Origin of the sequence: Vibrio sp. V15_P4S5T153, from assembly GCF_963874485.1 — a bacterium.
GTDB lineage: Bacteria > Pseudomonadota > Gammaproteobacteria > Enterobacterales > Vibrionaceae > Vibrio > Vibrio anguillarum.
In genome coordinates this window covers 74,868-132,538 of record NZ_CAWNHR010000019.1, presented here as the reverse complement: position 1 = coordinate 132,538, position 57,671 = coordinate 74,868, and the positions used below count along the sequence as shown (strand labels likewise).

Sequence of the window (57,671 nt, the reverse complement as noted above, 5' to 3'; positions counted from 1 at the left end):
CTACCATATAATCGAGGCTGTCGGTTTCCGTATCAAACGCAAACACTTCTGCCGCTTTCAGTTTTTCTAACCAAGCATTAAACGTCTCTTCATCTAAAATGGTTTGATATTGGCTGCGATCAATCGTGGCGGCGGTTGTATCCATCTCCTTTGATTGTGAAGAAGAAGTGTTTACCGCACCCACTTTTTCATCAGCGTCAATCACCCCATTACCACCATCCAGCAATTCTGTTAACCAAGATTTAAACGTGAGCTGACCATAAAGCTTAATCAACTCATCAATATTGGGCTGGGTTTTGCACAAGGTCTCTGGTTTCTCTTCCAAAGCGACATCCAGCTTGATGGTGGCCAATTGGTAAGAGAGAAATGCGTTTTCACGGTTATCCGCCAGTTTTTGCGCCATAGTTTTAGAACCACGGAAGCCCAGTAGCGCAATTTTTTCGAGGTTATCGTAAATTTGCTCTAGGCTGCCAATGCCTTGCAGCAACGCAATCGCCGTTTTCTCACCGACACCCGGTACACCAGGAATGTTATCGACTTTATCGCCCATCAAAGCCAGATAGTCGATGATAAGCTCGGGAGGGATACCGAATTTTTCAATCACCCCTTCACGGTCAAGTACCACATTCGTCATGGTATTGATCAAGGTGACATTCTCATCCACCAGCTGTGCCATGTCTTTATCACCAGTGCTGATCAGCACTGGCATGCCTGCTTGCGATGCTTGAGAGGCTAGCGTACCAATCACGTCATCGGCTTCGACACCTTCAATCGATATCAGCGGTAGCCCCATCGCACGGATAACATTGTGCAACGGCTCAATCTGACAACGTAGATCATCAGGCATTGGTGGACGGTTAGCTTTGTATTGTGGGTACATATCATCGCGGAAGGTTTTTCCTTTCGCGTCAAAAATAACCACCATACGCTCAGCGGAAAACTGGCGCATCATGCTACGGAGCATATTGACCACGCCATAGACAGCATTAGTTGGAATTTCGCCATTACTCATGGTGCCTGGGTAGGCATGAAATGCACGGTAAAGGTAAGAAGAGCCATCAATCAGAATGAACGGGTTGTCAGGTATGCGAGCCATAGTCTTTTGCAATCCAAAGCGAGTACGAAATGTAGTGGCTAAGGATGCCATGACTGTCTTGAGGATTCCACGCCAATGCACCTTGAGCAACGAAACATTTTGCTGATTTGTCCACCACCGCAAATGACATGCTGTGGATAACTCTGTTCATAGTTTTTATCCACTGGTTATTAAACAGTGATTAACGAGGAAAACAATATCACTAACTTATTGTTTATAAATGAATAAAACAAAGATCGAACATTCCTGTCATGATCTTTTTACGATCATTGATTGTGGAAAAGACTATCGATGGCCTTTTATTCACAACAAAAGCATCCTCTTGAAAATGAGCGATAAAAAAAGCGACACCCGAGGATGTCGCCTAGCAAAAACAGGTAAAACTAAGTGAAGTGATTCATTCAGCCTTACGATAAAGCTATAAATTACACTGGAAGCAATGTGAGCAATGTCGTGTCAAAAAGAACTTGCGCAAGTTCGTCGCCAATTTGTCTTGTTACTTTTAACACCTAGCAATTCGTTAATCGTAAACTCGACGTCCTTGTGAACTTCGCCATTCCCTAAGACAGGGTTAATAATAATGATTATCATTTAATTATCAACCCCTAAATGAGAAAAAATCTCATTTATTTTCTAATCATGCTAAAAACACCTACCCATCTATTTCATGAAATCTTTTTTTAATTGATTTTCAAATAGATAGAAAAACTCGCTCCCCAGACTAAATTCACAACTTAGTTATCTTGATGTAAATATTGTGCCGTTTTGGCGTTATCTTCTGCCAGCCACTGCGCAACGTCTTTAGCAAAATAGGTTAAAATGCCGTCTGCCCCAGCGCGTTTAAAGCACAATAATGACTCCATTACGGTTTCACGTTCTTTGAGCCAACCATTTAAAATGGCCGCTTTATGCATCGCATATTCGCCAGACACTTGATACGCAAACGTAGGAACTTGTAATTCGGATTTCACGCGGCGCACCACATCAAGGTATGGCATGCCGGGCTTCACCATCACCATGTCAGCCCCTTCATTGATATCCATCGCCACTTCGTGAATGGCTTCATCGCTGTTGGCCGGATCCATCTGATAGTTTTTCTTGTCTCCCCCTTTCAGGTTCGAAGAGGAACCAACCGCATCGCGGAATGGGCCGTAATAACATGACGCGTATTTCGCAGAGTAAGCCATGATCTGTGTATGAATAAAACCCGCCTCTTCAAGCGCTTCGCGGATCTTACCAATTCGTCCATCCATCATATCGGAAGGGGCAACCACATCGGCACCGGCTGCAGCGTGAGACAGCGCTTGTTTGATCAACACCTCGGTGGTCTCATCATTCATCACATAGCCACTGTCATCGATGATGCCATCTTGGCCATGGGTCGTGAAAGGATCCAGCGCGACGTCGGTAATGACACCCATTTGTGGTATATGCTCTTTTAATAATTTCACCGCACGTTGCACTAAGCCATCAGGATTATGTGCTTCAGCAGCACACAAACTTTTAGCATCTTGATTAACCACTGGAAAAAGTGCGATGGCTGGCACGCCGAGATTAGCCAAATACAGCGCTTCTTCGAGCATTAAGTCGATAGAGAGACGCTCAATACCGGGCATAGACTCCACTGGCTCGCGGCGATCTTTACCCATCAAAATAAACATGGGATAAATTAAATCATTAACCGATAACTGATTCTCAGCCATCAAACGGCGGCTAAAATCATGCTTGCGTAAGCGACGCATGCGACGCCCTGGGAACTGACCTTGAATGGATACTGACACTCTCTTCTCCTTGTTTATACGCGGTGTGAGAAAGCATTCTTTCTTCACTACCGCTATCGCTCAAGTGTGGCGAAATCATATCACTCTCGCTTTTTGACGCTAGCGCCAATCGACAAAAATCAGAAAAATGACCTCAGGCTCACACTTCCGTATACTGTTCTCCCACTCTCTGTTTATCGAGACACACCATGATTGACACTCACGCTCACATTTATGCCGCTGAATTTGATCACGATCGAGATGAGGTAGTACAACGCGCTAAAGCGCAAGGCATTGAGGCTATTTTGTTGCCCAATATCGATCTTGCCTCCATTGAGCCTATGCTTAAAACAGAAGCGGCTTACCCTGAACTTTGCCGATCGATGATGGGGCTGCACCCATGCTATGTAGATGGAAATGTGAAGCAAACGCTAGCGGTTATCGAATCTTGGCTCGATAAACACCCTTTTATCGCCATTGGTGAAATTGGCATTGATCTGTATTGGGACAAAACCTTTCAGGCCGAACAAGAGATGGCTTTCGTCACTCAACTTAATTGGGCCAAAGAACGCGATTTGCCTGTTGTCATCCACACCCGTGATTCCATCACTCAAACTCTACAACTGCTGAAAAAAGAGCAAGATAGCTCACTTAGCGGTGTATTCCACTGTTTTGGCGGCACGCTTGAAGAAGCTAAAGCCATTAATGAGCTAGGGTTTCATCTTGGGATTGGTGGTGTATCAACGTTTAAAAATGGTGGTATGGATAAAGTATTACCGCATCTCGATATGAACTTTGTTCTGCTAGAAACGGATTGCCCCTATTTAGCCCCTGTCCCTCACAGAGGTAAGCGCAACGAACCAGCTTACACAACGCTAGTTGCCAAACGCATCGCAGAACTCACCGAACTCTCGTTGGTTGAAGTGAATAACATTACAAACACTAATGCTAACTTACTGTTTAAATTATAATTTATAGAACTATAGATAGAATGACACACACATAAGCGTGATCTATATCACAAAAATAATCACACAAACACTATAGTATGCGGCAAAATTTTAATACATAAACGTGGCTAATATGTGTGAACATGGTAATCACTTACAACGTCAACATCGAACCTTCTGGCAAAAACTTCTGGGCATCAAGGAAGTCTATCGATGCTCTCAGTGCGGTTATCTTTTGAAGATTAAATAGTCCACTATCATAGCATAGGTACAAAAAAGCGGCTATTCGCCGCTTTTTTCATGTATTAATGACTTTCATCTTCCGGCTCTTCCTCATCTTTGCGCACATAAAAACGAGCAAAGAAAAGTCCAACCTCAAACAATAAACACATCGGAATGGCGAGCAAGGTTTGCGACACCATATCAGGCGGCGTCAGTAACATACCCACCACAAATGCCCCAACCACGATATAAGGCCTTTTCTCACTCAAGGTTTTCGGCGTCGTCGCCCCCGTCCAACACAGTAAAATGATGGCGACGGGAACCTCAAAGGCGATACCAAAAGCGAAAAAGAGCGCAAGCACAAAATCGAGATAACTGGCAATGTCCGTTGCAAACTCAACACCGCCTAAAGAGATGGCGGTAAAAAAGCCAAACACCAGTGGAAATACCACAAAGTACGCAAACGCCACACCGCAATAGAACAACAATGAGCTTGAAAACATCAATGGCATGACTAAACGGCGTTCATGCTTATACAAACCTGGAGCGACAAAGGCCCAGATTTGATAAAGGATAAAAGGCACCGCGAGAAAAGCGGACGCGATTAAAGTAAGTTTGAGTGGCGTGAAAAAGGGCGAGGCAACATCGGTCGCAATCATCGTCGCCCCTTCAGGCAAACGCTCAACCAATGGTTTGGAGACAAAATCGTAGATGTCGCTAGAGAAATAGACTAAGCCGATAAAAATCACGATCACCGCAGCTATTGAACGCAATAAACGATCGCGTAGCTCTAGCAAGTGACTGATTAAAGGCTGTGTCTGCTCAACGGAAGACATATCGAACCTCGTATAAATAGAGCATAAGAGGAGGAGTTACAGTGGTAGCAATAACTCCTCCTACAGAGATGAGTCGGCTTTCTTATCGGCCGTTTCAGGCGACGAAATCGTTGTAGCGGGAATCACTTCAACGCTTTGTTCATCGTGCTCTGTTTTTGTTTCAGAGGGCGATGAGTTCGCATAAGGGCGTTGTACATCTTGCGCAGCCTGCTTGAGCTGATCCACAGAAGATTTCAGCTCTGGAGATAAATTTTCCATCCCCATTTGCTCTGCTTTACGCAAGTTTTCTTGCAGCTCTTGAATTTTGAGCTCATGTGCTAATTCATCTTTGACACTGTTCGCCATGTTCTTTGCCGTGCTAACAAATTTTGCCACACTGCGAATAGCATGAGGTAAACGCTCAGGGCCAAGAACGACCAACGCGACAACCGATATTAATACCAGCTCCCAAAAACCGATATCAAACACGTGTTAGGCCTGCTCTTTATCTTTTTTAGTCTCGGCAGTCGCTTCTGTCTTCTGCTGCTCTATATTTTTAGGTTCAAAATCTGCGTCTTTCTTGGCAGGCTCTTCATCGCTCATCGCCTTTTTGAACCCCTTAACCGCACCACCGAGATCGCTACCGATGCCACGCAGTTTCTTGGTTCCAAATAGTAATACAACAATCACGGCAATAATTAGAAGTTGCCAAATACTGATACCACCCATTCTCTACACCTCAGGAATTTCTCAACAAATTGATTTCAAATAAAAGACCGCTTAACGACGGTAAGCACTCCAACTGAGTAGCCAAAATACAACACCTGCAATTGCACTGGTTATTGCAAACGGCTGATAAGCACTGGTCACTAATATCGCCGAGCATACGACCAAAGTGGCGCCAATACCAAATAAAAACTTTCCTGTTGCCTGTTGACGCTTACTGGCTCGATAACCTTGGTACAACTGATCCAACCTTTGGTTCATTGCTTTACCTTGTTTGAGGCTATCGTAAAGCAGCTCTGGCAATTCAGGTAATTTTTCAGCCCAAAGCGGAGCTCGCTCTTTTACTGCACGGATAAACGCTTGCGGCCCAACTTGGTTCATCATCCATTTTTCTAAAAATGGTTTAGCGGTTTGCCACAAATCCAATTGAGGATAAAGCTGACGCCCTAACCCTTCGACATACAATAGCGTTTTTTGCAACAAGACCAATTGCGGCTGCACTTCCATATTGAAGCGACGAGCCGTGTTAAACAAGTTTAGCAACACGTGACCAAATGAGATTTCGCACAATGGCTTGGCAAAAATTGGCTCACAGACCACGCGAATAGCAAACTCAAATTCATCGATGTTGGTTTCACGTGGAACCCAACCAGAATCAACGTGCAATTGTGCCACTCGGCGGTAATCTCGGTTGAAAAAAGCTAAGAAGTTTTCGGCTAAATAACGTTTATCTTCACTGTTTAAGGTACCGACAATACCACAATCTAAGCCAATCCATTGTGGATTGTCAGGATGCGCGGGATTAACAAAGACATTACCCGGGTGCATATCGGCATGGAAAAAACTGTCGCGGAACACTTGGGTAAAGAATACGCTCACCCCGCGTTCAGCAAGCAACTTCATATTAGTACCGTTGGCCGCTAAACCTTCAATATCAGAAACTTGAATGCCGTATATTCGCTCAGAAACCATGACAGTTTCATTACTAAAGTCAGGAATTATCTCTGGAATGTATAACTCTTCACTATTTTCAAAGTTACGACGCAGTTGAATGGCGTTGGCTGCTTCTCGGCGTAGGTCGAGTTCAGCAAGCAGAGTTTTTTCGTATTCACGTACCACTTCAACGGGCTTCAGTCGCCTTGCTTCAGGTAATGCTTTGGCAACAATTTTCGCCATGCGATACATGAGTTTGATATCGGCATCAATCACTGGCCGAATATCTGGCCGAATCACCTTGAGTACGATTTCCCGGCCAGATGATTTGAGTTTGGCGGTATGGACTTGAGCAATCGACGCCGAAGCAAGTGGTTCAATATCAAATTCATCAAACCAAGTTTCTAAAGCGCCGCCCAACGCTTTTTCCATCTGAGTTTTAGCAAGTACACCATCAAACGGAGCGACTTTATCTTGCAGTAACGCAAGTTGGTCTGCGATGTGCGGTGGAAACAGGTCACGCCGCGTTGACATCATCTGACCAAACTTAATCCACACTGGGCCAAGCTCTTGCAAGGCTAAGCGCAAGCGCTCACCTAGTGGTTTGTTCGCATGCTGATTTTTAATCCAGAACAATCCTTTACGCGCTAATATTGGCGCTTTAGTGAGTTGATGTTCTGGCAACAATTCATCTAGACCATATTCCAATTGTACCTTGATAATTCGGTACAACCGCTTGAGTTCAGTTGGCGTCATGCTTGCTCCAACAAGTGTTGAATTTTGGCTTCGATACGCGCCGCTTGGCTATTGAGATCATCCACTTGGTCACAAAAATAGGCCACCTCGAGCGAGCTAGGTAATAAACGCCACTCTTCCGTTAACACTTGGCTGAGGTGGTTTTGATGCTTGCTTCGTTGTGATTGCAGCGCTTGGCCTATGTCTTTCACACCCTGCACTAAAGCGTGAGCCAGCACATCACCCGTCAGGCGTGACAACCACTCTTCAACATCCGGCTTGCAATCGGTGATCAACTGGGCAAATTTTTGCGCCAGTTGAATATCGCCCTCCAGCACCAACTTATCTTGTTTGATCAGTTGGGTGATGTTCGCTTGCTCGCGTAGCTCGGGCAAAATGGAAACATTGAGCGACAGGTAGCAATTCGACTCGCCTTCGTAAGCCGCTAACACATCAATTTGCTGGCTAAAAATGAAGGTCAGCGTTTTATTGAACTCTTTGAGATGCACTTGGATGACTTGCCCTTTCAGGCGTGATAATCGGCGCACCAACTCAGGATCGTCTTGAATTAAGGTGTTGAGTGTGGTCTCAATCGCGGCGGTAACTAAAGGCTCAAACGGCATGCCCAATCCTTAGAATTTGTAACCACGGTGCAGCGCAACAATACCGCCCGTTAAGTTGTAGTAACTCGTTTGCTCAAAACCCACCTGATCCATCATCCCTTTTAAGGTTTCTTGATCGGGATGCATGCGGATAGATTCCGCAAGATAGCGGTAGCTGTCGGCATCATTGGCAATGATTTGGCCCATTTTCGGCAATAGATGGAACGAATACGCATCGTATACTTTGGATAATGGCTCAAGCACTGGCTTGGAGAACTCAAGTACCAACAAACGGCCACCCGGTTTTAAAACGCGGAACATCGAGCTCAGCGCTTTATCTTTATCGGTTACATTGCGCAGGCAAAAACTGATGGTAATGCAGTCAAAATAGTTATCAGGAAAAGGCAGTTCTTCGGCATTGGCTTGCACGTAATGTACGTTGCCCACTACACCTTTATCACGCAATTTATCGCGTCCAACATTGAGCATCGAGTTGTTGATATCAGCCAGAATAACATGACCTTTTTCGCCCACAATGCGTGAAAATTTGGCGGTTAGATCGCCCGTACCACCACCAAGATCCAAAATACGTTGGCCCGGGCGAGCGTCACTGCAATCAATGGTAAAACGCTTCCATAAGCGATGAATGCCACCAGACATCAGGTCATTCATCATGTCGTATTTGGCCGCAACCGAGTGAAAAACTTGCGCGACTTTGGCGACTTTTTCTTCTTTCGCTACGGTTTCAAAACCAAAGTGAGTGGTATTTTGTGTCTCTAATGCTGTTTTTGATTGCACGCTGGTATCCGTCATGAAGGTTCCTCTTGGGCAGCACTGTGTTGTTAAAGGCGACTGCGAGCGATCAGTTTACTTTATCCTCAGCGTGATGTCTTTCTACTAAAGGTGCATTTTCCACCGCACTGTCTGCCCATGCCTCATTTTGTGCTTGTTCGACCCATTCACTGTTTATGGAACGTTTTATCTCGACGCCAAGTTGTTTAAAACTTTCGGCTTGACGCAGTGCGTTGCCACGCCCTGTCGCGAGCTTATTCATCGCCCCTTGATAGTTTTGGTTTGCACGGTCTAACGCGCCGCCAAGCCCTTCCATATCCTCCATAAACAAGCGTAATTTATCGTACAATTTGCTGGCCCGCTCAGCGATCAACTTCGCGTTCTGGTTTTGTCGATCATTGCGCCATAAATTATCGATCGTACGCAGCGCAACCAACAAGGTGGTTGGGCTAACCAGCAAAATATTTTGCTCCATCGCCTCTTTTACCAAGCTGGGATCAGCTTGAATCGCCACTTGAAATGCAGGTTCGACAGGAATAAACATCAGCACGTAATCCAAACTTTGTAGCCCTTTGAGTTGATGATAATCTTTCTGACCGAGTCCTTTTATATGGGCGCGCAGCGCAAGTAAATGCTCACTTAATGCGCGAGCACTTTCACTTTCAGTTTGAGCATGGAAATAACGCTCATAAGCCACCAGCGCCATTTTCGAGTCAATCACCACCTGTTTGTCGTGTGGCAAATTGACGATCACATCCGGTTGATAGCGCTTACCAGCCTCGTTTTGCAAACTGACTTGAGTGTGATATTCGTGCCCTTCACGCAGGCCCGATTCGGTCAGCACCCGCGCGAGAACCACTTCGCCCCAATTGCCTTGCTGTTTATTGTCGCCTTTCAGCGCTTGGGTCAAATTGAGTGCCTCTTGCGCCATCTGTTCATTGAGGCGTTGTAAGTTTTTCAATTCATGAACCAACGTATGGCGCTCTTTCGCTTCATGATTGAAGCTGTCATTGACCTGCTTTTTAAACCCTTCGAGCTGCTCTTTCAGTGGAGAAAGTAGCCCTTCCAAACTTTGACGGTTCTGCTGATCCACTTTCGCAGTTTTGACTTCAAATAACTGATTGGCTAGCTGCTCAAACTGCTGCTTTAGGCGTTCCTCAGCGTGTTCAAGTAACTGTAGTTTTTCTTGGCTCGATTGAATTTGCTGTTCATGCCGCGCTTCTTGCTCACGCAGTTGAGCCTCTAGTTGCGATTTCTGCTCACGCAGAGCGTGCGCATCTTCCATGCTCTGTTGCCGCTCTTGCTTAACCACTTCGAAATAGCGCAACTTTTCCATCGCGGCCATGAATTTCCCGTGCGATTGCTTAAGCTCAAATGCGGCTTTATCTCGTTCTTCATCCAGCTCATCCAACTCTTGTCGCGCCTGCTGCAAAGCTTGTTTGAGTTCGATTATCTGCTGCTGATGATGGGCTTGATGAGTCTCTAACTGCTGTTGTAATAGCTCACTTTTCAAATTGAGCTTCTGCTTAACCCACCAGCCAGCCACTGAGCCGCTCAGCACGGCGCTGCCTAACGTTGAAAGCACTAACGCTTGATTTTCGATAATCCATTGCATGATAACGGGTTAACTCATTTTATCAGTCATGGACAAATGGTATTTCGATACTGGATAAATGTCCAGTTTGTACAAGTTAACAGCAAACTATAGACTTGCGCCGCTGAACACTATTTCAACAATTATTCTAACGAGGATTCATGGACGAACGACGAGCACTCGGCTTTGGCTTATCTGCCGTATTATTGTGGTCAACGGTTGCCACGGCTTTCAAACTTACGCTGGCTGAATTTACGCCGATCCAGATGCTGATGGTTGCGAGTGCTGTCTCTGGGTGCGTACTGCTGGGCATTTGCGCGCTGCAAGGTAAGCTCAACCAAGTGGTGAGTACCTTTCTCGCTAACCCTTGGTATTACTTATTGTTGGGCTTAATTAACCCTCTCGCATACTACCTCATTCTGTTTAAGGCCTACTCACTGCTGCCCGCCTCTCAAGCGCAAGCGATCAACTACAGTTGGGCCATCACCCTGACACTGATGGCCGCTGTATTTTTAGGACAAACCATTCGTAAACAAGATTGGATAGCGTGTGCACTGAGCTATTTTGGTGTGGTGGTTATCGCGACTAAGGGTGATATTTTAGCCATGCAGTTTGATAGCCCGCAGGGTGTTGGGCTGGCACTATTATCAACGCTTCTTTGGGCTGGCTACTGGATTCTTAATACCAAAAACACCGCCGACCCCGTGATTGGCGTTTTACTGGGGTTTTTGATCGCCATCCCTTTTGCGATTGGTTTAAGTTGTTATGAAGGTGCAAGCTGGCATCAGATTACGATTAAAGGATGGAGCGCGGTAACTTATGTCGGCTTGTTTGAAATGGGGATCACCTTCGTGCTGTGGTTGAGTGCATTAAAACTCACGGCCAACACCGCAAGGATCAGCAATCTCATTTTTGCTTCACCTTTCATCTCACTGCTGTTGCTGGCTACTATTATTGGCGAAACTATTCACCCCACCACTCTGATTGGTTTAGTGCTGATCATCACAGGGCTTGTCGTGCAGCAGTTTAAAACGCCTAAAACGATCACTCAATGACAGCGACCCAAATTGACGAAAAGCCCAAACGGACAGATTGCATAGGTTTACAAAGTAATTTGATCGCGGTAAATCTTAGGGCTCACACCGGCCTTACGTTTAAAAACACGAGAAAAATAGAGTGGGTCTGAATAGCCCACAATTCGACCAATGTGATTGACCGAGTAGTTAGACGTGACCAGTAATTGTTTGGCTCGGCTGATCCTTTGGTCGTCGCGCCATTGGGTTATGGTCATCTCCATTTCAGAACGAAATAGATGGCCTAAACGCGATGGTGATAAACAGATATGGGCCGAAACATCCTCGATAGTGAAGTCTTGATTGAGGTTTTGCGTCATATAATTCATCGCTTCCACCACCCTAGGGTCAAGCGGTTTGATGACAACGTCCGGTTGCAGTGTCTTACATCTAATCAATAATTGTTCGAGCAAGTTAATCGACAAATCATTTCGATAAGGGACATCTTGTTTTGAAGTGTATTCAATATCGATAAACAGGTTTTCAATATAGCGAATGGTATTCTCATCCAACCCTTGCGTTAAGTAGACGCCATTTTTTTGCTGTTGCCATGTTAGCCAGTCATGCCAAAAGGCTCGTGGCCGAAAATAAACCCAACGGTGAAACCAAGAAGCACAATCTTTTTTTCGATGATAATAGTGAGCCGCTGTTGGAGGGAAAAGAAGTAAGTCTCCAGGTTTCACGTGAAACTCATCTTTGCCATAAAAAATGGTTCCCTCACCTTTGCTCGTAAAATTGACAATAAAACCTTTCATGCCATTAGGTCGATCAATCGTAAAATCCAGTTCATCTCCCTCAATAATTGGCGTTAGTCCAGCCACTAAATGAGCATTAAAGTTATATCCAGGTTTTAGAGGGTTATTCTGCATGGGGGCAATATTCACTGTAATTTACGTGTAGTGTAAGCAACCTCTTCGTTAAGTACGATTTTTCAGTTCACACTTTTCATCTAAGACTATCCATTGGGTCGCAGAAAAAGCCTCACAGAAGCCATGTCCTACGGGTTCGATTAAGTATTCACTGGGTTGGTCATTACGTTTTCTTTGCCAACCTTTAATCGAAGAGATGATGTCTTCAGGTTGCGTAGCTAGTTGGTGGCTAACGTCTGTTTGAGTAATGTGATGTCGAATATCAAGCCGAGTTGGGATGCTATTTCGCGCAAGATAATCAATCACCAATGCACCTTGAAAAAAGGTGTAAGTCATACTCAATGAGAGTGTTTCGTTAAGCTGAATGTTGCACCACTGCTCTAAATGGTTTTGCTTAGATCTGAAATGCCAAACCACAGAGCGCATATCAATGATAAGCCCATTGTTGATCAGCTCAAGCTGCCCAACGAATACAGGTTTATCCTCACAACACAGCTGAAATTGATCGGGTGTATCGGCTTTTAATTCCAAATACCACTCTTTATAACGCAGTAATGGTAAGCCAGTGGATAAAGGAAGAGCATTCATGTTCACACCATAGCTTAATGAACACTCCCTCAGATGAGGGAGTGTTCAGCGAGTCTAAATACCTGAAGATAAACGGTAATAAACGCTGTTTGTTTTGAGTGCGGACTTGAATGGATACAAGGAGGTTTGGTTATCGATTAATACCATTTCGATCCCCGCCATTTCGGCATAATCAGCTAACATCTCAACGCTCACCGCTTGGCTGTATACGGTATGATGCGCGCCACCCGCATGGATCCATGCTGCGGCTGCCGTTTCAAGGTTGGGTTGCGGCGTCCATAACGCATGCGCCACGGGTAATTTAGGTAGCGATTGTGGTGGAGTTTGAGTATCGACCGTATTGACTATCATGCGAAAGCGATTTCCAAGATCAATCAAGGATACGTTTACCGCAGGCCCCGCTTTTCCGCTGAACATCATACGAGCAATATCGCATTTGCAGCCAATAGTGTGACGATGAATTTCAATCTTTGGCTTGTCTTGAGCAATAGAAGGGCAAACTTCCAGCATATGAGCGCCGAGCACTTGGCTTTGCTGACCAAAGTTGTAGGTGTAGTCTTCCATGAACGATGTTCCGCCCACTCGGCCTTGCCCCATCACTTTCATAATGCGAGTCATCGCTGCGGTCTTCCAATCCCCCTCACCGCCGTACCCGAAGCCTTTTTCCATCAAGCGTTGTGTGGCCAAGCCCGGCAAGTTCGAAATACCCGATAAATTTTCAAAGGTGTTGGTGAATGCCTTCGCGCCCACGGAATCCAAGAAACGCAGCATACCCAATTCCAACTTCGCTTCTTGGGTTAGAATATTGATACTTGCGCTGTCTTTGAAAAGTTCAGGGCTCATGGTGTAGCAAGAAGCGTATTCATCCATTAAAGCCTTAGCATCACTGTCTGAAACTTGATTGACGCTCTCGCTCAGCTCACCCAAACCATAGCCATGAACTTCATAACCAAATTGAATTTGCGCAGAGACTTTGTTTCCTTCCGTCACCGCGACTTGACGCATGTTGTCGCCAAAACGCGCTACTTTAAGCGACTTCCCTTCATGAATAGCAATCGCTGCACGGCACCAATCATCCACCTGTTGGTGAACAATCGGGCTCTCCCAATGCCCCACGACTACTTTTCGATCAATCCCCAGTCGCGTGCCAATAAAACCAAACTCACGACAACCATGGGCACTTTGATTTAGGTTCATAAAGCCCATATCAATTTCATCCCAAGGCAGGGCCGCATTGAATTGAGTATGAAGATGCAAGAACGGCTTATTGAGCTGGCTTAACCCCGCAATCCACATTTTTGCAGGCGAGAATGTGTGCATCCAAAGCACGAGACCAATACATGAATCATCATTATTGGCTTGGCGACAAACCTCTAATATCTCATCTGGCGTCTTCACTGTACCTTTGTTCACCAAAGGAACCGAAATGGCTGGAGAGTGATTTAAACCATGGATAATTTCTTGGCTATTTTGCGCGACATTTTGTAATACTTGAGGTCCGTAAAGGTGCTGCGACCCAGTGACAAACCACACTTGTTGATTGGTAAACGTGTTCATTGTTATCCCTTATTTATTTTTTACATTACTTTGACCGTAATAAGCATTAGCTCCGTGTTTACGTAAGTAATGTTTATCCAGTAGGGCTTGATTGATGAATGTCACTTGAGGATTGATCTGCAAAGTTTGCAGTGCCATTTTGGCGACAACCTCCATGACAACTGAGTTATGAACGGCGTGATCAGCATCCTTACCCCAGCTGAATGGGCCGTGTTCATTAACAATAACCCCAGGAATGGCCAACACTTCACCACCACTGATCGTTTCAATGATGACCTTGCCTGTATGGTGTTCGTAGTCGGTTGCGATTTCGGCATTGGTCAAGGGGCGAGTACAGGGAATGCTGCCGTAGAAATAGTCAGCATGAGTAGTACCCAATGCTGGAATGGCTTTACCTGCTTGAGCCCAAGAGGTGGCATGAGGAGAATGCGTGTGCACAATGCCGCCAAGTTCTGGGTAAGCGCGATATAAGGCCAAATGGGTAGCTGTGTCAGAAGAGGGTTTAAGATCGCCCTCGACAACTAAGCCATTCAGATCAACCACCACCATATTGCCGGCATTGAGTGCTTCGTATTCGACGCCACTTGGCTTAATCACAACTAACCCTGTTAAGCGGTCAATGCCTGATACATTGCCCCAAGTAAAGGTAACTAAACCGTGGGTCTGTAGCGCCATATTGGCTTGCCATACTTGCTGCCGAAGCTCACTCAGACGTTGCTTTGCTTGTGGGTCGCTCGCTAAATCGAAGCCTAGAGAAGTCTTAACACTCATCAGTACACTCCTATGCCAACAAGAATTCAGAAAATTGTTCGATCTGCTGCCCTAACTGGCGATAAGCATGATAACGCCATTCGCTGGTCCCTTTGGTGTAAGCATCCGGGTAGTAAACATCGCAAATTGGGCTCGCCATTTGAGTTTGAGCTTGCTCGGCATCGCTATAAACCCCGGCCGCAACAGCTGCAAAAATGGCCGCACCTAATGCACAACACTGCTCTGAAGCGACAACGGCGATTTCTCGCCCAATGACATTGGCACAGGTTTGCATCACAAATGGTGACTTCTGAGAAATTCCGCCAATGGCGATGACACGTTTCACTTCGACACCTTGCTCAACGAAACAATCGACGATTGATTTCGCACCATGAGCCGTTGATTCCACCAGTGATGCAAAGATATCTGGTGCACTAGAGCCTAAATTCAGCCCCGTGATTGCGCCCTTGAGACGTTGATTGGCATAAGGCGTTCGCCGCCCGTTATGCCAATCTAAGGCAAGAGGCGTTTCCAGTTGCAGACGTTTTGACTGTGCTTCCGCCGTAAGTTGAGGAATTAACAAGGCCTCAGCGGCGTCCAGATCAACTCCTAATTGTGGGTTTTGCTTAGCCAGTTGTGCGATTGGCCACAACATCACACGTTTGTACCAAGCATAAATATCACCAAATGCTGATTGCCCAGCCTCCAGTGCCATTAAGTCTGGCATCGCACTACCCGCGACTTGGCCACATATTCCATGAATGGTTCGGTCACCGATACTTTGTGCATCCACCATCAAAATATCGCATGTTGACGTACCAATAACTTTCACTAAGTCATGTTCGCCAGCGCCAGCGCCTACCGCGCCCATATGGCAATCAAAAGCACCAATGGCAATGGCAATTCCCTCTGGTAAGCCTAACCGCTGCGCCCACTCCGCACTCAGATGCCCAGCTAATTGGTCTGAGGTGTATACCTCAGTAAACATTCGATCTCGCATGCCATCGAGCGTGGGAGAAATGGCCAATAAAAAATCTTGCGAAGGTAAACCGCCCCAGCTTTCATGCCACATCGCTTTATGCCCCGCAGCACAAATACCACGGCGTAAATTTGTAGGATGCTGACACCCTGCAAGGAGAGCTGGAACCCAATCACACAACTCAACCCAGCTATGGATATAAGGAACAAGCCCTGCATCTTGTTCCGCTACCCACGCGGCTTTCGCCCAAAACCACTCCGATGAATACAATCCCCCGATGTATTTGGTGTAGTCTGGAAAAGTGTGTGAATGGGCCAGCTCATTAATGCGTTCCGCTTTGGTCACGGAAGTATGATCTTTCCACAAGATAAACATGGCATTGGGGTTATGCTCAAACTCAGGAAGCAACGCCAACACATTACCCTCTTTATCGATAGGGGCTGGGGTCGAACCCGTACTGTCCACGCCAATGCCAACAACAGATTGTGCGATCTCCGTGGAAACCTGCGCCAACGTTTCTCGGACAGCAACGGTCAGAGACTCAATATAATCAAGAGGATGATGACGAAATTGAGATTGGTTCGAGTCGCTGTATTGTCCTTTTGCCCACCTTGGGTAGTTAGCCACGCCAGACGCAACCTCTTCACCATTGCGAGCATTCACCAATAAAGCTCGTACAGAATCAGAGCCAAAATCTAAGCCGATCACGTAAGGTGAATCTATATTCAAATTATTCATGGTCACTCCACATCAGACCGATTAACTGCCTATTTTTATAACGGTCTTACGTCAATATCACCATGAACCCAATAGCTAAAAATATGGATAAATTAGTCGACACACTCATTCTGTGCTAATGGTTTTAAAATCATCACTTCAGCTTTTTTCCAGAAAAAAAAGCGCATAAAAACGCTAAATAGCCGATGAACATATAAAATCAAACACATAAAACTATAAAAAGTGAGAGGCACTTCATGCCCTACCTCGCTACATAAATGGACAAAAACGCTACATTTTTCTGCTGTGATTTTCATCACTTCAAAGCTCGTCAACTTCCTTAAGTATGGAGATGAAACAACCCTACCAGTGGACGGACAAATAAGATGAAAAGCATAAAAACCACACTCGCTGCCGCAATACTCACCGGAACCGCATTATTCAGTATTTCTACTAATGCCTTTTTCGGTAGCAACGATGAACTCAAATTAGGTTATTTGGTAAAACAACCTGAAGAGCCTTGGTTCCAAACAGAATGGAATTTTGCTGAGCAAGCCGGTAAGCAATATAACTTTGAAGTGATCAAAATGGCGGTGCCTGATGGAGAAAAAACACTGAACGCTATCGATACGCTAGCGGCAAGTGGCGCCAAAGGTTTTGTCATCTGCACACCTGACCCTAAGCTTGGGCCTGCAATTATGGCTAAAGCAAAAAGCTACGATTTGAAAGTCATCACGGTTGATGACCAGTTCCTTAATGCGAAAGGCGAACCGATGACAAACGTGCCTTTGGTGATGATGGCTGCCAGTGAAATTGGTTATCGCCAAGGTTCTGAACTGTACAAAGAGATGACAAAACGTAACTGGGATACCGCAACAACGGGTGTTATGGCCATAACCGCAGACGAGCTGGATACCGCGCGTCGTCGTGTCGATGGTTCGATTAAAGCACTGAAAGAAGCGGGTTTCCCATCCAACCAAATTTACCGCGTGCCAACCAAAGCAAATGACATCCCTGGCGCTCTGGATGCAGCAAACTCGCTACTGGTGCAATACCCAATGGTCAAGCAGTGGCTTATCGTCGGTATGAACGACAATACCGTTCTCGGCGGCGTTCGTGCGACAGAAGGACAAGGGTTTAACGCAAGTAATGTGATTGGTGTTGGCATTAATGGCGTCGATGCTGTCAGTGAATTAGCTAAATCGAAACCAACAGGGTTTTATGGTTCTCTTTTACCGAGCCCAGATGTACACGGCTTCAAAAGCATCGAATCACTTTATAAATGGGTGAAAGAAGGTGTTGAACCACAAAAATTCGTTGAAGTGACGGACGTTGTCTTAATTACTCGCGACAACTACGAAGCAGAACTGGCAAAGAAAGGCCTGTAAGGCATTCGTCGTCAATGGCTAAAAGCGGTACAGCTTCTTCGTACCGCTTTCGCGAAGTAAACAGGAGTACAGACTATGGCAGCTTCACACTCTTGCTTAGAGTTTTGCCAAATATCAAAACACTTTACGGGTGTTAAGGCACTGACCGACATTAGCTTTCGCGTTAACAGCGGTAGTGTTCATGCCTTAATGGGAGAGAATGGAGCCGGGAAATCGACTCTATTGAAAACGCTAAGCGGGCTGCATCAACCCACCCACGGCAAGCTGCTCATTGATGGGCATCCAGTAACATTTCAATCAACGGTTGACGCATTAGAGCAAGGTATCGCCATTATTTATCAAGAGCTTAATTTGGTTCCTGAACTCAGCGTGGCAGAAAACATTTTCTTAGGGCAACTTCCCACTAAACATGGCCGAGTCGATACCGAAACTCTCAATCGCAACGCACGTAAACAGTTATTGCGCTTGGGGGAAAATTTTGACCCCTCTCGCCCATTAAAAGAGTTTTCTATTGGTCAGTGGCAAATGGTTGAAATTGCTAAAGCGCTAAGTCGCAATGCACACATCATCGCTTTTGACGAACCAACCAGTAGCTTGTCTCAACGTGAAATTGAAAACCTATTTAAAGTGATCCGCGAATTGCGCGACGACGGCAAAATCATTCTTTACGTTTCTCATCGTATGGAAGAAATATTCGCTCTGTGTGATGCAATCACCATCTTCAAAGATGGTACCCATGTGCAAACCTGTTATGACCTTTCGACTCTCACTCATGACCGTTTGGTTGAGTTAATGGTTGGCCGGGAAATCAATGACATTTACAACTACCGCTCTCGTCCTCTTGGTCAAAGTGGATTAGCGATTAAAAACCTGATGGGCAGAGGGCTCACCGCTCCTCTCTCGCTAGAAATAAAGCAAGGCGAAATATTAGGTTTGTTTGGTCTGGTCGGTGCGGGCAGAACGGAACTTACCCGCTTGATTTTCGGAGCAGAAAAAGCCACCGCGGGCGAGGTTTATCTTCACGGACAAAAAATACGGATAACTAAACCTGAAGATGCCATTCGGGCGGGCATTACCTTATGCCCTGAAGATCGCAAAGCAGACGGTATCGTGCCTATTTTATCGGTGCAAGAAAACACCAACATCAGCGCTCGTCCATGGCATCTAAAGCTTGGCGGGTTAATCAACTTCCAGTGGGAGTCGAGCAATGCCCTCAAACAAAACCAGTCATTAAACGTCAAAACCGCTTCGTTAGATCAACCCATTGGCGAGCTCTCCGGTGGCAATCAACAAAAAGTGATCCTTGGTCGTTGGTTATCTACCGATATGAGCGTCATTTTGCTAGATGAGCCGACGCGCGGCATTGATGTTGGCGCTAAGTCGGAGATATACGAGTTGATCTTCAAATTGGCAGAAAATGGCGTGACTGTCTTAGTTGTCTCTAGTGACATGCCTGAAGTGCTTGGTATCGCTGACCGATTACTGGTTATGAAAGATGGCAAAGTAACGGGTGAATTAACACGAACTGAATTTAACGAACAATCTGCGTTACGTCTTGCCATGATTGGCAACGACGTCGCTGCGTAAAAAGGAATATCCTAATGGCTGTAACGAGTTCAACCAAAATAGACAATACCGAGAGCCCGACTCGCTCTTTTAAGTTCTCTTCCATCTGGGATAAGTTCGGCATGCTGATGGTCTTTGCTGGCCTATTTTTGCTTTGCAGTTTATTTGTCCCTTATTTTGCTACATTCATTAATATGAAAGGGCTCGGTCTGGCTATTTCCATGAGCGGCATGGTTGCGTGCGCCATGCTCTTTTGCCTAGCCTGCGGGGATTTAGATCTCTCGATTGCTTCGGTTATTGCCTGCTCTGGCGTAGTCACGGCGGTAGCGATTAACGCAACCAGCAGTGTGGTATTGGGTATCGGCGCAGGCTTACTTTCAGGTGTACTCTTTGGTTTGCTAAATGGCTTCGTTATTGCCAAATTGCAGATCAATGCGCTGATAACGACTCTCGCAACGATGCAAATAGCTCGTGGTCTTGGTTATATCATCTCTGACGGTAAGGCGGTTGGGATCACTGAAGAACACTTCTTCACCCTAGGTAACTCCTCTTTACTTGGTATCCCAACGCCAATTTGGTTAACCATAGTCACCTTCGCTATTTTTGCCTTTTTACTAAATCGTACGGTTTATGGGCGCAATACATTAGCGATTGGCGGTAATGAAGAAGCCGCACGATTAGCAGGTGTTAACGTCGTAAAAACTAAAATCATCATTTTCACTATCTCTGGCTTTATCTCTGCGCTCGCTGGGGTTATTTTAGCCGCGCGTATGACCAGCGGTCAGCCGATGACTTCCGTCGGTTTTGAGTTAGTGGTCATCTCGGCTTGTGTGCTCGGTGGGGTATCGCTCAAAGGCGGGATAGGTAAAGTATCTTACGTTATTGCGGGTGTGCTCATCCTCGGTACGGTAGAGAATGCGATGAATCTACTGAATATGTCACCTTTTTCTCAATACGTAGTGCGAGGAACTATTTTGCTCGCGGCGGTTATCTTTGACCGCTATAAACAAAATAAATCCAGCTAGAAGCAACTCATTGCCACACAACAAAAAAGAAGGGCTAACCTGTGCAGCTCTTCTTTTTTCTAAAAAACTATCCATTGGTTTGACAGTGCTCTTCAGTGACATTTATCGCTAAGGATGGCTTCTATCGCAAAACTTATTCTTGACGTACAGGTAACGGCCTCTAGATACACTGACCTATCAGAGGGTATCTAGACTTAAAACGTCAAAGGTTTTGACAGAATCGACCACTTAGTTATAGTCGTAATTGGGGAATTGGACGTTATACCGCACTAGCCCGATTAGAGTGTTAAATGCCTCCATCTGTAAATGTTTATCGTTTTTACTAGTCGTTCGACCATCTTGTAAAGCCTTGACAATTTCGTCAGGATTTTTTCCTGTATAGAGCTCTATTCCCGCTCTTGAGGTCACAGTGATCGTATCTAATAATGGAAGAAGCTCTTGAAACTTATCGACACTTTCCATATCGCTATAGGCTTCATCATGTTTGTTCAATGGCGTTCTTCTAGCACCATCAGGGACTAACTTTCCTTCTCTAATACTTTTAAGTGCTGACTCATACCTTGTGAAAACCCCCATCATACTTAACGACTTATCAACGGCCAGCACCGTCAAATGAGTCTTAAAGCCATGTTTTTTACAGTCATCCAGAACGTGTAATATTGAGTGTTGCTGATCTAACATGGAGCGTTGTATCACCATGTTGAATTTTTTTTCAAGTCCGTACTTTATTAAACCTTCGCAGAGAAACAACGCCGTTTGTTGGCAGTTTGACACCGTGCTTGGGTGCCCATTGCTTACTAACTCCGAATAACCTGGAATGTATTTTTTCAGTTCATCATAATCAACCACCACACAGTTATTCTTGAGCTGTGACGAACATGCTTTTATCGCGGTCGATTTCCCAGCGCCCATTTGCCCTGTAACAACAAAGGCGCTTGGTTGTTCTTGAGGCGTAACCCCTTGGCATAGCTTCTCTTGCACATGTTTTAATAAGTTAATTTTATCACTCGGTTCAGAGAGGAACCGATTATCATCCATATCTTTTACCCGGCGCTGGCGAAGTTCCAAAGCGCTTTGCGTTGCACTGACTGGTACATTCTTTACCTGTTTAACAAAGAATGGTTCTTGTAGTGATGTTGCCCGTTCGAGGGAATAGCTTTGAGGCTCCGTAAATGTAAAAGATGTTTTCATTTCAAATCCTTATAAAATTAGGCTTTGTTCAAACGATATCTAAGCGAACCATAGTCAGCACAGTGGAAGGCGCTATATTATCACCGCGGTATGATGTATAGAGATGCATCTTATTGGACGTGAGGATGAGTAAAAGGTCATGTCTTTATTTGTGAGTAAATGTAGAAGATTGATTTCATCCAGATGAGTTTACATCCGTTGTGAATATAATTTTTAGCCGTTTACTGGTTCAATAAAATGCACATTTATTCATACTTTTACAGCATGTCGAATCACATGCTTTGAGCTAAAAGTGATAAGCATGAAAAAGCCGTTGCTATGTTCAACCTTCGAGTAAACAAAAAGCAGAAGGATAGCGCGAACTTTTTATGATTTATGGTTATGATTTTTGGATATCAAAGGGTAAGTACAAAGAACCAAGCATTTGATATGCAGACGCATTCGCTTGAGTAATGTAAGGGCGAGAAGATTTTTCCTGATATTGCGTCTGGTGCAAAAACCAGCCGACCTTCTTTGAACAACGCCTTGCCCCGTTGCGGGCAAGTGAGGCTATCAACGCCTACAAATGAGACAGGCTAGTCCGTTCGTGAAAGCACGGTGTAGAGATAATAAAGTTTGTATCCTTGGGGTGATCCTCGTCACCCCTTTTGGGTCTTCTCTACACACTTGTGTAGCACCAATAAAGATTGCCCGTAAGAGTATTTTTAGACAATAAAGTTTGTCCATAAGGAATTTACATTCACCCCCACCAATTTATAGGCTTCTGCCTATCAACGTAAAAAGACCAGAAAAACAACTAAATTGGTAGTACGTTTTCTCTTAATAATGAGGTGCTACTAAGTCCTGACGCTTTGACGAGATACTGAATATTAGCTCCAGACGCTATAGCGGAAGCAGCAATGGTATCTCTAATAGCATATAAGTTCTGCCCTTCTGGAGGTATCTCCTTTAGCTGATTGAAGGGCTCTCGAAGCATTTTATTAAACTCAGATACAGCAATTGGTTTACCTGTGTAGTGGTCAACTAAAATTGGCCACGGTTTTAGAGTTTTCCCAATATAATCGTTCTGATTCATTGGGAGTTAGACCACCGTTATACTGATGTGGCCTGAGTTGGCAGTAATATCCGATAATGTAGCGGGTGATCTCTTGTTGAGCCTCAGCGAAGCTATGATAACCCACAGTTGGCACCCATTCCGTCTTCAAACTTCTAAAGAAGCGCTCTATCGGCGCATTATCCCAACAGTTTCCTCGGCGAGATAAACTCTGTTTTATTTGAAAGCGCCACAGCAATTGACGGTATTTACGGCTAGTGTAATGACTGCCTTGATCGCTATGGAACATAACACCTTTAGGCTTACCACGAGACTCATAGGCCATCGAAAGAGCTTTGCCTGTTAGCCTAGAATCCGGTGATAAAGACATCGACCAACCAATCACTTTGCGGGCAAAAAGATCGATAACGACCGCTAAATACATCCACCGATTACCCGTCCAAATATACGTAACATCGCCAGCCCAGACTTCATTTGGAGCCGCAACAGCAAATTGACGACTTAAGTGATTTGGAACGTCAATATGTTCTTGTGAAGCCTTTCTGTAACGATGCTTTGGTTCTTGGCAGCTCACTAAACCAAGAGTTCTCATTAGCTTTGTTGCTCGGTATCGGCTCAGCTTTACACCCTGATTTGTGACTATATCTGCAATGGTTCTCGCTCCCGCAGAGCCATTGCTTGCGGCGTGAGCCTCGCTAATCAAGCTGCGCAGTTTTATTGTTTCCGCATTAATTAACGCTGGGCGCTTAAGCCAATAGTTATAACTGCTTCGATGAACATTGAAGATTTCGCATAATATTTTTACGCTGTGGCTCTGCTTGAGTTTCTTGATTATCAAGAATTGTTCAGTGAGTCCGACATCAAGAGAGCCGTGGCTTTTTTTAGTATTTCATTATGCTCTTCAAGGCGAGCCAGCTTCTTTTTCAATTCCCTAATTTCTATTTGCTCAGGGGTCATAGGTGAAGCTTTCGGTGTTTTCCCTTGGCGTTCTTCTCTAAGCTGGCGAACCCATTTATCCATCGTGGACTTGCCCACATTCATGGCTTGGGCTGCTTCCGTCACTGAGTAATTTTGGTCTAAGACTAGCTGCGCTGCTTCTAACTTAAATTCTGCGCTAAATAGTCGTCTTGTACGTTTTGTCATAATGTCACCTGTTAACTTATGAGGTGATGATATCACCTCTAACTAAGTGACCAAATTCACTATGCCACTACAGTGGTAACTTGATATATATCAGGTATATGGAGAGTGCAGAGGTCGGGCTGGATGTGGGCGACTTAACGAAATATGGCATTTATACTTCCGGATCTCTAAATCGGGAAGTTGATTTGGTGGTCAACTACATCAGATACATAACTCAAGACAATCATAAAAAAATAAAAGCAATGAATATCAAAAGGGAGTTTGCTAGTGAAAATATGTGTGGTTAACCCACTTTCCAGTGGAAGTTGTCTAATCGAGGCACTAAAGGACTATGGCGCGGAGATATTCGTGGCTCTCGATGAACGATTTGTGAAAAGTTACGACAACTACGACTTGGCCTTTAGCACAAATGATGAGCTTATCGCTGGAGTGAAAGCGTCAGGCTGTGAGTTGGTTCTATCGGGAAGTGAGTTTGCAGTACCTAACGTAGATGCTGTTACGGCGGCATTAAACATGAAGGGCAATGAAAGTGCCACTGCCGTATGTAGAGCGAATAAAGTTGATATGCTCTCGTGGATCCAAGATCTGGGGCTAGACTCGGCTGGTTTTAAGTTGGTTAAGTCTGTTTCAGAGCTTCCAAGTTATGATGAAGATTCGTTCCCAGTATTCGTTAAGCCAGTAAACAGTGCGGGTAGCGATGGGTGTTTCCGTTGTGATGACATCAATAGCTTACAAAGCCGAGTTGAGAGTCTGGTTAATGCGGAAAACTTGCTAGGAAACATCAATACAAGGGTAATGGTTCAGGAGTATATCCAAGGCCAGCAATATGTTGTTAATACAGTGAGCTTAGACTCCAATCATGTATATGGTGACATTCTTGAGGTTAATCTAGAGGAAGTCGATGGGACACCCGTATACAGGGAGATCTCGGCAACGGATATCGATTACAACAAAGGTGTGAGCAAAGATATTATCAAGTATGTATCTGGCTGCCTTGATGCTTTAGGTGTAAAGAACGGCGCAGCTCATACCGAGGTTCGTGTAACTGAATCTGGGGTAAAGCTTATCGAGGTGAATTTCCGATTAATGGGGCCGGATCTGTACATTGACGCATTTTCTTTTGGTGTGGGGTACAGTCAAGCGTCTTTATGGGCTGAGTCAATCTTTGAGCCTGAGAGGTTTCTGTCGCGTGTAGGAGTGAGTAAGCCTAAGAAAATGAACTTCGCTATGGTGTATCTGCGTGGTCACAAGGCAGGAACCGTGACAAGTCGGATTGATTTGAGCAAGATGAGGCGACTACCTGCGTTTCATAGCTTAAGGCAGATTCCTCCGCTTGGTTACGTGACGGAGAACCCTAAGCTTACAACTGGAGACTTTGGGATCGCGTATATTGCTCATGACTCGAAGGATGTGTTTGAGAATACTCTGATGCGTCTAAAGATCTTGGAGCATGATGGTTTATACGGCATAAGGGATTAGATATGTTGGGTTTTGTGTTTATTTTGGCCTCGGTGACTCTACAGGCATTTGCGTTGTCTCGTGTTAGTTTCCAATTCAGTAGTGGGGAGATTATGATTTTCTCTGCGACCTCCTTTTTCTTGTGCTCGATATTTTTTCTGTGCAAGCTGGTGGTTACCAGAAAGCTGAATCTCACTAGGGATAAGGTACTGTCGTTAGCTAAGATGAATTTATATACCTTGCTAGCATTCTTCTCGTTTCATTTGGCTTTGACTTATATCCCAGCATCCAGCGCGGCTCTATTTGAGTCGGCAGTAGCCGTGGTTGTAGTGTCTGTGATTACTCGTGAAACTTTAGGCAGGTTGGCGCAGGCTTTCACCATCGCTTTGCTAACTCTATTGTTTGCAGTTAAGGCAAACGTGATGGATGCAGCGTTGCTGCTGGGCTTGGTTTTGGCTGCATTGGCCGGAATCGGTGCTGCACTAATTTCATTAAAGTCGAACGCAAAGTTTATGGGTGATTTGTCTATTGATGAGATCTTGGCATTTCGTTTTCTATTGTCAGGTGTTGTCGCCACGGGCGTGGCCTTCTCAACGGGTGCAAGCCTTGGTGGGGAAGTAGGTCTGGCAGAGGTGTTCGGGCTTTCTGTTTTTGGTTTTGTGCTACCGTTCTTTTTGCTTCAGAAAGGAATGGAGGTTACCAAGCCTGTACTTACGGTCTGTATGCTATCTGTGATTCCTGCGATCTCTTACTTGTTCGAGTCGGCGCTATATTCGGAGCCTTCGATCCTAGAGGTAATGTTGATAAGCAGTTCGGTGGCCTTGATAGTCTGGTTTTCAATATCAGACATTATAAAAACTCGAACCAAATCGGTATCGGTGAGAGCTTAGTCAAAACTATAGAGACATCAATATGATGTCTCTTTTTTCTCTTTATAGAGTGGTCTGAACCCAAGTTGATTATCCAAGGTCAGTCAGAACATTAATCAACTAAACATATCGTGTTACATTAGAAAAATCAGGTCAAATTTCGATAGTGAAGAATCTTGAGAGTAACAGGTCTAAGGCAGAAAGGGGCAGCTCTGAGTTAGTCACGATGGCTAGCTCGTGTGATCACCAAGCGATTCTGTCGTACCGTAATTATCAACCGATAAATGTCTAATGGCCTAGCCAATAGTGGTTGGCTGCGGAGAGACCACAATAAGAGATCTTCTATATGTGTTTGTCGTAAGCAATGTTTAATGACCGAAATGACAAAGCGAAGCAGATAACTTTGTTGTTCGAAAAGCATTGGCTACTCACGCAGCCAACAGGATGTAATTACCTATATTGATAGGCGGAAGTTAAGAGTGCGCTTTAACGTACTTTTTAACCTTTTTCATAGCCATTTGACGCTTAAGTGGTGAAAGATAGTCAATAAACAAGTTACCCGACAAATGATCTATTTCGTGCTGCATTACGATAGCTAGAAACTCATCACTTTCGATGGTCATTGGTTTACCTTCGCGATCTAAAGCAGACACAACAACTGAAGTAAAACGCTCTACGTCGGCATAATAGTCAGGAACTGATAAACAACCCTCTTGACCCAATGTTTTATCCGAGCCGCTAACCACTTCAGGGTTAACCAAAACTAATGGTTCATCTCGACTTTCGGAAAGGTCAATAATAACAACGGCCTCTTTACGACCAACTTGAGTTGAAGCCAAACCAATACCATTGTCAGTCGCATATAACGTTTCCAACATGTCGTCTATTAATGTTTGTACCGTGGAGAGATCTTGCACCTTTTCCGCTTTGACCTTAAGCCTTGGATCTGGTGCAGTCAGAATTTCTAAAACTGCCATATTTTCCTTCTATTCTTGGAAGCTCATAACGCTTTCTATATGTCGACTGTCCGTATTTTATGGGCCAATAATGCCTTCTTTCTTTTTAACCTTCAACAATACCAACAGATATGACGGGGTAAATAGCCTTTGCATATAACTTTGACAACACATTGCTTCAGATAACCTTTCGTAGGGGAAAAGCTCATGAACAGATTGTGAATGAGTAAAAGGTCTAGATTACAATGGGGCACAGATAATTTACGAAACAACTTGTTGCCCAAATAAACCTCATGGATTTCTGTACTCATCACAATTGACATTAATGCAGTATTCTAATAGTTTGATGTTGTCAGCGCGGGACTGGAACTCGTAAAAGAGGGTGCTGATGTCGGAAGAGATTCCCCTAGCCAGGGTGCAGGATAATCGAATTGAAAGAGCAGGCCAGATTTTTTATGTATGAAGCGCTTCAATATTGAGGCGCTTTTTTCTGCCCGTAACCCTCCCTTACAGCCAGTAAGATTGTCCCATGAAGTAAGTGACACTGAATTTGGTCACCTGCCTGTTGACCAAATTATTCTCATGTAAGTTTACTGCTGCCTAAACACGTTTAGGGGCGTGCGACGTGAGGTCGTATGAAGCGCTGTTCACCGCTCAACGAGTGAACCATCTGTATCACCAGATGAACCTAGGACTCTGAATAAAGTAGCGAGTCTGATAATGTAACGAAGGTTGGTATTTGCCAATCGGGATTGAAATCGTGAGAGGACGATCCTCCTGATAACCACATAAATCGGGTGAGTGCTAGGTAGTCAGCATGATGAACAAATGTGAATCCGTCCAAGGTGCGTTATACGATGAATCAGCGGAAGTGGTTAATACGCTGTGGCCAAAAGGCATGAGAGTCGGAAAGAGATTGCCCCATGCTCTTTCGTGATCGTTGAACTCTCCGCACCATAGCGGAATCTTATGTGGACTCCCCATTGTCAACATTACGGTTTCCTGCGTTCTAAACACGTTTGGGGCAGATATGAATTGTTGTAGATTCTGCGACAATTGAGCTTTCTCTTTGCTCAGGCAACTATTGCAAAAATTGCAACAGTTCAACTACCGAGTATTCCTCGATCGTTGCTTGATAAGCAATGTGCATATTTTGCACATTAGTTAGTTCTATTGCCGAAGCGACGAGTTCAGAACCGGGTTGGGACAAAAATGCGTTGCAGTTTTCAGATGGGGAAGTGCTTTTCCTCATATTCTTCAACCAATGCAGCTAGTCTTTCAAGTTCGTCACCTTCGGGAGTGCCTGGTTCAGCTACATCAAACAGAGATTCAATCCGCTTTAATGCGGTTTTGTAATCACTTTCAGAGGGTTCAAGGCTCAATTCATCCAATTTTGCCGCAGCCAGCTCATCAGCATGTGCAGTATAGGGAGTCATCCCCTTAACCAATTCTTTTTCTGACAGCCGTTTTTTGCTCATAGCTCGCTTTTCCATTCAAAGTGATATCAGATAATTTATAGCATACTGAGTTACTAGCTACAGCGTAAGGTTTGTCCTGAAAAACGCAATGGGCAGAAGCGCGTTAGCTTACCCGCCTCTCCTGACCTGATATTACTCGAAACAAATCAGATTTTGTTGTCCGCCGACAACAATGGTGCAAAACCGAGTATGATTGAATGACGATGCAACCTACGGAAACAACACTACGTCGACGTGACAATCTAGTTTGGGGTATTCCTTGAGCGTGAGTTTTAACTATGATTCAACGCTTTTTAGTCATGAGCACGTATTAACACCAAATAATCCTTTCTTTCGGAGGAGTTCTCTCGTCTTTGGTAGCTTTGCTATTTTGGACGTAAGCCAACCATGCCCACCCAGGGCTTTATCTAACTCAGTGCGGGATTTCTTGTTACTTGAGGAAAGCAACAACTCACGAATCACATCTACGAGTTCATTGTCTCGCTGATACCAATCCACTCTATCAACATGCTGCGTCTTACTTGCAGTTGGAAGCACGGTTTCAAGCCACGCATACTCGTGGTTATACAGCCAGTAATAAGCGGCTTCTTGGGCTCTCTTTATCTCTTGTCGGCTCACATTAGGGTTCAAGTTAATAAACCGTACTATCTGACAACGGTATCTGCGTCTCAAAGACTCAGCTTTGCATTGCTTACGCCGCTCAACAAGACCAGTTGTCGTCGAGATAATCTGCTCGACACTGCCAGAAGAGATATGATGCTTTTTTGCTATTACGTCTCCATGAAAGCCTTTTAGCGCCAGTTGTATTACCGATGCCTTGATACCTTTCGTGATTTTCCTGGGCTTCAGATTGACCGGAATATTATTCCTCAAGGCAACACTTTTAACATAACAACGACTCTTACCAACCTCGCGACTTACAGCTGCCATTGATAGCCCCAACTTCAATAAATCACAAGATTGTTTTTCTCTGTTTATGGCAGTTCGAGTGCTTAAACTCTCGTCTTTCACTCCTGTAAAGGGTCGACAACGAGACAGGAAAAACTCAAAAAGTAAGTGCTTAAATGGATGTTGAGGGTACTGGCCAGAGAGAAATGTTGATACAAAGCTGAAATCTAATCTTGATCTGACAGACAAATGTGTTGGTGAGAGAAATAAGCCTTCGGATAACTCATACAGCCCCTCTAAGATGATCTTCCTTCTCACTCGGCCACTTGCCGTCAAAAAGCCACTCAAGCCTAGCTGGTTTTGGTAATCCGTACTCAATACAGCACGGCTCTCATCTTGACTCAGAGCCTGTAACACTAGCACTCGTTGAGCAGCAAAATACGAGAATTCGGTTGCCACATCAGTACAATGTATAGGTATCGTTTCAGAGCTGGGTAGAAAATGACAACACACATGACAGCGACCGGGCAACTCTTGATGAACTAACCACGTTCGATGTGCTGAACATGCCTCTACACCTGGAATCTGATGATTCAAGTGCCAATAAGCAACGCCATACTCATGCAAATCATTTTTTGCGCACACAGGGCAGTACTTAACAGATAAGGTCTCTTTTTCACGAAAGGTTGAAAGCTGGCTCGATCTTATAACCTCATTTGTACTCGCAGCTACATCTTCAATAACATTTCTGTAATTTGGCAGGTAATTGGAAAACAGTGGACGCAGTGTTTGACACGATAATAGAGCCTTTGACGATTCACCCGTTGACTGAGCTAGAGAGCCCAAGTTTGATGTTAGATAAGGATGAATAGCTGCTCTACTATCGCCAGCAAGCAATCCTAAAGCTTGATCAGTAGAGTATTCACAAACTGATAAGAAACGGCATATACGGCTATATAAGGACTCATCAGGTAGTGCTTTGGGCAACTGCATGATGAGTCTCCTATATTGATAGTGTCTATATACCCTAACTATAGGATAGTTCTGAAAGAGGGTCGTCCAGAACAACATTACGAGATCTTAAATAGCACATAGGGTCTTCTAAACCCGCAGCTTGTTGAAATAAATCAGGGTCTTTAATTCTATCTAGTAGGTCTACCGCCCCCACTAGTTCAATAAGCCTAGAAGCAAATTCAGGGTGCTGAGGCTTAGTGATATCACCTGTTTTATCGACTGTTTTAGCAGTTTGTACATCCTTGCGCTGAGAGTTACGTTGCTTGCCTTTGGGTAACGGAATAAGAGCTGCTTTTAAGCTATCAACTTCTTCCGTTTGCCTCGATAGACCACAAGCAACTGCATTACCGGCGGATAATGTTGCTGGTGTAATACGTTCATCATCCGAGCCAATAACCAAACGTTGAGCCTCTCTATAGGTTCGGCTTGCCATATCTATATTACCAACAGATAAGGAGTGAAGAACATTATTTAGTTCTTCTGTAAGCTCCGTGTAAACGTTGGTCCATTGGTATTGCCAGAGTTGGTCTATAAACGCGTTCCATGAAATGCTGTTTCTTGTCAAAACAGACATAGTATGGTGATAACCGCTTTCAGCGCGGCGAGCAGCTTTGAGCTCTTTAATTAGAGACTTGTCAAACGGGGGGTTTGCGACAAAGAAAAGTGGAACACCTAACTTGTTCATTAGTCGATGTAAGAATTTTAATAGATTGTTCTCTCCACCTGTTCTTTTAAACTTTAGATTTTGCATTTCATCAATCACGAGCATACCTAGAAAACTTGATTTGATTGACCGCTCTAGCTGCCTAATTAACTCTCCAATTGTCCCCGCTGGTTTTGTTCTTTCCCTATCTAGGGTTAAGTCGAGTGTTGAGAGTATCTCCTCACAGAGATCCCTAACGCTGGAATTGCTAGGGCAGTCTACTTTTATCCAGACAACTTGTTTTCTTAGTTCAAGTGGATGGCCTTTATAGGACTCATGTACAATTACTGTAGGAAAATATTCTAGGACTTGCTCCACCATTGAGGTTTTACCAACACCACTTTCGCCAATTAGAGTAAGTCCATCTCCTTTGGGTTTAAAGTACCCAGTTCTCGGCTCTATATTAGGTCGTTCATCAACCAAATAATGCAAGAATTGGGCAGTTGTAGGGCTCAATGGATTCTTGGCCGAGTAGCCCTTTTTTATAGCCCTTTCAACAGCACGGAAGCATTCTTCATAATCGGTCAGCGGCTGCCTGATTTCTTCAATGCGATTTAGGTACTCATCACGAACTAATGGATCTTTATGGTCAGCAATCTCTTCTGACAAATCCGGGTAATTACTAAAATCGTCCATAACAGATACCCATGCTTTTTTAGCTGGAAGAGCCTCTATTATCGGATTACCTCGATGCTCAGGAAGAATTGCATCTTGATACACTGCAGACTCAATCCTCATGACTCACCTCTACTCACTCTTCTTTTCGGACCTTTTGGTAATAGAATTACTTTATCGCTGACGGGCGCACTATCAGCCGTATCATTACCACCTGAAGCGACTGACTTTGGTGTAATCATATTTGTTGTCATTTCTAACTCGTCATTACGTCGCTGACGGGTGTTTTTCGTTCTATCCTTTAAAGAAAGTTTACCCGCTTCTTTATTTCTGTGTTTAGCTTGTCGAGTAACATCCTGTTGATACTTATGATCATCAATCGAAGCTACTGAAATTGGTGTTAGCTCCTTTTTGGAATCGAGCCAGTCTTGGATAAAGTTGGACTCAAATATCGATTTATCACTGAACATCCTGCTGCGAGGTAGAAGATCGCATCTAACAAAACCTTTATTTTTGTCCAAACGGACATAGATGTAATTGGTTGTATTTTCGTCGATTCTCGCTTCAAGCCTCCAACGGCCTGAAGACCTAGCTACTGAGGCGAGGCTTAGCTCTTCGACCTCTGCACATGAGTAGTACAAACCATTAAAATATATACCACTTCGAGTCATACTTACTTCTGCGGAAGGTAACAACCTAGCGATAACTTCATCACTTCTAGCAAACTGAAGGTCGTGTCTATGTTTCGCAAGGTGTATTTTCCAGTAGTTCAGAGGTGTTGGGGACAGATCATGCTTAATGAGTAAAGGGCTGGCAAAAGCCAAGTCATCGAAAATTGAACGGTTATGCTCTAGGACAGTTTTAATTATTTCGGCAGTTACTTCTTTCAGGGTATAGAGCGCAACTTTTCTTGGGTCTTCATTGCCTCTAACAACTGGCCCGCCTCTTGTTGAACCTAGAAGATCATGAAGTAGTTCTTTATTAAGAATATCAAAACGTTTCTCCACAACCCCTTTGCAATCAGGCCTATATGGTGGGGTAAATGATAATTTCGTCATTGGAGTCAGCGCTTTTCTGGGCTGCACTCCAATCATTTCACCATTGTCGCAAACCAACTCTTTAGGGATGTGGGCACAAGGCCACTCTGAGTCTTCAATATCTACACCAAAGCTTTTACAGTAATCAGATTTAGGTAAGAAAGCATTGGCTAATGCCTGTCGAGCTGCACGCCATGAAGCATAATATAGAGATACATGCATACCAACTATCATTCGGCTTGCTCTATCCGCTACAATGTAAATCGTCGGTCGCCCTAAGACTTCTTCTGGCTTAAGCTCAGATACGATATGCACGTCAGCAACAGTCGCATCTATTTCAAAATGAGTACCAGGCAAATAGCTTCGGTCTGTAATGCTGCCTAGGACTCCTCTTTTATTTCTGAGGTAGTCATTTTCTGACGTTCGTTGCTTAACTATCTGCTCTTTACTAAATAGCTTTGTACGCCAGTAGCTGAACTGTTTTTCTGTTGGCACCAAAGGAGGTCTACCCATCACCTCTGCTTGTCTGATTTCTTTTGAATAACTATCTTTAAGCAGATTTTTATAAGTTTTTGCCAACGTAAGGCCTGTTTCTTTAAGGTAGTACTTCTTTAAAGCTTTCTTGAATTTCTTCTTGTCATCATTGCACACAATATACTTAGCTGCTCTATCTACAGCTATTGTTCTAGGTTGTTTCGGTGCACCTAATGGTTTCGTTGTTGGAGCTTTCTCCCTCCCAGAGCCGCCACTATTCGCAAATGCCGGTAACAGAGCCATCTTATCCTGACCATTTCTCCAATATAAAGTGAGCAATCTGGCTAAAGATTTGCGATCCACTCCCAACTTCCGCGCATGTTCGCTTAACTTAGGAAAGCGCTTCTTGGTCGCGTAGTCGAAAATAAAGCTCTGATCGAATATTACACCTTCGATTAAATCGTAATTTTTATCTCGACGAGCTATGTACTCTTCTGAAAGATTTTCTTCATCGACCATTAAATGAGCTGGCAATTTATATTGTGTTTTTTTCGCTTCATGACTAGAAATGGACTCAAGGAAACCCTCCAAGGAAACTGCTACAGGTCTTACTACTGTAGAAGAATCCTCTAGTGAGAATAAAATGACAGACTCAACATCATGTAATAAATCCAACAATCGATAGAGGCCGTCTTCAAGCAAGTTCGAATTACTCACTCTCCAAACACTGTTTTTAGGAAGCTCCATATAGGATACCTCCCTGTTGTTCAGTTACATACGTTATGTCAATAAGCCCTGATTCAACAATGTTTTTAGAAAGATCTACTTCAATATATCTATCAGCGATTAGGAAACGAATTAGTAATAGAGCATCTTCATGCGTAGTAACATTCAATGAGATTAGTTGATTACAAAGGTCTTCAATAAAGTACTGCCGAACAGTTAATATAGAGAGCGCACAATTAACCTGCTCGGTCGAAAAGCTCACCGGGTTCTTACGGAACGGTGAGGTAGCCCATAGAAGGTTACGACTTTGAACTCTTGTTAATTCATTCCCAGTAAAGTAACTAAATTTAATCCCAAGTAACTCCCAACAAACCCTCTCGATATCATTTTTTTCCAGTACACGTAGATCACTAGAGTCATCTTCAGATTTAACAGAAATAGCATGGTATGTTGTGCCTTGAGAGGAGTCTATCGTGAGCAACTGATCTGTTGTCATGATAATCGGTTCTTTTGTATGAGGATGGGTAGGGTGTTGTACCCCAAGGGTTTTAGCTACTTTCTGCGTAAAGTTTAGAGGGAAGAGGGGAAATTGCTCCCTGATATCAACAACACGGTTCGAAAACTCAGCAAGATAAAAGTGCTCACTTTCTATCGAAGACATCATATGGTGGTCTCTTTGAGACTTCCTACCATAAATCAGTGAGCGTGTACCTTTAGATTTCACATCCTGAATCCTAAGCCAAGGTTTGTAGTTAGCACCTTGACCCAGCCCATATTTGTTCCGCAAGTGCCGTTGATAGTCATCTAACGACTCGATTTTTCGACCACGTCCCATACTTAATCCAATAAAGCTTCACTGTGCAAAGCATAGTAATACGCCTCATTATGGGCAAACTTTATTGTCTAAAAATGTCGTTGTGGGCAAACTTTATTATCTCTACACAACAATTACACCCACTGCCCGGCTACATAGCCGCTTGACCAACACCATTGGAAATTATAGCCGCCAAGCCAGCCCGTCACATCCATTACCTCACCAATAAAATAGAGGCCCGGAACCGATTTGCATTCCATGGTTTTCGATGAGAGGCAATCGGTGTCTACGCCACCTAATGTGACTTCGGCTGTGCGATAACCTTCAGTACCATTGGGAAGAATCGGCCAATGTTGTAAATCGTGTGCGATAGCGGTTATTTCGTGTGGGTTTAACTGTTTGAGCGGTTTATCGACAAAAGCTTTACGCTCAATCAGCACTTCAACCAAACGCTTAGGCAGTACTTTTGCGAGTGTGTTTTTTAAGCTTTGATTTGGGTGTGCTTCACGTGATTCATTCAATAGCCGCTCGATGTCTACTTCCGGCACTAAGTTAATACTGACCTTCTGCCCCGCTTTCCAGTAAGAAGAAATTTGCAACACCGCAGGCCCAGATAAACCACGATGAGTAAACAGCAGTGCTTCTTTAAACACTGTGCCATCTTCAGTAGTGATTTCAGTTGGAATGGCAATGCCGGCCAGTTCGGCGAAATCTTCTTTATCTTGTTTATGCAGTGTAAAAGGCACGAGCCCGGCCGTGGTTGGGATTACCGCCAATCCAAACTGCTCTGCAATTTTGTAACCAAAAGGAGTCGCACCGAGTTTAGGCATCGACAAGCCACCCGTTGCGACCACCAGTGACTGGCATTGGATTGGCCCGTCATGGGTGGTGAGCTGAAAGCCGTTTGGCACCTTATCTATCGATTGAATCTCGACTTGATAACGCTGCTTGACCGTCGGTAAATCGCACTCTTTTAGCAACATATTGACGATGTCCTTCGCCGAATCAAGGCAAAAGAGCTGGCCATGATCGCGCTCTTCAAACGCAATATTGTATTTACTGACCAGCGAGATAAAGTCCCACTGGCTGTACTGCGATAACGCTGATTTAACGAAATGGGGATTGCGGCATAAATAGTTGGCGGCCGATAGTTCATAATTGGTGAAATTACAGCGACCGCCACCTGAGATCAAAATTTTACGGCCAGGCTTTTTGGCATGATCGAGAACGCATACGCTGCGCCCGCGCAGGCCAGCTTGCGCGGCGCACATTAGCCCGGCGGCGCCAGCACCAATAACGACAACATCAAACGACTGACTCATGCTTTCACCTTCATTTAACTAGACGCACACGCACCTAATGACAAACAAAAAGGATGCAGCGCTAGTGGCGTACATCCTTATCAATGGGGGACATTTTAACGACTAATTGAGTGAAGACAAGGTTAATCCACCAGCGACGGTATTAGACGAGCTGCTCTGCAAGCTCGCGCCCTTTTCCGCGAACGGCGTCAATTGTTTCAGCAAATGTGGCAGATATTGCCAGCACACGAGTATCTGGGTGCTCAGCCAGAAATAAGCGTTTTTCTTTTTCGGTCAGGATATCCCATTGATGGTGGATATCACGGGCAAAATGCAATACACGGGCAAGTTTTGGTGAAAGCTGCGCTTTTTCTGGCTGCGCAGAGTAGGCGATCGCATCGACCATCTCATCAGGAAACTTCCAAGCTTTGGCTAGCTTCGCCCCCAGTACATTCGCATCGGTATGGATGATTTGCTGTTGTGCTTCTAGTTCAACTTCACCAGCATCAACACAAAGGCGAATTTTCAACGCTTCTTGCGGCGCTAATGTGTGGATCATCAATTGGCCAATGTTGTGCAATATTCCGGTAGTAAAAACGCTATTGGCATCGAGTTTACAAGCGGCCCCCAGTTTGCTGGCGATAATGGCAATTTCAAAGGTATCGGACCAATATTGCTGCAGATCCAAGGTGTCAATTTTAGGAAAAGCACTGGATAATACCGATGCCACCACCATAGTTCTCACCGAGCCACTTCCGACACGAATCACCGCATCATTGATAGAGGCCACTGTGCGGCTTCCGCCAAAATGTGCCGAATTTGCAAGGCGAAGCAGCCGCGCACTCAACACTTGTTCCATGGCAATTTTTTTTGTGAGCGCACCAAAATCGACCTCTTCCTTATTAACCATTTCGAGTAGTTCTTGTAATACTTGTTGAATACGAGGTAACTCATTCAAACGTGCGAGCAGTGCTTTTTCATCCATTATTTTTCTCCTTTCGATTGCTCTTGCTAATAATAGTCGCCGCACAATGAAGATGCATAATAGTGAAGAAATAAGTCGATGACTTTATACAGACGATAAAAAAGGAGCACGATAGCTCCTTTAATCAATACAATGACTGGCTCAGTTATACGATACAAGCCGCGAAGGTTGTCACGGCCAGCAATGACATCGACAAGATAAACAGCGCTCTAACGCGATCACACTTGCCCGTAAATAGGGGATCGTGGTGATGGTGATACTCTTTACCTTTCAAATAATGGAAAAGACGAACCTGCTTGGTGACATTACCGTGAGTGGTAAAAAAGCCACCGCCATCCACTTGTTGATAAAGCAATGGATGAGCTTCACGCATGATGTAAATAAGTGAGCGTAGCGCAGTAAGATACCTGACTAGGTTAACCCCAGTGACCAGCATTAGCGCAAATAAAATTGTATCCCCAGTGATCATCTTTTCCTCCCTACACCTTTGCATAGAACCCAAAGAAAAAGACGATCGCTTCATACTCTTTCTGCTGCGATTACACAGCTTGGGTATCCATTACAGAAGATGAGCCGGCTTTTGCCATTGCGGCTAGATCTTTGTCGATGAAGAACAGCGCCTTACCATCATCACCCACAAGCTCTAGCTTATCTAAAATCCCTTTAAACAACTTCTCTTCTTCATGTTGCTCCGCAACGTACCACTGAAGGAAGTTAAACGTTGAGTAGTCTTGAGATGTGAACGCCGCATGAGCGAGTTTATTAATCTGCTGAGTAATCATCTGCTCATGTTGATAAGTTTCGCGAAACACTTCACCAAGGCTCGTAAACTTATGTTTTGGCGCTGCGATCGCACCAAGGATAGGCAGTGCACCCGTTTCACTCACGTAGGTGAATAAACGCTGCATGTGCTGCATTTCTTCTACGGCATGAGCGCGTAAAAACTCGGCAGCACCTTCAAATCCTTTATCTTCACACCAAGCACTCATTTGTAAGTATAGATTGGATGAAAAAAATTCCAGATTAATTTGTTCATTCAGTTTTTCAACCATAGCTTGTGACAACATGTCGACTCCTAGTTTATGTAACGATTTGAATTGACTATACCATGAACCTCACCATAACACTTTGAGTCAGGTATGCGGATATGAGATCACGGCGACAAAAAACTCACGGCCTCAGTGCTAATCTTTAATCAGTACCCCATCAGGAGATAATACAATGAGTTATCAACATATTTTGGTTGCCATTGATCTTTCAGAAGACAGTAAACTCTTAGTCGACAAAGCTGTTGCACTGGCAAAACCACTCGATGCTGACGTTTCTTTCATTCACATTGATGTCAACTATGCCGAGCTGTATACCGGACTCATTGATATCAATTTAGCAGAAACTCAACATCACGCGATGGAAGCGTCACAAAAGCAGCTGCAAGCCTTAGCGGAACACGCGCAATACCCTATCCGCCATACACTAGTAGGCAGCGGCGACCTCAGTAATGAGCTATGCGAAACCATCGCTGAATTCAGTGTTGATTTGGTGGTCTGCGGTCATCATCAAGATTTTTGGAGCAAGTTACTCTCATCCACTCGGCAACTGATTAACTGTTCGCCAGTCGACATGCTTGTAATACCACTTCACGACTGACGACAAGCCAAAACTCGGTTAGACTGCGAGTTATTTACTGTTCAGCGTTGTTTGTTATGGCCTATCTCTCTGCAGTCACCCTACTTTGGGCATTTTCATTTAGCTTGATCGGCGTTTATCTCGCCGGTCAAGTTGATTCTTGGTTCGCGGTTTGGATGCGCGTTGCATTAGCGAGCTTAGTATTTCTACCTTTGATCAGGTTTAAAACCGTTCCCGCTCCGTTGATCGCTAAGTTGATGACCATTGGTGGAATTCAACTGGGCCTGATGTACTGTTTCTACTATCAATCATTTTTACTGCTATCGGTTCCTGAAGTTTTGCTGTTTACGGTGTTTACACCAATCTACGTCACGCTGATCTACGATCTACTGAAAGGCCGCTTTTCTCCGTGGTACTTAGTGACGGCGGCCATTGCCGTAATCGGTGCCGTTTTTATTAAATTTGCAGCAATAAACGAGCACTTTTTGCTGGGTTTTTTGGTGGTGCAAGGGGCTAACCTCTGTTTTGCTATCGGCCAAGTGGCTTATAAATACGTCATGGAAAAAGAGACCATTACTTTAGCGCAACACAGCGTATTCGGTTATTTCTACTTAGGTGCATTGGTGGTAGCAAGCGTGGCATTTTTACTGTTTGGCAATAGTGAAAAACTGCCCACTACCTCTTTGCAATGGGGTATTTTGATCTACTTAGGGGTAATTGCTTCTGGGCTTGGTTACTTCGTGTGGAACAAAGGAGCCTGTTTAGTTAATGCAGGCGCATTAGCGATTATGAATAATGCGCTGGTTCCCGCCGGATTAGTGGTGAACATTCTGATTTGGAATCGCGACGTAGATTTAATCCGCCTTGCCATTGGCGGCGTGATCATTTTGCTCTCACTGTGGGTCAATGAAACTTGGGTAAAGCGCAAAGTCGCTGCCAGCCGTACTCACTGAATCAGGTTGAGCGTTAAAAACAACAAAGCCCGCAATCATCGCGGGCTTTGTTGTTGAAAAATAGGCTTAACGTGGCTCGGTTTAACTCACCATCTGTTTTCAGTAAATCATCTATTTTTAGTAAACTATCTGTTTTTAGTGAATCTGCCGTTGTAGTGAACGTTCACTAACCGAAGAAATTCGTTGATTCACATCGGCAAACTTTACTTGTAATGCAGGGTGTTTCTTTAACAGTTTTTGCTGCTGTTTCAGCACTTTTTCTAACTTCTTCAGTACTTTTTTTTGTTTTTTTAACGCTTTCTTGTTCTGTTTTTCCGATCGCTTGGCGGCCTTTTTACCTTTGTCCGTCATGCCATTTGACGTACCAGAGCGCAGTTGTTTCTTCCCTTCCAAAACAAGCTTTGTCGATACACTCGGAATAGCAGCAGGCTTACACAGCGTGTTTTTATCCGATGATGAACGAGCACATGAGCGACAAAGAAATTTTGGCGCAGCCACAATCTGATGGATATCCCCAAGCTGGCTAGTAATATCGTGTCGGTTCAATTTGCATAAACGCTTATTCATGTACGCCTCGATCACGAATAGGAATAATTATTAGTTAGATATACAATTCCAAACACGATTAAGCAAGCATTAAATTACATCTATGGGCCACGAGATTTTCTCGCCAAAGCTAACGTATTGAATGCGTTAGATCATCGCCGCTTTCACATACACATCAAAACGATTTTTCTTGGTTTCAATCGCCATACTCGGCTTTTGTTTGTCTAACCAATCGGCATAGTCAGGACGCTTCACCACCACGCGTTTGGTCGCCAAACTCAAGGCTGGGTTTAATAATGCATCAGCATCCAAGTCAGCGCCCACCAGCGATTGAAAGACGCGCATCTCCTTTTTTACCAAAGCCGTTTGTTTTTTACTTTCCGGGTGCGGGTACATGGGGTCAAGATACACCACATCTGGCTTTACAAAATCTTCATCTTGCGCAAGTTTTTCGAGCGCATCATGACTCGAAGCGTGAAGTAACGACATTCGCTCGCTTACCCAGCCACCAATCTCCGCATCTTGCTTGGCACGCTCTAAACCATCATCGAGCAGCGCGGCCACAACGGGATGTCGCTCAACCATTTGCACTTTACAACCAAGCGAGGCCAATACAAAAGCATCACGACCTAACCCGGCCGTTGCATCTAACACGGTCGGTGTCGCTCCTTTGTTTAGTCCAGCAGCTTTGGCTATCGACTGACCTTTACCGCCACCAAATTTACGTCGGTGAGCAACCGCTCCCGTGACTAAATCGACATAAATAGCGCCGAGTTTAGGCTCATCCAGTTTACGCAACTCAAGACGATACTGAGTTAATACCAAGGCAAATGGGCTCTCAGCGCATGGTTTTAATCCCCAACGCGCGGCTAATGTATCCAAATGTGCTTGCTGAGCAGGAACTTCGCAAATCAGTTGTAGCTGCAAGTTAACTCCGAAACAAAGGAAATAATGAGGAGGCTTGAGTTTACCCAATTTTCACCGACGTGACTAAAGCTTATCGCTTTTCTTAAACGGCGGCTTACGAGAAACAACGACCAGTGATAAACTGAGCGAACCATTTCAATGATAAGGATGCTGTGATGCAAGCCACTACCGCTAAACTGGACGAACTCGACCGCGCCATTTTAAAAATTTTAATGGACGATGCACGTACGCCCTACGCAGAAATGGCCAAGCAGTTCAACGTTAGCCCTGCCACTATCCATGTTCGTATTGAAAAGATGAAATCGGCCGACATCATTCAAGGTACGGAAGTGATCGTCAATACCAAAAAATTGGGTTATGACGTGTGTTGTTTTATCGGTATCAATCTCAATGCCGCGCGAGACTACCATTCGGCGCTCGCCAAACTCAATGCGCTGGATGAAGTGGTGGAAGCCTATTACACCACAGGAGCCTATAATATTTTTGTGAAGTTAATGTGCCGCTCGATTGAAGAATTACAATTTGTGCTGATCGACAAATTACAGGCTATTGATGAAGTGCAATCCACAGAGACGCTTATTTCCTTGCAGAACCCGATTAACCGAAATGTGAATCCTTAATCACCGAAGCTGCAAACACCACGCAATAAAAAGCCCGAAACTAAATTCCGGGCTATGGCATCGGTACTGATAATAAATTATTTGTTCAGATAAGTTAAAAGCTCTTCAGCCGAAATACCCTGCTTTGCCAATTCCTTCGCCATGATTTCGACTTGCTCGCCTTTACGCGCTTCAATCACTTGTTGAAACTGAAAGACTAAATCACGCAGAACTGGTAATGGTACTTGTTTGGCGGCACTGCGAATACGCTCACTACTTTGGTTGCCTAATTCATTCAGCAATTTTCCGAACATGACCTTTTCTGGAGACTCGTCGAGTTGTTCCCAAATTCGAGCCATTTCATAGGTTGTCATTGACATTGTTGTTTCGTTTCCAAAGTGCAATTGAAATAATTAAGTGACTAAATATACACCCGTTAAAAAGAATATAAAACAGCAGGTGACAATTTATTAATTCACCACTAATTGATGCCAATAACGCCCTGCTTTAGAAAACAGGATAAACAACGCTGGCGCAATCAGCCACATTTGCAGTGCAATTAATATCTGAGGCTCTAACCCAACACGCTGCATGGTGCCAACTAACAAGCCAGCACCACTCATCTGAAACAAACCAAGCAGTGCTGCGGCGGTTCCCGCACGGTCACCAAATGGCGCCAGTGCTTTTCCTGCGGCCGCTCCCAGAATCCAAGCAAAACCGATTGATGACATAAAAATGGGCAGCATAAAGGCAATCGCCGTTTTCTGTTGTGCCAGCGCGACCATAGTAGTCCCCGCAACCAATAACGTGCCAATTCCAACCACCAGCGCCATATGGGTACCAAACCTATCCATAAATTTCGGCGCACTCAGGCAAGCAACGATATTAATGATGGCATTGAGTCCAAACCAGAAAGTAAATTCATTCATGGTCAATCCATAACCTTCCATTAATACCACTGGGGCAGAAGTGACATAGGCTAAAATAACCGCCATCGCTAACATACATAATGAAGCATGGAAGAGAAAAGATGGTGTTTTCAATACGGACCAGTAACGCGATAACTTAAAGAACGCTTGCTGTTCGGTGGCTTGCGGGTTGGTTTCTTTCATACCAATCACCATCATTAAACCCGCGACCACGGCAAAACCAGCCATAAAGCTGAAGTTACTGCGCCAGCCAAATTGCTGAGTTAACCAACTACCAAGGATTGGCGCTAATGCAGGAATAAAACAGATTGCACCATTTAAGTAGCTGATCATTTTGCCGCTACGTTGTGGGCCAAAAATATCGCGAACTGTTGCAAAAGCCGCTACCGATGTCGCGCACGCACCGAAGCCTTGTAGTAGCCGAGCCATCAGCATCCATTCAATACTTTGAGCGGCCCACGCCAAGCAAGCACTCAATGCATAAATACTGATCCCTCCTAATGCAACAGTTCGACGACCGAGTTTGTCCGCTAGCGGGCCAGCAAAGAGTTGACCGACTCCCATAGCAAACAGAAACCAAGTAATCGTATCTTGTGCATAAGCGTGTTCCACGTGAAACGTTTGAGAAATTTGCGGTAAAGCTGGTAGATAAATATCAATCGCTAACGGGCTAAACAGAACCAACAAAATCAGTAATGCCAATTGACGCTTGCTATGCGCGTCAGAGGTTATTTGCTTCACGAAACACTCCAGTAATGAGAAAGAACACACTTTTACAACCCGGCTATAATAGAGCAATGATGATATGAATAGAAATGGCTTATACTCATCACAATTATTCCCAAATGGAAATACAGATGAATATAGAAAAATTAGCCAGAATCGATCTTAATTTGCTTGTTTGTCTGTCCGTACTGCTAGAAGAACTGAACGTAACGCGCGCCGCCCATCGCCTCTGTTTGAGTCAATCTGCCGTCAGTAAATCGCTTGCCAAGCTTCGTCAGCAGTTTAATGACCCGTTGTTTATTCGTAATTCACATGGCTTAAAGGCAACGCCGCAAGCGCTCTATCTCAAACCCAAACTCGACACTCTCATCAATCAGCTCGAGCTACTCACTCAACCACAACAATTTTCACCACAAAGCAGTGAATACCGTTTTCATATTGCGGCAGTAGAAAGCGTCTACCCATTAATTCTCCCTCATTTTTTGCCCGCTATTTTCAGCCAAGGTCCAAACCTCAACATCAACACTCACTCATGGAACGATCAAACCTTTAAGAAATTGCAGCTTGGTGAGTTAGATTTAGGCATTACCGGCAAGGACATTGATATCAATGATGCCAAATTAACAATGCTGCCACCCAGTGATATCTGTGAGCAAGAGATCTATCGAGATAGCCAAATGTGCGTGGTACGTAAAGACCACCCAGCATTACGAGACAATTGGACGTTAGAGCGCTATTTATCGCTACGTCACGTACAAGTGCGCTGCGATGGTAATGATCGCTGGCTACTCGACTATCGCTTGGCGGATATCGGCCGAGAAAGGGACATCGCAATTACAGTACCGGATTTTAATAGTGCCGCCAGCCTTTGTACTTATACTGATTTTATCTTTACCGCGCCGAGCCACTTCACCCACCTAGTAGCCAAGCAGATGGATCTCGTCGTGTTGCCATTACCGATGGAGTTTCCACCTATGGCTTATACGTTATTTTGGCACAGAGACAGAGAAAGTGACCCTGCATTGAGCTGGTTAAGGCAGATGATCCAAACCAAAACACTGCATCTCAGGTGAAGCTGCGGTTTGCGCCAGTTCGATAAAAAGAGTAGCTTATTGAAGCTCGTCCCCATCGCCACAACCCCACAGACACAATAATAAAGTCAGGGTTTGCTATGGATTTGCACAGTTCCCTACACCTACAACGGACGGTTATGAGAAAGGATATAACACAGATGCATGATTCAATCGCACAACGCGTATCAGCCTTACGTGGCTGGCTCACACAACAAGGGCTTGATGCCATCATCATTCCACACGAAGATGAATATCTCGGGGAATATGTACCGCAACACAACGAACGCCTGCATTGGTTAACTGGTTTTACTGGCTCGGCGGGCGCGGCTGTGGTCACCCACGATAACGCGGCTATTTTTGTGGATGGCCGCTATACAGTGCAAGTTCGTAAACAAGTGCCAGAGGCAACCTTTGAGTACCGTCACTTGATTGAAGAGCCCGTTCTCGATTGGCTCCAAAGCGCATTGGTCTCAGGTAGTAAAGTGGGATTTGATCCGCGCATGCATCGAGCAAGCTGGCTTAAAGCAGCACAGGCAAAATTGTCTGATGAGTTACAGCTTATTGCCGTCGGCAGTAACCCAATCGATGAGTTATGGAAGGACCGTCCTAGCGCTGCAATTTCAGTAGTGCGCTTGATGGGTAATGAACTCGTCGGTATCAGTAGCCATGATAAGCGTGAGCAAATAGCCCATCAGCTGAGTAAGAAAAAGATTGATGCGGCAGTATTAACAGAACTAGATTCCATCTGCTGGCTGCTAAATATCCGTGGCCTTGATGTTTCCCGATTACCAGTATTACTTTCCCATACCATTATTTATGCTGACTCCAGCGTCGATTTCTTCCTTGACCCTGCTCGTCTTCCTGCGGAATTTGACAAGCATGTCGGTGGCGGCGTTCGCGTTCACCATCCAGATCAACTAGAAAAGCAGCTTAATTTACTCGCAGGTAAAAAGGTGATGATCGATCCTGCTACCAGTAATGCATGGTTTACGCTGACTTTACAAAATTCCGCTGCTGAAATCATTAATGACGCCGATCCGTGCTTACTGCTAAAAGCGGCAAAAAATGCAACCGAAGTCTCTGGAATGAAAGCGTGCCACGTGCGTGATGGTGTGGCGATGACGAAATTTCTTGCTTGGTTGGATAATGAAGTGGCTAGCCAAAGACTGCACGACGAAGGCTATTTATCTGACCGCTTACAAGCATTTAGAGAGGAAGACCCAACTCTAGCTGATCTTAGTTTTGATACTATTTCAGCGGCAGGCAGTAATGCAGCTATGTGCCATTACAACCACATCAACCAAGTAAAACCAGGACAATTAGCCCAAGACTCACTTTATCTTGTCGATTCTGGCGGCCAATATTGTGATGGTACGACTGATATTACGCGTACCATTGCCATTGGTAACCCCAGTGAAGAGATGAAAAAACAGTTCACTTTAGTGCTTAAAGGTCATATTGCGCTAGCCAGAGCACGCTTTCCAAAAGGCACTTGTGGTCATCAGCTTGATGTACTTGCCCGTCAGCACCTATGGGCTAATGGCTTCGATTATGATCATGGCACTGGTCATGGAGTCGGCCACTTTTTGAGTGTCCATGAAGGGCCACAACGCATCAGCAAAGTTTTCAACAACGTCGCACTGCTTCCGGGTATGGTACTGTCGAACGAGCCCGGTTATTACCGTGCCGATGCGTTTGGCATTCGTATAGAAAACTTAGAACTGGTGGTCGAAGTTGAAACACAAGGTGATTTCTCTGTGTTGGGGTTTGAGTCACTCACGCGTTGCCCGATTGATAAGCGCGCGATCAACATCAATATGTTAACTCGACCAGAGCTCACATGGCTAAATGACTACCATCAAAAAGTATGGGATCAAGTTGGTCCACTCGTTGAGGGTGATAACAAAGCGTGGTTGCACCAAGCGACGCTGCCTATTGAGCATGATTAAACTGCAGTATGATCAAACAAATGCGCTGTAGGTAGTTTCTCCGTAGTAACTTAACCTAGAAAGATGAAAGGCGACCTCGGGTCGCCTTTACTTTAACTTATGATTCTCTTAAGTCGAATTCACCTTATTAGCCAAATCACCATACTTTAATGAATGCATCCATATGTTTCACGTGAAACGTGCAAGCCATGACCTCATCCAGAACCAGAATAGGCAGCATGCCAATCTCGCCACACGACTTCAAAGCCTTGTCCTTTAACAGCGGCGGCAACTTGTGCGGCTGTACGTTCATCGCTAATCACAAATTGCTCAAGCTCGGCCTCTTGCATTGCATAACCTCCAGGTTGTGTTTTTGATCCCGCCGATATGCTGGTGATCCCCAGTGGAATGAGCTTATCCCTAAAGTGCGCCGATTCGCGGGTAGAAAGCGAGAGTTCCACTTCTGAATTGAGCAAGCGAAATGCACAGATGAGCTGAACCAGTTGCTTGTCAGACATAACCGATTTAGGTTGCAGGCCACCTTCACAAGGTCGCAAGCGAGGAAACGAAATCGAATAGCGCGTCTTCCAATATCTCTTTTCAAGATAATCCAGGTGAGCGGCCACGTAAAAACAATCGGCCCGCCAATCTTCCAAGCCAATCAAAGCGCCAAGACCAATCTTATCAATCCCCGCCCGGGCAAGTCGGTCCGGTGTTTTAAGGCGAAAGTTAAAATCCATTTTGTTGCCTCGCAGATGATGTAAAGCGTAAGTCGATGGATGATAAGTCTCTTGATATACCATTACCGCATCTAAACCTAAGCTCTTTAGCTCCGCATACTGCGCTTGCTGAAGCGGTTGAACCTCCATAGCAACATAGCTGACTTCACGCTTTATCAACGGCAGTATCTGCCGGAAATAGTTCATGCCTACTTTGGTTTCATGCTCACCGGTTACCAACAACACATTATCAAACTGCATCTGCTTGATAACTGCCAATTCACGTTCAACTTCATGCAAACTTAATGTACGCCGCTTGATGCGATTCTCCATCGAAAATCCACAATAAGTGCACGCATTGGCACACAAATTTGAAAGATAAAGCGGGATATAAAAAGAAAGAGTATTGCCAAAGCGTTGCCTCGTCAGTGAGTAAGAAAGTTGCGCTAACTGCTCGATATAAGGATCAGCAGCAGGAGAGATTAATGCCTTGAAATCCTCCAAATCGCGCTTCTCTTTATGCAATGCTCGCTCGACATCTGACGCTGTTTTGGAACGGATTGATAACGCAATATCGTCCCAATCGAGTTGTTTGAAACGTTCTAAAAAGCTCATCGCTATTGATCCAAAAATGCAGTTAGAGGGCTGGATGCGATAGCATGATGAACCTGAGTTGCAAGCCCAGCCTCATAAGCCATTCGACCCGACTCTACCGCCAACTTAAATGCCAACGCCATTTGTATCGGATCGCGCGCGGCCGCAATTGCGGTGTTAACTAAGACAGCATCCGCGCCCAATTCCATCGCAAAAGCCGCATGCGAAGGCGCGCCAATACCGGCATCAATAATCACGGGGACACGAGCTTGGCTGATGATGATTTCTAAAAAATCTCGTGAGACCAGCCCCTTATTCGATCCAATTGGCGCACCTAATGGCATTACGGCCGCGCACCCCACTTCCTCTAAACGCTTACACAACACGGGGTCAGCATGGCAATAAGGTAATACGATAAATCCATCTTTCACTAATTGTTCCGCTGCCTTTAACGTTTCGATAGGGTCAGGCATCAGATACTTAGGATCGGGATGAATTTCTAGCTTCAGCCAAGATGTCGATAACGCTTCACGCGCTAAATGGGCAGCAAAAATCGCATCATTCGCATTTTTCGCACCCGATGTATTGGGTAAGAGATTGACGCCTGACTCGATAAGTGGCGCTAAAATATCATCATTTAATTGGTTAAGATCGACTCGCTTTAATGCCATCGTCGCCATTTGTGAACCAGATATGGCAATAGCTTTTGTCATTAACTCTCGGTTGGCAAATTTCCCCGTACCAGTGAACAGGCGAGATTCAAACTGTTTATTCGCTATCGTTAACATTTAGCCTCCTGCAATGGCTTGAAACAGCGATATTTGATCGCCTTCACTTAATAGGGTCGTTGACCACGCACTACGTGGCACCACGCTCTGATTCAGGGCAAACACACAACCGGTAATAGCGATAGAAAGCAGTTTGGTGAGATCCGTAATACTGGTTCCCGCTGAAACTTGATGAAACTGCTGATTAATCTTGATGGTTATATCTGACATGTGGCTTCTCCCTTCATCTGATCAATCTGTGGGTACCCACACACCTCGCACTGAGGATCTTTAACAACATTTAAGGTTTGGAATTGAAACAAATGAGCATCAAACAGTGTCAGTTGGTTAGCATTACGCATCGTCTGTCGAGTCAATATCATGATGGTTTGTAAAGCTTGCAGGGTTCCGATGATTCCGACGACAGGCCCCAAAATACCGAATTCATTACAACGCTGCGCGGCAGGCAGTTCGCTATCAGGCACTAAACAGTGATAACAAGGTGACAACGGCAGTTGATCAAAAGCAATGACTTGCCCCTTCCATCCAATAGCCGAACCTGAAATCAATGGCTTAATTAGTTTACGGCACAACTGGTTAATTTGCTGACGACTGTGGATGTTATCCGTGCAGTCAAGAACGACATCAGCATTAAGCACTTCCAGTTCGAGCTGAGTACCAATAAGGCGTTTAGATATCGCTCTTACTCTGCAATCAAGGTTGATGGCTTTAATTTGCTCTGCCATCGCATCGACTTTGGTTTGACCAATTTGCCTCTCTCGGTAGATCACCTGCCGAGGTAAGTTGCTGCTTTCAACTCGGTCATCATCCACTATTACCAGTTGTCCAATACCAGCACTCGCCAAATACAAAACAGCCGCAGACCCTAAACCACCACAACCAATAACCAGCACTCGGCTATCAAGTAAAGATTGCTGTCCATTCTCACCTATTTCAGGGAGCGCAAGTTGCCTTTGATAACGGATAAATTGTACATCAGAAAGCATAATCACATACCTCCTCAGCACTACTTGGTAATCGGTTTTGTATGATCTGATTGAAACTATCAATGACCAACTGAGGTGATTTTGCTTCTGTTACTGCACGTACAACGGCCAAGCCTGATACATCGCACTGCCAAACTTGCAATGCGTTCTCTAGGTTAATTCCGCCAATTGCAACTGTGGGTATTTTTGCACTTACAACTTCATCTGAGTTGGCGGCACAACTTAAACTCTCAATTAGCTGCTGGTAAAGTTTCAACCTAACAAGCCCCTGTGGCTTAGAGGGCATAATTTTGGTGGTGGTTGGGAATATGTGACCCAAAGCGATATAGCTGGGATTTAGTGAAGCGATGTTCAGAATCTCATAATAGCCGTGAGTTGAAATGCCTAAACAGATCCCAGCTTGAGCAATTTGTGCTAAATCTGCATTGGTGAGATCTTCTTGTCCAAGATGAATGCCAAAAGCACCATGCTTTATCGCAAGCTGCCAATGATCATTAATAAAAACCTGTGCTTGATAGGCTTGTCCAAGCTCAATAGCGGCGATAATTTGTGATTCGAGATCAGGATGTGTTGAATCTTTTATTCGCAGTTGGATTGTCTTTACATCAAACTTCAATAACCGCTCGACCCACTCAGCGCTATCCACAATAGGGTAAAGGCCAATATTTTTGTCTATCTTTGGAAAACAGATATGATTTTGTTTATCGTCAGCAAAGATGCCAGCTACTGAATGTTGTAGCTGAGGAAAATATCGGCTATCCGTTGGCCATGTTTCACGTGAAACACTCATTGCCGCGCGAGCAACCACTAAAGCATCCTCTAGCGGAAAGTCGAGACATAACAATGATAGGACCCAAGCAAAGTGCTCACTCTTTGCATCAGCAGCATGAGCATTCGTAGAGTATCTTATACTACGCAGCTCTTCTCCGTGATACCACTCATCAACATAGTCGTGTGAGTCAGCAGCTGTAAGCCCTATCTTGACCAAACAAGTTTCTCGTTTCTGGGAGTGCTCAAATGGCATTTGAGCGCAAAAATTGACTTGATATTGCAAGAATAAATTGGGCTTATCAGTTAAAACACTTAGCGCATCTTCGCACGAGGCTAAGCAATCGCTGCCAATCAAAGATGAGTATGAAGGCGTTACTAATTGACAATATAAAGTTGGGCTGGCACCCAAAAAAATATCATCGATATCAAAACCATGATGCTTGGCCAATAGCAAAACCTGTTGTACTTGAGCAGTCAACGCAATGTCATCACGGGGGATAAGTAATTGAATCATATAATTACTCCTCGCTAACGACTGACCGTTGAGTAACAGCAGGATGATAAAGCTCTGATCCTGAGGCTTTAAACTCTTGTGATTTCTGTCTCATGCCTTGTAACGGGTCATCTAGCAGCGTAACGGAAATGAGCGCATCAGCAGCAACTTGCTTGGTATCTAGCGCATACTCTCGAACCTCTTGAGAGATTTTCATCGAGCAGAATTTCGGCCCGCACATAGAGCAAAAATGCGCAACTTTACCAGACTCTTGCGGAAGAGTTTCATCGTGAAAAGCACGCGCCGTAACTGGGTCTAATGCAAGATTGAATTGGTCTTCCCAACGAAACTCAAAACGTGCTTTCGATAACGCATTATCGCGCACTTGTGCTCCCGGGTGCCCTTTCGCAAGGTCTGCAGCATGTGCTGCCAATTTATAAGTAATTAAACCCGTTTTAACATCTTCTTTGTTTGGTAAACCAAGGTGCTCTTTCGGTGTTACATAGCAAAGCATCGCGCAACCATACCAGCCAATCATCGCAGCGCCAATGCCGGAAGTGATGTGATCATATCCCGGAGCAATATCGGTAGTTAATGGGCCCAAGGTATAGAATGGCGCTTCGTGGCAATGCTTTAATTGTTCATCCATATTCTCTTTAATCAAATGCATGGGGATATGGCCAGGGCCTTCAATAATGACCTGTACATCATATTCCCACGCTATTTTGGTCAACTCACCTAAAGTGCGCAGCTCTGCAAATTGTGCTTCATCGTTAGCATCGGCAATGGATCCTGGCCGTAGTCCATCCCCTAAGGAAAGAGCGACGTCATACTTGGCGCAAATTTCACAAATTTCACGGAAATGAGTGTAAAGAAAACTCTCAGTATGATGGGCTAAACACCATTTAGCGATAATAGAGCCGCCACGCGAAACGATGCCAGTAACACGTTTCGCGGTCATTGGCACATAACGAAGCAATAAACCAGCATGAATTGTAAAGTAATCAACACCTTGCTCCGCTTGCTCAAGTAAGGTATCGCGCATTACTTCCCATGATAAATCCTCCGCAATACCATTTACTTTTTCCAATGCTTGATACATAGGCACAGTGCCAATCGGTACGGGGCTATTACGCAAAATCCATTCTCGAGTTTCGTGAATATTGCGCCCAGTAGAGAGATCCATCACGGTATCCCCACCCCAGCGGGTTGCCCATACCAATTTTTCAACCTCTTCTTCAATTGATGAAGAGACAGATGAGTTACCGATATTCGCATTCACTTTGACGAGAAAATTACGGCCAATGATCATCGGCTCTGATTCAGGATGGTTAATATTCGACGGGATAATGGCTCGTCCTTCGGCAACTTCACGACGCACAAACTCAGGAGTTATTTGCTTTGGTAAATTAGCCCCCAAATGAATCCCTGCATGTTGCTGGCTCAGCTGTGCATCCATACACTCTCCACGTCGCGTGTTTTCGCGAATGGCAATGTATTCCATTTCGGGTGTGATAACACCTTGCCGCGCATAATGAAGTTGAGTAACGCACTTCCCTTTCTTTGCTCGGCGTATGGCTGGCAAGTTCCCATAACGTAGTTCGTCCAATGTATCATCAGATAAACGTTCTTTAGTGTAAGCAGAACTGACCTCATCAAGCCACTCGGTATCATCCCGATCAGCGATCCATTTATCCCTTAATTTAGGCAAACCCTGATATAAGTCGATAGAATGAGATGGGTCGGTATAGACACCTGAAGTGTCATAAACGCATATAGATTCATTCGGTTGATAAATCGGTGAGGACTTTGTGCCCCCGACCAAGCTGTCAGCTAGTTTAATCTCACGCATTGGCACGCGGATATCCGAACGTGAACCAGTAATATAGATTTTAGAGGAATTTGGGTAGGGTTCGACAGACAATGTGTCAATGAATTGTTTGGCTTCCAGTCTCGCTTGTTTGCGACTCGACATAGCATCTTCCTTTTTGTACTAGGGATAAATGCTTGACGGATTAATGCACAAGAGTTGATCAAAATGGAATTTTAATCTTAAAGATATAACGCTAGATAGATCACCAGCAGGTTATATTCTCTTGTTCCCTTCGCAGGTATTAGCCTGATCAGGTTCAACGGATCCCGAAAATACGGTCTCAGCCTTATGGCACTCCGACAAGTTGAGTCACGATTATAGGGAAAGACTATCCATTAACCAAGATGAAATTGTGATTTCGTTAACTTCTCATCAACAACTGGAAACCTATCCAAGCCGCTGAGATACTTAACACCACGTTTAATAAGACATTAACACCCATTTTCAGAAAGGCTCCTTGCTGCATCAGCAATACATTATCCATAGAGAATGTAGAAAATGTGGTTAATGCACCCAAGAAACCCAAACCAATAATCTGGCGCCATGGCTCAGTTGCAAGTAATTCACTCTCAAAAGCAGCGATCAATAATCCCATAATAAATGAGCCGACAACGTTAACGGTGAGCGTTCCATAAGGAAACCCGCGTCCTAACAAGAACACACATAGCTCGGTAACTAGATAACGTGCACATGCGCCAAATGCGCCACCTAATGCAATAAAACCTAAAATAGACAGCTGTCCCATAACGAATTCCTAAAAGTAACCGTCGTTATTTTAACCGCTAAGCATAATAAATCGAACCTAATTACTAAAATAATCAAGGAAAGTAAAGTATGCTAGATAATCTAGTGCTTTTAAAAAGTTACATCCGTCACTTACTGAGTAAATGGATAAGCTAAACCGCTCTTAATGCCAATTGAAGTAACAATATGATCTAATTAAGGCTATTTCACGCTCGGGATCGCTTTCTTGGATACAGCTTGAGTACAGAGAGCTGGCCACAAAAATGTGCCGAAGGGATGAGGTAAACGGAATTAGTTAATTTTTCGGATTGCTATCATAGAGGAAGTGAACAGATAGCAAAAAGCCTCAGCATTTCTGCGGAGGCTTGATAGATGGCAGGGGTGGAGAGATTCGAACTCCCAACACGCGGATTTGGAATCCGCTGCTCTGCCAGTTGGAGCTACACCCCTAAAACTTTATCTTACTCATTGAAGAAAGCCTCAACGTGACTGCTGAGGCTCTTAATAAGTGGCGGAGCGGACGGGACTCGAACCCGCGACCCCCGGCGTGACAGGCCGGTATTCTAACCAACTGAACTACCGCTCCGCAGCGTGTCTGGTTAGACAATATTCAAAGCCTGGCGATGTCCTACTCTCACATGGGGAGACCCCACACTACCATCGGCGCTGTTGTGTTTCACTTCTGAGTTCGGCATGGAATCAGGTGGGTCCACAACGCTATGGTCGCCAAGCAAATTTCTTAATTCGGAAAGCTGTTTCGTTCTCATTCACACATTCAATGTTCTTCCATTGAGTCCACAAAACCCCTTCGGTGTTGTATGGTTAAGCCTCACGGGCAATTAGTATTGGTTAGCTCAACGCCTCGCAGCGCTTACACACCCAACCTATCAACGTTCTAGTCTCGAACAACCCTTTAGGACACTTAAAGTGCCAGGGAAGACTCATCTCAGGGCTCGCTTCGCGCTTAGATGCTTTCAGCGCTTATCAATTCCGAACTTAGCTACCGGGCAATGCCATTGGCATGACAACCCGAACACCAGCGGTTCGTCCACTCCGGTCCTCTCGTACTAGGAGCAGCCCCCTTCAATCTTCCAACGCCCACGGCAGATAGGGACCGAACTGTCTCACGACGTTCTAAACCCAGCTCGCGTACCACTTTAAATGGCGAACAGCCATACCCTTGGGACCGACTTCAGCCCCAGGATGTGATGAGCCGACATCGAGGTGCCAAACACCGCCGTCGATATGAACTCTTGGGCGGTATCAGCCTGTTATCCCCGGAGTACCTTTTATCCGTTGAGCGATGGCCCTTCCATTCAGAACCACCGGATCACTATGACCTACTTTCGTACCTGCTCGAACCGTCATTCTCGCAGTTAAGCGGGCTTATGCCATTGCACTAACCTCACGATGTCCAACCGTGATTAGCCCACCTTCGTGCTCCTCCGTTACTCTTTGGGAGGAGACCGCCCCAGTCAAACTACCCACCAGGCACTGTCCGCAACCCCGATGAGGGGCCTACGTTAGAACATCAAAACGACAAGGGTGGTATTTCAAGGTCGACTCCACGCAATCTAGCGACTGCGCTTCTAAGTCTCCCACCTATCCTACACATGTAGGTTCAATGTTCAGTGCCAAGCTGTAGTAAAGGTTCACGGGGTCTTTCCGTCTAGCCGCGGGTACACTGCATCTTCACAGCGATTTCAATTTCACTGAGTCTCGGGTGGAGACAGCGTGGCCATCATTACGCCATTCGTGCAGGTCGGAACTTACCCGACAAGGAATTTCGCTACCTTAGGACCGTTATAGTTACGGCCGCCGTTTACCGGGGCTTCGATCAAGAGCTTCGACCTAAGTCTAACCCCATCAATTAACCTTCCGGCACCGGGCAGGCGTCACACCGTATACGTCATCTTGCGATTTTGCACAGTGCTGTGTTTTTAATAAACAGTTGCAGCCACCTGGTATCTGCGACTCTCGTCAGCTCCATCCGCGAGGGACTTCACCAATAAGAGCGTACCTTCTCCCGAAGTTACGGTACCATTTTGCCTAGTTCCTTCACCCGAGTTCTCTCAAGCGCCTTGGTATTCTCTACCCGACCACCTGTGTCGGTTTGGGGTACGATTGCTTATAATCTGAAGCTTAGAGGCTTTTCCTGGAAGCAGGGCATCAATGACTTCACTGCCGTAGCAGCTCGACGTCGTGTCTCAGCCTAACAAGAAACCGGATTTACCTAGTCTCTTAGCCTACGCACTTGAACCAGGACAACCGTCGCCTGGCCCACCTAGCCTTCTCCGTCCCCCCATCGCAATTATAAGCAGTACGGGAATATTAACCCGTTTCCCATCGACTACGCTTTTCAGCCTCGCCTTAGGGGTCGACTTACCCTGCCCCGATTAACGTTGGACAGGAACCCTTGGTCTTCCGGCGGGGAGGTTTTTCACCCCCCTTATCGTTACTCATGTCAGCATTCGCACTTCTGATACCTCCAGCATGCTTTACAACACACCTTCAACGGCTTACAGAACGCTCCCCTACCCAATACAGTAAACTGTATTGCCGCAGCTTCGGTTTACTACTTAGCCCCGTTACATCTTCCGCGCAGGCCGACTCGACCAGTGAGCTATTACGCTTTCTTTAAATGATGGCTGCTTCTAAGCCAACATCCTGGCTGTCTGAGCCTTCCCACATCGTTTCCCACTTAGTAGTAATTTGGGACCTTAGCTGGCGGTCTGGGTTGTTTCCCTCTCCACGACGGACGTTAGCACCCGCCGTGTGTCTCCCGGATAGTACTTACTGGTATTCGGAGTTTGCAAAGGGTTGGTAAGTCGGGATGACCCCCTAGCCTTAACAGTGCTCTACCCCCAGTAGTATTCATCCGAGGCGCTACCTAAATAGCTTTCGGGGAGAACCAGCTATCTCCGAGTTTGATTGGCCTTTCACCCCTAGCCACAAGTCATCCGCTAATTTTTCAACATTAGTCGGTTCGGTCCTCCAGTTGATGTTACTCAACCTTCAACCTGCCCATGGCTAGATCACCCGGTTTCGGGTCTATATCCAGAGACTGAAGCGCCCAGTTAAGACTCGGTTTCCCTACGGCTCCCCTATTCGGTTAACCTTGCCACTGAATATAAGTCGCTGACCCATTATACAAAAGGTACGCAGTCACAGGACAATGCCTGCTCCTACTGCTTGTACGTACACGGTTTCAGGTTCTATTTCACTCCCCTCACAGGGGTTCTTTTCGCCTTTCCCTCACGGTACTGGTTCACTATCGGTCAGTCAGTAGTATTTAGCCTTGGAGGATGGTCCCCCCATGTTCAGACAGGATAACACGTGTCCCGCCTTACTCGATTTCACTTATAATGATGGAACAGTTACGGGGCTATCACCCTTTATTGCGCCACTTTCCAGAGGCTTCACCTGCATCATTAAAAGCTTAAGGGCTAGTCCAATTTCGCTCGCCGCTACTTTCGGAATCTCTGTTGATTTCTTCTCCTCGGGGTACTTAGATGTTTCAGTTCCCCCGGTTTGCCTCCTTACCCTATGTATTCAGGTAAGGATACGTGCTTATGCACGTGGGTTTCCCCATTCGGAAATCGTAGACTCAAGTGGCTGTTACTGCCTAATCTACGCTTATCGCAAGTTACTACGTCCTTCATCGCCTCTGACTGCCAAGGCATCCACCGTGTACGCTTAGTCACTTAACCATACAACCCGAAGAAGTTTCGTGTTGCAGACAAGTCACCAAGGTTGTCTCTCATTATTTGAATGAGCGAGAGACGTTTGATTTTGCCGGACTCAATTTTGAAAACTTACCGTAGTAAGCTTTCCCAAGAACACTTGAATGTGTTTGGTATCAATACGTTAAACGTATTGATGTTGAGAACTTTTATTTGATAACAACAAACACGTTCGTTGTTATCAGTCAGCTTTCCAAATTGTTAAAGAGC

50 protein-coding genes, 2 tRNA genes, 2 rRNA genes and 1 riboswitch (1 of these 55 only partly in view) are annotated in these 57,671 nt (G+C 44.9%); of the genes, 12 read left to right on the top strand and 42 right to left on the bottom strand.

The annotated features are described in order from the left end of the window. The 3 genes from polA to hemB all read right to left on the bottom strand — a co-directional run. Window positions 1–1,096: the beginning of a DNA polymerase I gene (gene polA, locus AACT42_RS19220; RefSeq protein ID WP_094134003.1), read on the bottom strand. It extends 1,697 nt beyond the left edge of the window; only the first 1,096 of its 2,793 coding nucleotides appear in the window; the start codon lies at window positions 1,094–1,096; its stop codon lies off the left edge, out of view. Beyond that, on the bottom strand, window positions 1,080–1,247 hold the full coding sequence (locus AACT42_RS19215; RefSeq protein WP_161441938.1) for a hypothetical protein: 168 nt from the start codon (window positions 1,245–1,247) through the stop codon (window positions 1,080–1,082). Before AACT42_RS19215 ends, polA begins: the two co-directional genes overlap by 17 nt. 583 nt (window positions 1,248–1,830) lie before the next feature. Next, on the bottom strand, window positions 1,831–2,877 hold the full coding sequence (hemB, locus tag AACT42_RS19210; RefSeq protein WP_094133379.1) for a porphobilinogen synthase: 1,047 nt from the start codon (window positions 2,875–2,877) through the stop codon (window positions 1,831–1,833). 188 nt (window positions 2,878–3,065) lie between these two features. Here hemB and AACT42_RS19205 point away from each other — a divergent pair, with 188 nt between their 5' ends. Then, window positions 3,066–3,827 (top strand): TatD family hydrolase, encoded by a 762-nt coding sequence (locus AACT42_RS19205; protein ID WP_094133380.1) that lies wholly within the window; start codon window positions 3,066–3,068, stop codon window positions 3,825–3,827. Between the two features lie 284 nt (window positions 3,828–4,111). On the opposite strand, the gene tatC is transcribed toward AACT42_RS19205, so the two are convergent. From tatC to rmuC, 7 genes are read right to left on the bottom strand one after another with little or no spacing between them, the layout of a single operon-like run. Further along, complete coding sequence (tatC, locus tag AACT42_RS19200) at window positions 4,112–4,864, bottom strand: twin-arginine translocase subunit TatC (RefSeq protein WP_010319843.1); 753 nt, start codon at window positions 4,862–4,864, stop codon at window positions 4,112–4,114. A 60-nt stretch (window positions 4,865–4,924) separates the two neighbouring features. Continuing rightward, entirely contained in the window at window positions 4,925–5,332 is a 408-nt protein-coding gene (gene tatB, locus AACT42_RS19195) for a Sec-independent protein translocase protein TatB (RefSeq protein WP_013855639.1), read from the bottom strand. Window positions 5,333–5,335: 3 nt separating this feature from the next. Then, the gene (gene tatA, locus AACT42_RS19190) at window positions 5,336–5,572 is read right to left on the bottom strand and encodes a Sec-independent protein translocase subunit TatA (protein ID WP_010319841.1); all 237 of its coding nucleotides are present in this window, start codon (window positions 5,570–5,572) and stop codon (window positions 5,336–5,338) included. 51 nt (window positions 5,573–5,623) lie between these two features. Next, the gene (ubiB, locus tag AACT42_RS19185; protein ID WP_094133381.1) at window positions 5,624–7,258 is read right to left on the bottom strand and encodes a ubiquinone biosynthesis regulatory protein kinase UbiB; all 1,635 of its coding nucleotides are present in this window, start codon (window positions 7,256–7,258) and stop codon (window positions 5,624–5,626) included. Further along, window positions 7,255–7,860, bottom strand: a complete 606-nt coding sequence (locus AACT42_RS19180; RefSeq protein ID WP_047690304.1) for a ubiquinone biosynthesis accessory factor UbiJ — start codon at window positions 7,858–7,860, stop codon at window positions 7,255–7,257. The genes ubiB and AACT42_RS19180 overlap by 4 nt, the downstream gene beginning before the upstream one ends. 9 nt (window positions 7,861–7,869) lie before the next feature. Beyond that, the gene (gene ubiE / locus AACT42_RS19175; protein WP_094133382.1) at window positions 7,870–8,652 is read right to left on the bottom strand and encodes a bifunctional demethylmenaquinone methyltransferase/2-methoxy-6-polyprenyl-1,4-benzoquinol methylase UbiE; all 783 of its coding nucleotides are present in this window, start codon (window positions 8,650–8,652) and stop codon (window positions 7,870–7,872) included. Between the two features lie 49 nt (window positions 8,653–8,701). Then, window positions 8,702–10,246, bottom strand: coding sequence for a DNA recombination protein RmuC (rmuC, locus tag AACT42_RS19170; RefSeq protein WP_094133383.1), 1,545 nt, complete (start codon window positions 10,244–10,246; stop codon window positions 8,702–8,704). Between the two features lie 140 nt (window positions 10,247–10,386). Between rmuC and AACT42_RS19165 the strand changes: the two genes are divergently transcribed. Then, window positions 10,387–11,280, top strand: coding sequence for a DMT family transporter (locus tag AACT42_RS19165; RefSeq protein WP_094133384.1), 894 nt, complete (start codon window positions 10,387–10,389; stop codon window positions 11,278–11,280). A gap of 47 nt (window positions 11,281–11,327) precedes the next feature. Here AACT42_RS19165 and araC read toward each other — a convergent pair whose 3' ends face one another. Genes araC through AACT42_RS19140 form a run of 5 tightly spaced genes read right to left on the bottom strand, consistent with a single transcriptional unit; the run spans window position 11,328 to window position 16,779 of the window. After that, window positions 11,328–12,167 carry an arabinose operon transcriptional regulator AraC gene (araC, locus tag AACT42_RS19160; protein WP_094133385.1) on the bottom strand — a complete coding sequence of 280 codons (840 nt, stop codon included), beginning with the start codon at window positions 12,165–12,167 and terminating at the stop codon, window positions 11,328–11,330. 48 nt (window positions 12,168–12,215) lie between these two features. Next, window positions 12,216–12,755 carry a hypothetical protein gene (locus AACT42_RS19155; RefSeq protein WP_017044513.1) on the bottom strand — a complete coding sequence of 180 codons (540 nt, stop codon included), beginning with the start codon at window positions 12,753–12,755 and terminating at the stop codon, window positions 12,216–12,218. Between the two features lie 54 nt (window positions 12,756–12,809). Next, window positions 12,810–14,312, bottom strand: a complete 1,503-nt coding sequence (gene araA / locus AACT42_RS19150) for an L-arabinose isomerase (RefSeq protein ID WP_094133386.1) — start codon at window positions 14,310–14,312, stop codon at window positions 12,810–12,812. A 9-nt stretch (window positions 14,313–14,321) separates the two neighbouring features. Then, on the bottom strand, window positions 14,322–15,083 hold the full coding sequence (locus AACT42_RS19145) for an L-ribulose-5-phosphate 4-epimerase (protein ID WP_088733013.1): 762 nt from the start codon (window positions 15,081–15,083) through the stop codon (window positions 14,322–14,324). 10 nt (window positions 15,084–15,093) lie between these two features. Next, complete coding sequence (locus AACT42_RS19140; protein ID WP_176429028.1) at window positions 15,094–16,779, bottom strand: ribulokinase; 1,686 nt, start codon at window positions 16,777–16,779, stop codon at window positions 15,094–15,096. A gap of 365 nt (window positions 16,780–17,144) precedes the next feature. On the opposite strand from AACT42_RS19140, the gene AACT42_RS19135 reads away from it, so the two are divergent. From AACT42_RS19135 to araH, 3 genes are all read left to right on the top strand, one after another. Beyond that, entirely contained in the window at window positions 17,145–18,146 is a 1,002-nt protein-coding gene (locus AACT42_RS19135) for an arabinose ABC transporter substrate-binding protein (RefSeq protein WP_094133389.1), read from the top strand. A gap of 75 nt (window positions 18,147–18,221) precedes the next feature. Beyond that, entirely contained in the window at window positions 18,222–19,733 is a 1,512-nt protein-coding gene (gene araG / locus AACT42_RS19130) for an L-arabinose ABC transporter ATP-binding protein AraG (protein WP_094133390.1), read from the top strand. Between the two features lie 14 nt (window positions 19,734–19,747). Further along, the gene (gene araH, locus AACT42_RS19125; protein WP_013855627.1) at window positions 19,748–20,737 is read left to right on the top strand and encodes an L-arabinose ABC transporter permease AraH; all 990 of its coding nucleotides are present in this window, start codon (window positions 19,748–19,750) and stop codon (window positions 20,735–20,737) included. 228 nt (window positions 20,738–20,965) lie between these two features. On the opposite strand, the gene AACT42_RS19120 is transcribed toward araH, so the two are convergent. Together AACT42_RS19120 and AACT42_RS19115 are read right to left on the bottom strand one after the other, a co-directional pair. Then, entirely contained in the window at window positions 20,966–21,928 is a 963-nt protein-coding gene (locus AACT42_RS19120; protein ID WP_094133391.1) for a zeta toxin family protein, read from the bottom strand. 1,019 nt (window positions 21,929–22,947) lie between these two features. Next, window positions 22,948–24,125 (bottom strand): IS3-like element ISVch4 family transposase gene (locus AACT42_RS19115; protein ID WP_094167903.1). Its coding sequence is split into 2 segments (ribosomal slippage): window positions 22,948–23,867 and window positions 23,867–24,125, totalling 1,179 coding nucleotides; the frame shifts between segments, so codons are not numbered across the junction. A gap of 348 nt (window positions 24,126–24,473) precedes the next feature. Between AACT42_RS19115 and AACT42_RS19110 the strand changes: the two genes are divergently transcribed. Continuing rightward, window positions 24,474–25,604 carry an ATP-grasp domain-containing protein gene (locus AACT42_RS19110; RefSeq protein ID WP_141192815.1) on the top strand — a complete coding sequence of 377 codons (1,131 nt, stop codon included), beginning with the start codon at window positions 24,474–24,476 and terminating at the stop codon, window positions 25,602–25,604. Window positions 25,605–25,606: 2 nt separating this feature from the next. Further along, window positions 25,607–26,473, top strand: a complete 867-nt coding sequence (locus tag AACT42_RS19105; RefSeq protein ID WP_088728983.1) for a hypothetical protein — start codon at window positions 25,607–25,609, stop codon at window positions 26,471–26,473. Between the two features lie 452 nt (window positions 26,474–26,925). Here AACT42_RS19105 and def read toward each other — a convergent pair whose 3' ends face one another. From def to ftnA, 10 genes are all read right to left on the bottom strand, one after another. Beyond that, window positions 26,926–27,429, bottom strand: a complete 504-nt coding sequence (gene def, locus AACT42_RS19100) for a peptide deformylase (RefSeq protein WP_016785410.1) — start codon at window positions 27,427–27,429, stop codon at window positions 26,926–26,928. 1,205 nt (window positions 27,430–28,634) lie between these two features. Then, window positions 28,635–28,886: a hypothetical protein gene (locus AACT42_RS19095; protein WP_064626086.1), complete on the bottom strand. Its 252-nt coding sequence runs from the start codon at window positions 28,884–28,886 to the stop codon at window positions 28,635–28,637. Window positions 28,887–29,183: 297 nt separating this feature from the next. Beyond that, window positions 29,184–30,767, bottom strand: a complete 1,584-nt coding sequence (locus AACT42_RS19090) for a TnsD family Tn7-like transposition protein (RefSeq protein ID WP_094133395.1) — start codon at window positions 30,765–30,767, stop codon at window positions 29,184–29,186. 34 nt (window positions 30,768–30,801) lie between these two features. Beyond that, on the bottom strand, window positions 30,802–32,229 hold the full coding sequence (locus AACT42_RS19085; protein WP_064626088.1) for an ATP-binding protein: 1,428 nt from the start codon (window positions 32,227–32,229) through the stop codon (window positions 30,802–30,804). Continuing rightward, window positions 32,226–34,364, bottom strand: a complete 2,139-nt coding sequence (locus tag AACT42_RS19080) for a DDE-type integrase/transposase/recombinase (protein ID WP_094133315.1) — start codon at window positions 34,362–34,364, stop codon at window positions 32,226–32,228. Before AACT42_RS19080 ends, AACT42_RS19085 begins: the two co-directional genes overlap by 4 nt. Next, on the bottom strand, window positions 34,351–35,178 hold the full coding sequence (locus AACT42_RS19075) for a TnsA endonuclease N-terminal domain-containing protein (RefSeq protein ID WP_094133314.1): 828 nt from the start codon (window positions 35,176–35,178) through the stop codon (window positions 34,351–34,353). The genes AACT42_RS19080 and AACT42_RS19075 overlap by 14 nt, the downstream gene beginning before the upstream one ends. Before the next feature lie 113 nt (window positions 35,179–35,291). After that, window positions 35,292–36,479, bottom strand: a complete 1,188-nt coding sequence (locus AACT42_RS19070) for an NAD(P)/FAD-dependent oxidoreductase (RefSeq protein WP_094133313.1) — start codon at window positions 36,477–36,479, stop codon at window positions 35,292–35,294. 142 nt (window positions 36,480–36,621) lie between these two features. Further along, window positions 36,622–37,443, bottom strand: coding sequence for an HDOD domain-containing protein (locus tag AACT42_RS19065; RefSeq protein ID WP_026028254.1), 822 nt, complete (start codon window positions 37,441–37,443; stop codon window positions 36,622–36,624). Between the two features lie 145 nt (window positions 37,444–37,588). Beyond that, on the bottom strand, window positions 37,589–37,912 hold the full coding sequence (uspB, locus tag AACT42_RS19060) for a universal stress protein UspB (protein ID WP_010319583.1): 324 nt from the start codon (window positions 37,910–37,912) through the stop codon (window positions 37,589–37,591). 70 nt (window positions 37,913–37,982) lie between these two features. After that, window positions 37,983–38,510, bottom strand: coding sequence for a non-heme ferritin (gene ftnA / locus AACT42_RS19055; protein WP_013855622.1), 528 nt, complete (start codon window positions 38,508–38,510; stop codon window positions 37,983–37,985). A 154-nt stretch (window positions 38,511–38,664) separates the two neighbouring features. Here ftnA and AACT42_RS19050 point away from each other — a divergent pair, with 154 nt between their 5' ends. Both AACT42_RS19050 and AACT42_RS19045 read left to right on the top strand, forming a co-directional pair. After that, window positions 38,665–39,090, top strand: coding sequence for a universal stress protein (locus tag AACT42_RS19050; protein WP_010319581.1), 426 nt, complete (start codon window positions 38,665–38,667; stop codon window positions 39,088–39,090). A 56-nt stretch (window positions 39,091–39,146) separates the two neighbouring features. Beyond that, window positions 39,147–40,022, top strand: a complete 876-nt coding sequence (locus AACT42_RS19045; RefSeq protein ID WP_094133312.1) for a carboxylate/amino acid/amine transporter — start codon at window positions 39,147–39,149, stop codon at window positions 40,020–40,022. Between the two features lie 135 nt (window positions 40,023–40,157). On the opposite strand, the gene AACT42_RS19040 is transcribed toward AACT42_RS19045, so the two are convergent. Both AACT42_RS19040 and AACT42_RS19035 read right to left on the bottom strand, forming a co-directional pair. After that, window positions 40,158–40,604, bottom strand: coding sequence for a hypothetical protein (locus tag AACT42_RS19040; protein ID WP_094133311.1), 447 nt, complete (start codon window positions 40,602–40,604; stop codon window positions 40,158–40,160). A gap of 111 nt (window positions 40,605–40,715) precedes the next feature. Next, window positions 40,716–41,495, bottom strand: a complete 780-nt coding sequence (locus AACT42_RS19035) for a class I SAM-dependent methyltransferase (RefSeq protein ID WP_010319578.1) — start codon at window positions 41,493–41,495, stop codon at window positions 40,716–40,718. 155 nt (window positions 41,496–41,650) lie between these two features. Here AACT42_RS19035 and asnC point away from each other — a divergent pair, with 155 nt between their 5' ends. Beyond that, the gene (asnC, locus tag AACT42_RS19030) at window positions 41,651–42,115 is read left to right on the top strand and encodes a transcriptional regulator AsnC (protein ID WP_010319577.1); all 465 of its coding nucleotides are present in this window, start codon (window positions 41,651–41,653) and stop codon (window positions 42,113–42,115) included. Between the two features lie 77 nt (window positions 42,116–42,192). Here asnC and tsrA read toward each other — a convergent pair whose 3' ends face one another. Both tsrA and AACT42_RS19020 read right to left on the bottom strand, forming a co-directional pair. Next, window positions 42,193–42,474 carry an H-NS-like global regulator TsrA gene (gene tsrA / locus AACT42_RS19025; RefSeq protein WP_017044523.1) on the bottom strand — a complete coding sequence of 94 codons (282 nt, stop codon included), beginning with the start codon at window positions 42,472–42,474 and terminating at the stop codon, window positions 42,193–42,195. 90 nt (window positions 42,475–42,564) lie between these two features. Further along, window positions 42,565–43,764 carry a multidrug effflux MFS transporter gene (locus tag AACT42_RS19020; protein ID WP_010319414.1) on the bottom strand — a complete coding sequence of 400 codons (1,200 nt, stop codon included), beginning with the start codon at window positions 43,762–43,764 and terminating at the stop codon, window positions 42,565–42,567. 116 nt (window positions 43,765–43,880) lie between these two features. Between AACT42_RS19020 and AACT42_RS19015 the strand changes: the two genes are divergently transcribed. Together AACT42_RS19015 and AACT42_RS19010 are read left to right on the top strand one after the other, a co-directional pair. Beyond that, window positions 43,881–44,822 (top strand): LysR family transcriptional regulator, encoded by a 942-nt coding sequence (locus AACT42_RS19015; protein ID WP_026027502.1) that lies wholly within the window; start codon window positions 43,881–43,883, stop codon window positions 44,820–44,822. Between the two features lie 158 nt (window positions 44,823–44,980). After that, a complete protein-coding gene (locus tag AACT42_RS19010; RefSeq protein ID WP_176429098.1) occupies window positions 44,981–46,771 on the top strand; it encodes an aminopeptidase P family protein in 1,791 nt (596 codons plus the stop codon). Window positions 46,772–46,965: 194 nt separating this feature from the next. On the opposite strand, the gene thiH is transcribed toward AACT42_RS19010, so the two are convergent. From thiH to AACT42_RS18955, 11 genes are all read right to left on the bottom strand, one after another. Continuing rightward, entirely contained in the window at window positions 46,966–48,084 is a 1,119-nt protein-coding gene (thiH, locus tag AACT42_RS19005; RefSeq protein WP_094133309.1) for a 2-iminoacetate synthase ThiH, read from the bottom strand. A gap of 2 nt (window positions 48,085–48,086) precedes the next feature. After that, window positions 48,087–48,851, bottom strand: a complete 765-nt coding sequence (locus tag AACT42_RS19000) for a thiazole synthase (protein WP_017048428.1) — start codon at window positions 48,849–48,851, stop codon at window positions 48,087–48,089. After that, window positions 48,852–49,061, bottom strand: coding sequence for a sulfur carrier protein ThiS (gene thiS / locus AACT42_RS18995; protein ID WP_094133308.1), 210 nt, complete (start codon window positions 49,059–49,061; stop codon window positions 48,852–48,854). Next, complete coding sequence (locus AACT42_RS18990; RefSeq protein ID WP_094133307.1) at window positions 49,049–49,837, bottom strand: HesA/MoeB/ThiF family protein; 789 nt, start codon at window positions 49,835–49,837, stop codon at window positions 49,049–49,051. The genes thiS and AACT42_RS18990 overlap by 13 nt, the downstream gene beginning before the upstream one ends. Further along, window positions 49,827–51,122 carry a thiamine phosphate synthase gene (gene thiE, locus AACT42_RS18985; protein WP_094133306.1) on the bottom strand — a complete coding sequence of 432 codons (1,296 nt, stop codon included), beginning with the start codon at window positions 51,120–51,122 and terminating at the stop codon, window positions 49,827–49,829. The genes AACT42_RS18990 and thiE overlap by 11 nt, the downstream gene beginning before the upstream one ends. 4 nt (window positions 51,123–51,126) lie before the next feature. After that, window positions 51,127–53,076 carry a phosphomethylpyrimidine synthase ThiC gene (thiC, locus tag AACT42_RS18980; protein ID WP_094133305.1) on the bottom strand — a complete coding sequence of 650 codons (1,950 nt, stop codon included), beginning with the start codon at window positions 53,074–53,076 and terminating at the stop codon, window positions 51,127–51,129. 108 nt (window positions 53,077–53,184) lie between these two features. Then, window positions 53,185–53,283: riboswitch (TPP riboswitch) on the bottom strand. Between the two features lie 52 nt (window positions 53,284–53,335). Further along, the gene (crcB, locus tag AACT42_RS18975; protein ID WP_013855606.1) at window positions 53,336–53,719 is read right to left on the bottom strand and encodes a fluoride efflux transporter CrcB; all 384 of its coding nucleotides are present in this window, start codon (window positions 53,717–53,719) and stop codon (window positions 53,336–53,338) included. A 372-nt stretch (window positions 53,720–54,091) separates the two neighbouring features. Continuing rightward, window positions 54,092–54,168, bottom strand: a tRNA-Trp gene (locus AACT42_RS18970). 59 nt (window positions 54,169–54,227) lie between these two features. After that, window positions 54,228–54,304: transfer RNA gene (locus AACT42_RS18965), tRNA-Asp, on the bottom strand. 29 nt (window positions 54,305–54,333) lie between these two features. Beyond that, window positions 54,334–54,449: ribosomal RNA gene (rrf, locus tag AACT42_RS18960) — 5S ribosomal RNA — on the bottom strand. Window positions 54,450–54,536: 87 nt separating this feature from the next. Further along, window positions 54,537–57,428: ribosomal RNA gene (locus tag AACT42_RS18955) — 23S ribosomal RNA — on the bottom strand. Between the last annotated feature and the right edge of the window lie 243 nt (window positions 57,429–57,671).

Coding starts and splice junctions, on each gene's coding strand:
- AACT42_RS19215 (WP_161441938.1), bottom strand. CDS start 1,247: ATGAACAGAGTTATCCACAGCATGTCATTTGCGGTGGTGGACAAATCA.
- AACT42_RS19205 (WP_094133380.1), top strand. CDS start 3,066: ATGATTGACACTCACGCTCACATTTATGCCGCTGAATTTGATCACGAT.
- tatC (WP_010319843.1), bottom strand. CDS start 4,864: ATGTCTTCCGTTGAGCAGACACAGCCTTTAATCAGTCACTTGCTAGAG.
- tatA (WP_010319841.1), bottom strand. CDS start 5,572: ATGGGTGGTATCAGTATTTGGCAACTTCTAATTATTGCCGTGATTGTT.
- ubiB (WP_094133381.1), bottom strand. CDS start 7,258: ATGACGCCAACTGAACTCAAGCGGTTGTACCGAATTATCAAGGTACAA.
- AACT42_RS19180 (WP_047690304.1), bottom strand. CDS start 7,860: ATGCCGTTTGAGCCTTTAGTTACCGCCGCGATTGAGACCACACTCAAC.
- ubiE (WP_094133382.1), bottom strand. CDS start 8,652: ATGACGGATACCAGCGTGCAATCAAAAACAGCATTAGAGACACAAAAT.
- rmuC (WP_094133383.1), bottom strand. CDS start 10,246: ATGCAATGGATTATCGAAAATCAAGCGTTAGTGCTTTCAACGTTAGGC.
- AACT42_RS19165 (WP_094133384.1), top strand. CDS start 10,387: ATGGACGAACGACGAGCACTCGGCTTTGGCTTATCTGCCGTATTATTG.
- araC (WP_094133385.1), bottom strand. CDS start 12,167: ATGCAGAATAACCCTCTAAAACCTGGATATAACTTTAATGCTCATTTA.
- AACT42_RS19155 (WP_017044513.1), bottom strand. CDS start 12,755: ATGAATGCTCTTCCTTTATCCACTGGCTTACCATTACTGCGTTATAAA.
- araA (WP_094133386.1), bottom strand. CDS start 14,312: ATGAACACGTTTACCAATCAACAAGTGTGGTTTGTCACTGGGTCGCAG.
- AACT42_RS19145 (WP_088733013.1), bottom strand. CDS start 15,083: ATGAGTGTTAAGACTTCTCTAGGCTTCGATTTAGCGAGCGACCCACAA.
- AACT42_RS19140 (WP_176429028.1), bottom strand. CDS start 16,779: ATGAATAATTTGAATATAGATTCACCTTACGTGATCGGCTTAGATTTT.
- AACT42_RS19135 (WP_094133389.1), top strand. CDS start 17,145: ATGAAAAGCATAAAAACCACACTCGCTGCCGCAATACTCACCGGAACC.
- araG (WP_094133390.1), top strand. CDS start 18,222: ATGGCAGCTTCACACTCTTGCTTAGAGTTTTGCCAAATATCAAAACAC.
- araH (WP_013855627.1), top strand. CDS start 19,748: ATGGCTGTAACGAGTTCAACCAAAATAGACAATACCGAGAGCCCGACT.
- AACT42_RS19120 (WP_094133391.1), bottom strand. CDS start 21,928: ATGAAAACATCTTTTACATTTACGGAGCCTCAAAGCTATTCCCTCGAA.
- AACT42_RS19105 (WP_088728983.1), top strand. CDS start 25,607: ATGTTGGGTTTTGTGTTTATTTTGGCCTCGGTGACTCTACAGGCATTT.
- def (WP_016785410.1), bottom strand. CDS start 27,429: ATGGCAGTTTTAGAAATTCTGACTGCACCAGATCCAAGGCTTAAGGTC.
- AACT42_RS19095 (WP_064626086.1), bottom strand. CDS start 28,886: ATGAGCAAAAAACGGCTGTCAGAAAAAGAATTGGTTAAGGGGATGACT.
- AACT42_RS19090 (WP_094133395.1), bottom strand. CDS start 30,767: ATGCAGTTGCCCAAAGCACTACCTGATGAGTCCTTATATAGCCGTATA.
- AACT42_RS19085 (WP_064626088.1), bottom strand. CDS start 32,229: ATGAGGATTGAGTCTGCAGTGTATCAAGATGCAATTCTTCCTGAGCAT.
- AACT42_RS19080 (WP_094133315.1), bottom strand. CDS start 34,364: ATGGAGCTTCCTAAAAACAGTGTTTGGAGAGTGAGTAATTCGAACTTG.
- AACT42_RS19075 (WP_094133314.1), bottom strand. CDS start 35,178: ATGGGACGTGGTCGAAAAATCGAGTCGTTAGATGACTATCAACGGCAC.
- AACT42_RS19070 (WP_094133313.1), bottom strand. CDS start 36,479: ATGAGTCAGTCGTTTGATGTTGTCGTTATTGGTGCTGGCGCCGCCGGG.
- AACT42_RS19065 (WP_026028254.1), bottom strand. CDS start 37,443: ATGGATGAAAAAGCACTGCTCGCACGTTTGAATGAGTTACCTCGTATT.
- uspB (WP_010319583.1), bottom strand. CDS start 37,912: ATGATCACTGGGGATACAATTTTATTTGCGCTAATGCTGGTCACTGGG.
- ftnA (WP_013855622.1), bottom strand. CDS start 38,510: ATGTTGTCACAAGCTATGGTTGAAAAACTGAATGAACAAATTAATCTG.
- AACT42_RS19050 (WP_010319581.1), top strand. CDS start 38,665: ATGAGTTATCAACATATTTTGGTTGCCATTGATCTTTCAGAAGACAGT.
- AACT42_RS19045 (WP_094133312.1), top strand. CDS start 39,147: ATGGCCTATCTCTCTGCAGTCACCCTACTTTGGGCATTTTCATTTAGC.
- asnC (WP_010319577.1), top strand. CDS start 41,651: ATGCAAGCCACTACCGCTAAACTGGACGAACTCGACCGCGCCATTTTA.
- tsrA (WP_017044523.1), bottom strand. CDS start 42,474: ATGTCAATGACAACCTATGAAATGGCTCGAATTTGGGAACAACTCGAC.
- AACT42_RS19015 (WP_026027502.1), top strand. CDS start 43,881: ATGAATATAGAAAAATTAGCCAGAATCGATCTTAATTTGCTTGTTTGT.
- AACT42_RS19010 (WP_176429098.1), top strand. CDS start 44,981: ATGCATGATTCAATCGCACAACGCGTATCAGCCTTACGTGGCTGGCTC.
- thiH (WP_094133309.1), bottom strand. CDS start 48,084: ATGAGCTTTTTAGAACGTTTCAAACAACTCGATTGGGACGATATTGCG.
- AACT42_RS19000 (WP_017048428.1), bottom strand. CDS start 48,851: ATGTTAACGATAGCGAATAAACAGTTTGAATCTCGCCTGTTCACTGGT.
- thiS (WP_094133308.1), bottom strand. CDS start 49,061: ATGTCAGATATAACCATCAAGATTAATCAGCAGTTTCATCAAGTTTCA.
- AACT42_RS18990 (WP_094133307.1), bottom strand. CDS start 49,837: ATGCTTTCTGATGTACAATTTATCCGTTATCAAAGGCAACTTGCGCTC.
- thiE (WP_094133306.1), bottom strand. CDS start 51,122: ATGATTCAATTACTTATCCCCCGTGATGACATTGCGTTGACTGCTCAA.
- thiC (WP_094133305.1), bottom strand. CDS start 53,076: ATGTCGAGTCGCAAACAAGCGAGACTGGAAGCCAAACAATTCATTGAC.
- crcB (WP_013855606.1), bottom strand. CDS start 53,719: ATGGGACAGCTGTCTATTTTAGGTTTTATTGCATTAGGTGGCGCATTT.